Raw genomic sequence first — 55,561 nt, forward strand, 5'->3', positions numbered from 1 at the left:
GGGACGATCGTGACGCCCGCGCCGAGCCAGACCTTGCGTCCGATGACGACGGGTGCGGGGACCATGTCGGCACGTCGGGCAGGGTCGACCGCGTGGTTGAGGGTGACGACGGTGCTGCCGTGGCCGATGAGGGTGCCGTCACCGATGGTGATGCCTCCGGCGTCCTGGAAGGTGCAGCCCATGTTGATGAAGACGTCGTCGCCGAGCGTCAGGTTCTTGCCGAACTCGCAGTGGAACGGGGGGAAGACCGTCACCGACTCGGGCACCGGGCGGCTCGTGAGGCGGCACAGAAGGGCCCGGACTTCTTCCGGCGTGTGGTAGCCGCTGTTGAGCTCCGCGGTGATCCGCAGCGCGTGCTGGGCCGTCTCGTGGAGGTAGGTGTGCTCCGCGGAGCCGCCCTCGATGGTGGCGCCCGTCCGCACGTGGGCGAGGAAGTCGTCGAGGGTCATCTGGTGGTCCTGTCGTCGAGGAGGTGCCGTCACGACGGAGCCTCGGCATGCGCGACGTTCGTGGCCCATGAGGCCAGCAGGCGCAGGCGCTCGGCCGACGGTGAGCCAGGTTCGGCGGTGTAGACCATCAGCACCTGGCCGGGCTCGGCGGTGATGGCGAGCTCCTCGTAGGCCAGGGTGAGCTCGCCGACCACCGGATGATGGAACCGCTTGGTACCCGCTCCGTGGGTGCGCACGTCGTGCGCACCCCAGAGCCGGCGGAAGGTCTCGCTGCGGGTGGAGAGCTCGCCGACGAGGTCCTGCAGCCCCTTGTCGTGCGGGTCTCGGCCGGCGTCGGCGCGCATGATCGCGACGCACATCTGCGCGAACAGGTCCCAGTCGGGGTAGAAGTCGCGGGCCGCAGGGTCGAGGAACTGGAACCGGGCGAGGTTCGGGGTGCGGCCACCGTCACCGATGACCGGGGAGTAGAAGGCGCGACCGAGCGCGTTGGTCGCCAGCAGGTCCTGTCGCTGGTCGCGCACGAACGCGACCCCGTCGGTGATCGCGGACAGTGCCCACTGCAGGCTCGGTCGTGGTGTGGCCGACCGTGTCCCGCGACGGCGCGCTCGTCCCGATGACGGGATGCCATCCGCGGCGCGGGCGAGGTCGAACAGGTGGGCGCGTTCGGTGTCGTCGAGCTGCAGGGCGCGCGCGACGGCGTCCAGGACGGAGGCCGACGCCCCACCGATCGCGCCGCGCTCGAGCTTGGCGTAGTACTCGACGCTGACGCCCGCCAGGGCCGCGACCTCGCTGCGGCGAAGGCCGGGCACGCGCCGGTTGGTCCCGCCGATGACGCCCGCGGAGTCGGGGGTGACCTTCGCGCGCCGCGACATGAGGAACTCGCGCACGTCTGCTCGGTTGTCCATGCCGTCGACGGTAGGCCCGGTGAGGTCGGTGAGGGAGTCCACGGTGAGGGGTGTACCGGCGGTACACCACTCGTCAGGGACTCCCCGGCGCCGCAGGTACGAGGTTGCCTGGTGGGCACACCGACAGAGAGGCACCACCACCATGCGCGCAGTCGTCATGTACGCCCCGGGCGACGTCCGGGTCGACCAGACCGAGCGGCCGACGATCCTCGAGCCGACCGACGCGATCATCAAGCTCGCCGCCACCTGCATCTGCGGGTCCGACCTGTGGCCCTACCGCGGCGCCGACGACGTCGACCACCAGCCGATGGGCCACGAGTACGTCGGCGTCGTCGACGAGGTCGGCCCGGACGTCGTGAACGTGAAGGTCGGTGACTTCGTCGTCGGCTCGTTCTTCTCCTCCGACAACACCTGCGAGATCTGCCAGGCCGGCTACCAGACCCACTGCGTGCACCGCGGACCCGGTGCGGTTCCCGGCGCGCAGGCCGAGTACGCGCGGATCCCGCAGGCTGACGGCACCCTCGTCGCCACCCCCGGCCAGCCGGACGCCGACCTGATCCCGTCGCTGCTGGCCGCTTCCGACGTGCTCGGTACCGGCTGGTTCGCCGCCGTCGCGGCCGAGGTCGGCCCGGGCAAGACCGTGGCCGTGGTGGGGGACGGCGCGGTCGGCCTGCTCGGCGTGCTTGCGGCCAAGCAGCTCGGCGCGGACCGCATCATCGCGATGTCCCGCCACGCCGACCGGCAGGCACTAGCCCGTGACTTCGGCGCCACCGACATCGTCGAGGAGCGCGGAGACGAGGGTGTGGCCCGCATCAAGGAGCTCACCGACGGGCTCGGGGCGCACTCCACCATCGAGGCCGTCGGCACCCAGGAGTCGATGCTGCAGGCCATCCGCGCGACGCGGGCAGGTGGGCACGTCGGCTACGTCGGTGTATCCCACGACGTCTCGCTGCCCGGCCAGGAGCTGTTCTTCTCCGGCGTCCACCTGCACGGTGGGCCTGCGCCCGTGCGCCGGTTCCTGCCCGAGCTCATCCAGCTCATCTGGGACCGCGAGATCGACCCGGGCAAGGTCTTCGACCTCACCCTGCCCCTCGAGCAGGCTGCCGAGGGATACCGGGCGATGGACGAGCGACGCGCCACCAAGGTTCTGCTCACCCTCTGACGAACCCCAGTCAGGCCGCCCACACGCACCGCGCCTCTGGGCGGCCTTGTTCCGACTCGCAGGAGGTAGCCAGTGCGAGCACCATCGACCCGAGGCGCCATGACTGCGGCCGCCGCCCTGCTCGCGCTGAGCGTGACAGCCTGCACCAGCTCGAACATCCGCGAGTCGGTCCCGACTCTCGAGAGGACATCGACCGTGGGCCCCACACCGAGCACCACACCGAACTCGAGCGCAGCCGTGCCAGGCACAGCCGTCACCGTCACGATCGGCGACACCGCTCTGCAGGGCCTGCTGTGGGACAGCCCGGCCGCGCGCGACCTGGCCTCACGCCTGCCGCTGACTCTCACCTTCGTCGACTACAACGCAGTCGAGAAGACCGCGTCCATCGACCCGGTCCTCACCATGGACGGCATGCCCGCGGGCGACGACCCCAACCCTGGCGAGATCGGCTGGTACGCGCCCACCTCGGACCTGGTCCTGTACTACGGCGACGTCGGCTACTGGAACGGCATCGTCCGCCTCGGCACCTTCGACGACGCCGGAATCGACCTCCTCGCGACGGGCCCGCGGGACGTCACCGTCACCGTCACGGCCGCCGACGGCTGAGCGGGCGTCGTCGCGCGCACGCCACCGAATCGAGTAGCGCACCACCGAGTGGAAAGAAGGAGGACATGATCTTCACGCAGAGCGGCGGGCAGACCGCCCCCGGACCCGACGACTGGTTCACCGGGACCGTGTACATCGACACCATCCGCACCCCCGACGCGAAGACCGCGATCGGCTGCGCCCACGTGCGATTCGCGCCCGGCGCACGGACCGCCTGGCACACCCACCCCAAGGGCCAGACCCTCTACGTGACCGACGGCATCGGCTACGTCGCCCGGCGAGGCGGCGAGATCCACGAGATCCGTCCCGGCGATGTCGTCTACATCGAGCCCGGCGAAGAACACTGGCACGGCGCCACCACGGACCGGTTCATGGCGCACGTCGCGATGCAGGAGGCGGACCATCAGGGCCGCGTCGTCACCTGGCTCGAGCACGTCACCGACGAGGACTACAACCGCAGCTGACCTCCTCTTTGCACTCCCGCACACGAACAGCGGCGAACCCGGACACGGCGAGCTGACGATGTGACTTGGCCTGCCAGAGGCTGAGCCTTCGGTACCGGGAGGCGCTTGCCACTCACGTCGGTTGCCTACCCGCAGCGGCGGGTCTTGCGGCGGAAGCACGCACACCCGCAGGTGTCCCGACGAGGGATGAGTGATGCCCCGCCTGAAGCGCTCCAGCACGCTCATGCGGGTACCGGCCTCGGCGCCACCCGAAGGTCGAGCACTCGAAACAGCCGGGACGCCACCACTCCCCCGTACGAGCTCCTGCAACAGCTGTCCCCCGCGAGCACTCCCCCGCACCTGCACGCACTGGCCGCGGAGGCGGGGATCGCCGAGGTCTTCGTCGCGCCCGACGAGGAGGACACCCACGCCCTGGAGCTCTACGGCTCGCTCGCCGGGCGCGAGTCGCCGGCCACCTTCTTCACGTGGGACGCCGGGATCTGATCGACATCGGCGCCGCCCAGCGGGACGATGGGTGCTGAGACAGGCAGGGGCGGGCCCGTCGACCGACCGGCGCCGTGCTGCATCCGACGAGAGCGCGGTGCCAGATGCGCGATGGCCACGAGCGTCGACGAGCACGGTGGCTCCCATGAGGCCCGCGAGCCACATCTACTACTACGACGTCGGCGACGGCGTCTGGCAGGGCACGTTCGGCCTGCGCGTCACGTCGTGGAGCGGGCTGCTCAGGTCCGGGGCCGGCGCGCTCAACACGCTCCTCGTCGTCGCGATGTGGGTGGTGCAGGCGCTGACCGGGCGGTCGCGGCTCGACTCGACCGTCATCCCCCGACCCGACGTGGGCGAGCTCGGCGTCGCGGAGAACACCGTCCGCCTGTCCAAGCTCGGCCTCACGCTCTACCTGCTGCGCGAGCGGTACGTCCTGCACCCTGACGGTCTCGGCGTCACGGTCCAGGCCTTCGAGCGGTTCGGGCCGGTGCCCGGGCTGTTCGAGCGTCGGTTCGTCTACCCGGCGGAGATCCGGGCCGACGGGCTGGCGTCGACCTATCACATGCCCCTGCTGGGCTGCCCGTGGACCGCGCGCTACCGCGTCGGCGCGGACCGGCTCGGGCTCGCCGGCGAGCTGGTGTGCTCCTGGGCGCGTGCGACGGAGGTCGCCCGGCGCACCGGCGACCGACCGAGATGACGGGTGCCGACGAGGTCGCCCTCGTCGCGGCGGAGCTGGATCGTCGGCGCGTCGAGTTCGAGCTCCACCACGACCCCCGCGCCGCCTTCGCCTACATCTACGTCGCGCTCACGCGCTCGCTCGAGGTGCAGCTCCGCCAGGCGGAGACGGGATTCGACGACCCGGAGTGGGTGGCCGACCTCGCGACCGCGCTCGCGCACGAGTACTTCACGGCGATGGACGCGGTCGACCAAGCGCTCGGCGCCGCGCGCGCCACCCCGCGCGGCCTCCCGTCCGCGCGTGCGTTCCCGGGCGAGGTGCCGCAGCCCTGGCGGGACGTGCAAGCCGCATTCGGCCGGCGGTCGTACGTGCTGGAGGACGTGCTGTTCTCGATGACGGCGCACATCTCGTACGACCTGCCGATCGCCCTGCAGAGGATGGCGCCCGTCGCGACGCACATCGCCGACTTCCACCGCATGAACGACGTGCTCGGCACGGCTGTCGAGGGTGTCCAGGACGGGCTCGCCGAGCGCTACAGCCGCGCGCTCGCCGTCCTCGACAAGGTGTTCGCGCGGCAGGACGAGCTCTTCTCGAACTACGGGATCCGGGTGGCCCGCGGGCTGGCGTGGTTCAACGCCGACCGGCTCCTCGACGCGTCCGGGTCCGCCGACGCGTTGGACTCCATCCGTCGCAGCGCCGGGGCGTTCATCCGTGAGGTGCGCTCGCCCGACGACTGGCGCCTGCGCCTCGTCCTGCGGATCGCGCGCTTCCTCGTCCCCGAGCGCCGGCGCTGGCCCGACGAGCCCGGTTTCGGTCCTCCAGCCGAGCAGACGCGGGTCGCGCGTGCGGGCTGACACTCGAGGGGCTCACCGCTCTGACCCGTGACCGAGGCTCGCGCTGTCGTCGCCCGCAGTCAGGGACCAACGAGGAGCCGAGCGGCGACGTCCACGGCCAAGGCGATCTGGTGGTCCAGTGCGGGCGCGCTCCCCCACCAGGACACCGACGTGACGACGAGCCCCTCGCGGGTCATCTGGATCGACCACAGCTCGGCGGGACGCACGACTCCGTCGCCGTGTGCGGCATCCGGCCAGTGCTCGATCCGATGCCGGAGCTGGGCGTCCACGATCCCGTGCGGATCCGTGTACGCGTACAGCCCCTCGGCGGCGGGTGGCGAGGAGCGTCCTGCGAGGCGGCCGAACCACGCCGCGATCCTGCCCAGGTCGGAGTGCGGGCCGGACCGGTGCACGTCGAGGATCGGCGGCCCGGCGGAGTGCACCGTCCGCAGAGCCGGGGACACCCAGACGACGTGCGAGGCGGGGTCGTTCTCGCCGTCCGGGACGCCCTCGCGGAGATCGCAGTACCAGTCCGGAGGCTCCCCCGCGGGCTGGAGGCGAGCCGAGTGCGCGCCCCTTCGGGTCACGAGGAGGCCGCGGGCGCGCGCCACGTCATCGATGAAGCCGTTCGTGGAGGCTCTCACCACCGCACCGTAGGCCTTCCCGCAACCGCCGACCACGTGCGCCCCAGAACCCGGCGGCGATGCAGCGGCGGGCGTCGGGACCTTCGGCTCTGCCCCGGACGATCCCGGCCGTCCAGACTGCCGCTGTGGTCGATCGGCTGACGGTCTTCGACCGGGCGGAGCTCGCGACGGACGTCGGGCCCAACCCGCGGCACATCACTGTGCTGCTGGTGCTCGGCGGACCGGCGCCGGACGTCGCCGAGGTGCGTCGTCGCCTGGAGCGCGCTGTCGAGAGCCACCCTCGCCTCACAGCCAGGGTGCACCGGCCAGAAGGACCATTCCGGGCGCCGACGTGGGAGGTCGGGGCGGTCGACCTCACCCGGCACGTCGTCCACCGCACGCTGCCGGGCGCCGACCCGGTCACGGTCGCCGTCGAGGACCTCGCGCGACCGCTTCCCGCGGACCGCCCGGCGTGGCGGCTCACCGTCCTCGACGTCGGCGACGACGCGCGGTCGGCGCTCGTGTGGACCAGCCACCACGTGCTGGGCAACGGCCCGAGCCTGCTCGGCCTGCTTCTTGATGCTCTCTCCGACTCTCCCATCGACACCGCGCGGCCGTCCCTCCCGCGTCGCCCCGGCCCGGCACGGGCCGGCGACGCGCATGCGTTCACGGGCCGCGCAGGCCGCAGCCCGCTGCTGCGGCCGGTCACGGCTGGCGTCACCGCCGTCTCCGTCACGGTGGATCGAGCTGCCGTGCGTGCGGGGGCGCGAACCTGCGGGGCGACCGTCAACGACGCGCTGCTGTGGGCATGGGCTCGGGCGTTCGGGAGGGCCGACCTCGCCCGCGAAGGACCCGGGGAGCGGGTCGTCGTGTCCGTCCCGGTGACCGTGCCGGGGTCGCGGTTCGGCAACCACGTCGGTGCGCTGCGGATCGCCGTCCCGGGCGGGGAGAGCATTGCCGCAGAGACGCTGGCGGTGCTCGCCGCCCGGACACACCACGCCAAGAGCCGCATCCGTCCGTGGACGTGGCCGCTCGCGCCCTTCGGTGCCTGCGTCGCGGCACGGCTCGGCCTGATGCCGGTTCTCCTGCGTCGCCAGCGGCTCCTCAGCACGGTGGTGACCCACGCGACCGGACCGCCGGCGCCCGTGCGGCTCGTCGGGGCGCCGCTCTTGTGGACCGTCCCGTTGGTGCCGCCCGTCGGCAACGTGACGACCTGCGCCGTGGCGGTGTCGCTCGGCGGTCGGCTCGACGTCGCTGTCGTGTGCTCGCCCGAGTCGGCCGACCTCGCCGACACGCTGGCTCGGGACCTGCACGCAGGGCTCGACGAGATCGCGGCCTTGGCCGCCGGTACGCGGATGCAGCTGCCGGGTGGCGCGCCCGAACCTCGCGGCCGGCCGGTCGGCGACCGCACGGGCGGAGGCTGACCACCTGCGCACGCCGCGGCACGTCAGGGTGCGTCCTCCTGGGATCGACGTTCCTCGGCCCGCTCGGGCCGGACGCAACCTACCCAGTCCCGCTGCGTGATCCGCCCATCCAGCGCGCGTCACGTCGGCATCCGTCGAGCATCGCTGCTGCTCCTGACCAGGGGCGACGACGTCGCGCTGACATCTGCCCCTGCACTGTCACGAAGCCGTCAGGACCCCTCCGAACCGCTTCGCTCGGCCCGGTAGGCCCGCACCGCACTGTGCACCGTGGGGTAGAAGTGGTCGGGCCCGAACCGGCTGCCGACACCGAAGCGCACGAGGCGGTCCTTGACCGGGCCCTTCATCTCCGCGAACACGAGGTCGACCCCGAGTGCGGCGAGGTGGTCGTCCAGCTTGACGAGCTCATCGAGTGCGGTCGTGTCGAGGCCCGTGATCGGTTCTGACGCGATGATCACGCGGTGCACCGGTGCGGGAGCGTCCGCGACGAGGCCCCGTACCCAGGTGTCGAACACATCGCCGTTGGCGAAGAAGAGGGGTGCGTCGAACCGCGCGATCACCAGGCCCGGGACCCGCTCTCCCTCGGGGTGCCGGCTGAGGTCGTGGAACCCGGGAATGCCGTCCACGCTGACCAGCTCGGCACGGTACGGCTCCCACGCCCGGCGGACGAACACAGCGAGCGACAACGCGACGGCGACGGCGATGCCTTGCAGCACGCCGACGAACGCCACACCGAGGAACGCCGCGACCAGCAGCGCCGCGTCGCTCCGGCTCATCCGCACGAGGCGGACGAGCGTGTGCACGTCGACGAACGAGGACGCGGCCGCGATGACGACCGCGGCCAGGGTCGCCGACGGCAGGTATGCGGACAGGCCGGGCGCGACCAGCATGAAGACGACGAGCAGCACCGCGGCCACGACACCGGCCAGCTGCGTACGCGCGCCCGCCTGGACCGCGACCGGCGTGCGCGACGCACTTCCCGAGACGGGAAAGCCACCGAGCAGCCCGGTCGCGAGGTTCGAGGCGCCCAGCGCCCCCATCTCCTGGCTGCCGTCGACGGCCTTCTCGCGGCTGCCGCTGAGCGCGCGCGAGAGCACCGTCGTGTCGGCGAACGTGATGAGCGCGATGCCGGCAGCCGGACCCACGAGCGCGAGCACGTCTCCGGGTTCGAGGCCCGCGAGGGCCGGTGCGGGCAGGCCGGACGGCAGAGCGCCGACGACGGGGATCTCGTCGGCGAGCCCGAGCACCGCGGTCAGGACGCTCGCCCCGACGACCGCCAGCACGATGCCCTTCGCGGTGCCGCCCAGCGCGCGCGCCGCGACGATGACCGCGAGGGAGCCGACGCCGATCGCGGCCGCCGCGCCGTTGACCTGACCGTCGGCGACCCCGGTGACCGTCCGACCGAGGTGCTCCCAGACCGAGCCGGGAGGAACCGCGATGCCGAGGAGCTTGGGCAGCTGACCGGCGATGACGACCAGTGCGATCCCGTTCATGTACCCGACGCGGATCGGCATCGACAGCAGTCCGGTCAGGAACCCCAGCCGCAGCACGCGTCCGCCGACCAGCATGAGCCCCATCAGCACCGCCAGCATGCCGGCCAGCGCGACGGCACGGTCGGGGTCGCCCAGCGCGAGCGGCAGCACCGCGGCGCCGATCATCGGCGCGAGCGACGAGTCCGGCCCGAGCACGAGCACCCGCGACGGACCGACGAGCGCGTAGACGAGAAGGGGGACGATCGTCGCGTACAGGCCCGTGACCGGCGGCAGCCCTGCGGCGGAGGCGTACGCCATCCCGGCGGGTATCGCGACCGCGACGAGCGTTGCTCCGGCGACCAGGTCCCGCCGCAGCCACGCGCGCTCGTAGCTCCGGGCGACACTGACGCCGGGAAGCAGCCCAACGACCCGCCCGCGGTCCATCTCTCGAGCCTAGGACCGAGCTGTGATGGACGACTCGGGCCGGACGTCCCCTTGAGTCTTGCACCGTGCTGTTGATGACCCGCGCTTCGCGCCATCCGCCAGCCAGGAGACGTCATCACCCGGCGACTCGCGAGTGCCACAGTCCACGCCAGGACAGCCATACCTTCGTGGCGCTGCTGACGCGACAGTTCTAGCGTCGGAGGCATGGCCGACGGCGGAGCACCGCGGGCGCGGCTGGTCGACAACTCCGGTCAGGGGCGGGAGGCCTCCCGTCTGAACTGGCTGCGCGCAGGCGTGCTCGGCGCCAATGACGGGATCGTCTCGACGGCAGCGTTGGTCGTCGGCGTCGCCGGAGCCACGGCGGCGATCGGTCCGATCCTCATTGCCGGCATCGCCGGGCTCGTCGCCGGGGCCGTCTCGATGGCACTCGGGGAGTACGTGTCCGTGAGCAGCCAGCGCGACGCCGAGCGAGCGCTGATCGAGCACGAGCGCCGCGAGGTGGAGGGCGACCCCGAGGGTGAGCTCGAGGAACTGATCGGCATCCTCGAGTCGAAGGGCCTGTCCTCCGCGACTGCGCGAGCCGTGGCCCTGGAGCTCAGCGCTCACGACCCCGTGGCGGCGCACCTGGATGTCGAGCTCGGGCTGGATCCGAACGCTCTGACCAACCCCGTGCACGCCGCCACCTCGTCCGGCCTGTCCTTCACGGCCGGAGCCGTCCTGCCTCTCCTCGCCATCAGCGTCGCCCCCGCCGACGTGCGTGTCGCCGTGACCTTCGTCGCGGTCCTGCTGGCGCTCGCGATCACCGGTGCGATCAGTGCTCGTCTCGGGCACGCGCGTCGCGGGCGGGCGATGGTGCGCGTCGTGGTCGGCGGCGCGCTGGCGATGGTCGTCACCTATGCCATCGGTCGGCTTCTGGGCGTGTCCGCCCTCTAGCGCACCCGAGCGTCCGGTCCGGACTGGCTACGGGTTGGCGCACTCCCGGCGGGCGGACGGCTGCGGGACCTTCTGCCCTGGTTGGCACGTCGGAGCCCGGGACAGGCTCGTGCCATGACCGAGCGTTCGGCGCTCCCCCAGTCCTCCAGACCCGCGGCCCGGCGGTGGGCCATAGCACTCGAAGGTCTGACGACCGTGGGCGCCCTCGCGGGCGTGCAGGGTTTCCTTGCCGGGCAGTTCGATCCGCTGGTCGACCAGCTCACCTTCATCGAAGGCCCTGCCGTGCCAGCCCTGGCCCTCGGGGTGTGCATCGCGATACCGCAGGGTGTCGCGCTGGTGCTCGGGCTGCGGCGGCATCCCCTGGCGCCCCACGCTGCACTCGGTGCCGGCATCGTCCTGACCGGCTGGGTGCTTGCCCAGCTGCCGCTGATCGGCTGGGGATCGCCGGTGCAGTGGACGTTCTTCGCGGTAGGGCTGGCTGAGACCGCTGCGGCTGCCCGTTGGATGGGTGGCCGAACTGACCGGCCGTCGACGGCATCGACACGGCGGGATGCCGCCGCGGCGTAGCTCGCCGACGCCCGTCACGTTCGGCAGAGCAGGGGACGTGGTCGCTTCGGGACCAACGGCCCTGGAGACATGCCGAGGTCCGGGCAAGCCTGAGAAGAGCAGAAGACTGCCCACGCCCGAAGGCGCGCTGGAGGTGCAGCATGAGCGGGCACATCGTGATGGGGTACGACGGTTCGGCTGAGGCGCAGGAGGCGTTGGGGTGGGCCGCGGAGGAGGCACGGCGCGAGCGTCGTCCGCTGCGCATCGTCCATGTCGGACTCGGACAGGGCGGCTCCCGTGCACTGACCGAAGGCGTCGAACGCGCACGAGCTGAGGCCCCAGACGTCGAGATCACGTCCTCGCTCGAGCTGCGCGACAGCGTCCCCGGCACTCTCGTCGCGGTGAGTACCGACGCGCGCATGCTCGTGGTCGGAGCCCGCGGCTTGGGGGGATTCTCCGGACTGTTGCTCGGCTCGGTCAGCACGGCAGTCGCCGCGCACGCCCGCTGCCCGGTGGTGGTGGTCCGGCGCCGTCCGGGCCGATCCGCGGTTCCGCTCGCACGGCCCGTCGTGGTCGGGGTAGACGGCTCGCGCACGAGTATCCGCGCCGTCGACCTCGCGTTCGACCAGGCGTCACGTCTGGAGGCTCCGTTGACGGCTGTGCACGCGTGGGAGATGCCCGCGTTGTTGGGTCCGACCCCGGCGTGGACGCCGGAGGAGATCGCGGATCAGCTCGTCTCCGAGAAGGCCCTGCTGGCCGAGAGCCTGGCCGGTCACTGCGATCGGTACCCCGACGTCGAGGTGCGGTCGACGGTGCGGCTGGGCGGAGCAGCCGAGGTGGTGCTGGCCGCCGCGGGCGACGCCCAGCTGGTGGTGCTCGGGTCCAGGGGGCGCGGCGGCTTTGCGGGGCTCCTGCTCGGGTCGGTGAGTCATGCGGTCGTGCACCACGCCACCTGCCCGGTTGCCATCGTGCATCCGCCGCACGAGCTCGACGACTGACGAGCCGTGTCCCGCGCTGGTCCGCAATTCGGTGACAAGCGACGACGTACGAGCTCCGTCCGGAGCACGCCTGGCCAGGCGACTCGTCGCCGACCGGCTTGACGAGCGAGCAGGGAACCCGCTGCCGCTCGGGGCCGTCGGCACGGGAATGGTCCTTCCCGCCGTCCGCGCGTCGACATCGCCGACCAGGCGATTCGAGGCCGGCGAGCCGCGCCCGGGCCGCTCGGGTTCGGTCCATCGAGGCCTTCCGAGGAACGGCTCGGCGGCTAGGTGCTCTGCGTCGACGCGGGTCGGAGCTCACCGTCGACGCGCGCTGCTCGCCGGACGTCGTGTGGTCCCAGCGGTGGCCGAAGGCCTCGCGTCAGGTGCGGGACGACCGCGACCGGGCACGCTGCGTGGTGCAGCGTCGCGTGGCTCACAGACCCGAGGACGAGTCCTTCGAAGCCGCCCCGTCCTCGGGAACCCACGACGACGAGACTCGCGTCCTTGCTCTCGCGGATGAGCACTCGGCGAGCATCCCCACGACGCACCTCGCGCTCGACAGCGACCATCGGATACCTGCGCCGCCGGTCCTCGACCAGCGAGAACGCTGCGGAGACCGCGGCGGCGTCGGCGGACCACCAGCGCTCCCGCCGACCGGCGAGGGCGGCAGGACGCGAAGGATCGTCCGGCACAGCGTGGACGGCCCGGAGCGTCAGTCGGCTCGCCGCCGCCCACGAGAGGGCAAGGTCCGCGACCGCGTCCCCGAACGCGCTGCCGTCCACGCCCACGACGACCGGACCGGAGGGGCCGGATCGACCACGGACGACGACCACCGGGCACTGCGCATAGGAGGCCAGCTCGACCGCCACCGAGCCGAGCAAGAGCCCCGCAAAGCCACCGAGACCACGATCGCCCACCACGACGAGCGCTGCGGCAACGCTCGCGCGCAGGAGGACCGGCTCGGGCGCGCCACTGATCACTGCTCCGCTGACGGCGATGCCAGGGGCCGCTTCCTGAGCCCGCCGGACCGCCTCGTCCACGATGCGTTCGGCCGACGTCCTCAAGCCCGCTCGAGGGAATCCCGCGGGTGTCGGGATCACGGGCCCACGAAGCTCGGGCCACATGAACGCGTGAACCACCTCGAGCGGGCACCCGAGCAGATGCGCCTGGACGGCCGCTGTGTCGACAGCTCGGAGCGCCGGCTCCGAACCATCGACACCGACGACGACCGTGCCCGGTTCGACAGCGCCAGACGTGCTCATGGCGATCCTCCTCGCCTTGAACCTTCCCGTCTCCAGCGAACCGCACGCGGAACGGGACGACCACGGCCGTTGGTCCCGACATCGAGGGAACGACGCTCCACACGGGACCTTCGCCTCTCCTCGCTGCGCACCGCGCTCGCAAGAGTGGTGAAGGTCAGCAGGTCCGTCGGAGGGATGAGCCGGGCTCATCGCGATGGGTTGGGTACCCGGGACGCAGGGAGGCACGCGATGACCAGCGCACTGCACACCCCGTCGGAGCTGCACGCCGGTGATGCCACGGTGAAGGTGCGGTGCGACGACGGTCTTGTCTGCCGCCTCGAGGTACACACCGATGACGGGACAGCCGCCGCCCACGTGGCCGCACTCCTGGTCCGTCAGGCGGTCCTCGACAGTCTGCGCACGGGCGTGCGCACCGTCGCGCTGACGCTTGACCCGTCGTCACCGGCAAGCGGTGCAGTCCTCTCCCAGCTGCACGACCTCGCCAGCACAGGGGCAGGCACGCTCCGGTTGCGAAGGGCGGGAGAGACGGTGCTGGTGGACCTGGACCTGAGGTCGACGCCGCCCGAGAGCAGCGAGCTCTCGACCGCCGGCGCCCCGCAGCCGAAGACCGCTCGCCCGCTCGAGGGACAACGGGTTGTGGGCACGCTGATCCCGCGCCGCGACCTTCACGAACCACGGTCGACGCTGGGCACCGCTCGCAGGGCACAGCGGCGACTCCGCGCCGAGCTCGCGGGGCGATCCGGGGTCTGCGGTGTGGGTCTCGCCCGACGGGGGGATGGTTACGCGCTGCGGGTCAACATCGTCGATCCGGGCGTCGAGGTCCCTGCCGAGGCGGACGGGCTACCCGTCGACGTCTGCGTGACCGGCCCCCTGACCGCGCTGCCTGGCGGATCCTGACGTCAGGCAGCGGCAGGCGGGGCGGTGGTCGCGCACCAGCTGGGTCCGGCCGTGCGCAGTCGCGGGGTCGACGACGACGTCAGCGTCGTGGCGGTCCATCTGCGATCACGGCGTCTGGCCCTGGATAGACGAGACCGATGTGACCTGTGTCCGACCAGCGAACGAGGAACGGGGGTTCGCCGTCTGCTCCGCGGACCTCCAAGACCTCCGCGTCGCGTGCCGTGTCGCCGAGGTGTGCCCCCGCGACGACGAGCCGGTCGCCCGCCGCGGCCTTCATCGTGCCCTCCGCGACGACGAGCGCACCGCAGGCGAGGCGCTGCCGGTCGGGACGTCCGTGTCGTCGACGAGCACCTTCTCGCCGCGTTCCGGGACGCTGACGGCACAGCCCACGCGGTCGCGAATGCGATCCGCCAAGGCGATCGACGCTCGCTGCTCTCCGTGCACCACGTAGACGGCCGCAGGTGACTGATGCATCTGACCGAGCCACTCGACGAGCTCGTCGGCATCAGCGTGCACGGAGAACTCCTCGTCGTGGACGACCTCCGCACGGACGGGCACGTACCGTCCCAGCAGCTTGACGTCCCGGGCACCGTCGACGAGCTCTCGACCTCGCGTGCCGGGCGCCTGGAAGCCGGTGAGGATGACGCTGTTGTCGCGATCGGGCAGCCAGGAGCGCAGGTGATGGACGATGCGCCCTCCGGACGCCATGCCAGACGCTGAGAGGACGATGCTCGGCGAGCCGGGCCGGTTCAGCGCCATCGACTCGTCGGGTGTCGGGGCGAGACGCAGGGTCGGCAGGTCGACGAGGTCGGCGCCGATCCCGGTCTGGAGCTGACCGTGCTCGGCGGCGTCGCGGTAGACGTCCAGCGCGGCGAGCGCCATGGGGCTGTCGACGATGACCGGAACCTCGGGGATGTCGCCTGCCCGCACCAGTGCGGAGAGCGCCTCGAGCACCAGGACGGTGCGGTCGATGGCGAACGCTGCGATGAGGACCGAGCCTCCGCGCCTGACCGTCCGGCTGATCGCAGCTGCCATGGCGTGGTGCGCAGGGCCGGCGACGTGGTGGCTGCGGTCTCCGTAGGTGGACTCGATGACGACCGTCTTCGCGTCGGGGGGACTCGCCCGCGGCGGCAGGATCGGGTGCCAGGGTCGGCCCAGGTCTCCCGAGAACTGCACTCGAGACCCGCCGGCACGCACGAGGACGCTCGCCGAGCCGAGCACGTGGCCCGCCGGCGAGAGCGTGAAGTCGATCGCGTCGCCGATCGGCACGAGCTCCCCGTAGGAGGCAGCGCGGAAGTGGGCGATGGCCTGCTCGGCCTGCTCGGCGGTATAGAGCGGCAGGGGAGGGTCGTGACGCGAGTACCCGCTCGCTCGGGCGTCCCGCGCGTCGCGCTCATGAAGACGTCCGCTGTCCCGCAGGACGATCGCCGCCAGCGCGTTCGACCATCGCGTTCCCCAGATCGGCCCGGTGAGACCGTCACGAACGAGGTCGGGCAGGTAACCGCAGTGATCCAGATGGGCGTGCGTGACGACGACGGCATCGATGCTTGCAGGCGGCACCGCGAACGGCTCCCAGTTCAGACGCCGCCACCGTCGTTCACCCTGGTACAGACCGCAGTCGACGAGCAATCGACGACCGTCGTGCTCCATGAGGAACGCGCTGCCGGTGACCGTGCCGGCTCCGCCCAGGAACGTCAGGGCTGTTCGTGCGCCGTCCATCTCCGACCTCCCGGTAGCGAGAGCTCCCGTCGTCGTCCTTCTCTCGCCAGACTGCGGCCGGCCACCGGCACGAACCAGGGCCGGAGGTCCCGAAGCCCGGTGATGCACGAGCTGGGGGACGGGACCAGTGCCCTACTCCCCCGCCGAGCCGGCAAGCCGGTGGTGCTCAGGACGTGATCACGAGAGGTCCCGGTCAGGCACGCAGCCTCGTCTGGGCATGGTGCATCCACTGCCTGTCCGACGTCGCCATCCGCGCGTTCCTGGCGGCGACCCTGGTCCGACACGCCGGACTCGCTGGTCACAGGACCTTCTGCCCTATGTCCAGCACCTCACCCGACGAAGGCTGGGTGGTGAGGACGCATCGCCACACGGCGCGGCGGCCCCGTCGGGCGGAAGGAGCAGTGCGATGACGCACACCTGGAAAGTCGTGATCCATCTCTTCGAGGCGGACGACCTTCGGGCCGACGGCGACGTGACGAAGGCACACGCGGTGCTCACCACGTCGGCCGGCACCCGACTCGACGGCTACGGCCGAGCCCGACGTGCACCACAGGACGTCGACGTGCCCGAGATCGGCGACGAGCTGGCGGCTGCCCGCGCGCTGCGCGACCTGGCGGACCGCCTGCTGCGAGCAACCTCCGACGACATCTCCGCGATCGAGCACGGCGACGTGCAGATCGGGCACTGACTGCCATGACACCTCGAGCTGAAGAGGGCCATCGTCGACCTCGACGTCCCTGACGTCCCGAGTTCCTCGAGCCGATCGCCGGCGCGCAGCTGCTGTCCATCCAGCCCCCGACGTTGCCGGCCGTCCTCGAGAGCCGCGGTCGCGCGTAGACCGTGCCTGCGTCCAGCCGGGGCTGCTTCCACAGCCGAGCGATCACCGTGACGACGCGGGGTGCGGCCCGGGCTCGTGCCGGTGCCCACCCAGCAGGAGACTCGTCAGGCCCACGCCCCACGAGTACGCGCGCTCCAGCTCTCCGTCGCGCAGCGGACCCTTCGTGCCGAGGACCCAGAAGCTCTCGGCCTCCGCGGCGACGTCGAAGCCGGCGCGCCGCAGGGCCCGCCATGCACCGACCGCGGCGGAACCGGGCACGTGGGGGCTGTGGATGCGCGTGTCGAACGTCGCGGCACGCACGGGCCTCTCCGGCGCCTCGAGTGCGGCGAGCCACTCCCGCACGCCCGTCGTGGGTCCAAGAGTCGTCGTCCCGCCCTGCGCCTGTGCGTCCGCCCGCGTCACGGGCCGGCTCATGCCGAACACCTGGGTGGGGCCCCCGACGACCAACAGCTCGAGATCGAGCGGGAGCCGGGCCGGAGCCGCGCCGACCTCCAGCAGGGCGACGTCCGGCAGGCGACTGAACATGCCGTTCCAGATCGCGCGGGCGATCTGACCGGTGTTCCCGAACGACGACTCGTAGACGACCAGCGCCCTCATCGAGCTCACCTCCGTTGCGCCTGCCGAGACCGGGCCGCATCCGTCGCGAGGGTGCGCGGCGGACGGCCGGTCGCCGTCAGCTCTGACGAACCCACGTTTCTCCGCGTCGACGTGACGTCACAGGGTCGAAGGTCCCCACTGCTGACATCAGGGACTCACCTCCCGTGACGCGTCGCCGCCGGTGCGACAGCAGACGCACGAGGGCCCGGCCCTGCACGGGACCGGGCCGTCGTCAGCCGCGTCTCACCGGGACAGGAGCACCTTGAGCGCCTGGGTCTGCGCGGCCCGTCCGAAGGTGTCGTACGCCGAGACGATGTCCGCCAGGGCGAACCGGTGGGTGACGAACGCCTCCACCGGCAGCTTCCCGGCCGCGACGAGGCGCAGGAGCATCGGCAGCGTGGTCGTGTTGACCAGGCCGGTGGTGATCGTGATGTTCTGGATCCACAGGTCCTGCAGTGCCAGCTCGGCCGGCGTGCCGTGCACCCCGACGTTCGCGACGTGCCCACCGGGCCGGACCAGCTCGGTGCACATGGTGAAGGTCCGCGGGGTGCCGACGCACTCGATGGCGACGTCGACCCCGGCGCCCTCCGTGACCGCCAGCACCTGCGCCTTCCAGTCGGGTGCCGACGGGTCGACCGTCACCGTCGCGCCCAGCTGCTTCGCGAACTCGAGGCGGTGGCCGTCCGTGTCGATGGCGATGATCTGCGCGGCGCCGTAGAGCCCCGCGGTAGCGACGGCGGCGAGGCCGACCGGTCCGGCTCCCACGACCGCGACGGTGTCACCGGGCTGGACGTGCCCGTACCGCACACCGATCTCGAACCCCGTCGGCAGGATGTCGGAGAGCAGCACAGCCAGGTCGTCAGGCACGCCCGGCGGGAGGCGGTGCAGAGAGCTGTCCGCGAACGGCACGCGCACCAGCTCGGCCTGGGTCCCGTCGATGAGGTGGCCGAGCACCCACCCGATGCCCGACATCCCTTCGGGCGCAAGACAGTGGGAGGGATTCTGGCTCCGGCAGTACGTGCAGACGCCGCACCCGCTGATGCACGAGATGATCACGCGCTCGCCGACAGCGTGGCTGGTCACGCCGTCGCCGACCGCGACGATCGTCCCGACTCCTTCGTGCCCGAGCACCCGTCCGTCGGTGACTGCCGGGACGTCGCCGTGCAGGATGTGCAGGTCGGTGCCGCAGATCGTGGTGGTGTCGATCCGGACCACGGCGTCGGTCGGTTCGAGCAGACGCGCGTCCGGGACCTCCTCCCACGCGATGGTGTTCGGACCGTGGAACACGAGCGCCTTCATGGTGACTCCTCACCTCGACCGCGTCGGGCACCGTTGCCCGCGCATCTCCAGCGATACGCCCGAGCCCGGAAGTCGGGCAGGGCCGATGGTCCTGTCAGGACGTCAGGACGTCAGGACGTCAGGACGTCAGGACGTCAGGACGTCAGGACGTCAGGACGTCAGGACGTCAGGACGTCAGGACGTCAGGACGTCAGACGTCAGAGCCGCGTCTTCGATGTGCCATGTCTGAGAGGGGACGTTCTGCTCTGTCCATTCCTCCGGGCCACGCGAACGCTGAGGGGTAGGGAGCCGCTCGTCACCGCGGCGAGTGACCCCGCCGGACGGACGGGAGACAGTGCCATGGCAAGCACCTGGAAGGTCACGATCTACCTGTTCGACGTGGACGACGCGAGGCACGACGCCGGTGTGACGAAGGCGCACGCGGTGCTGTGCACCTCGAGCGGCACCACGCTCGACGGCTACGGGCGGGCACGCCGTGCACCCCGGGACGACGATGTCCCCGAGATCGGCGAGGAGCTCGCTGCGGCGCGGGCACTGCGCAACCTGGCAGACCGCCTGATGTCGGCAACCTCCGACGACATCGAGGCGATCGAGCACGACGACGTGCAGCTCGTCCACCTCCGTTCTTGACCCGTTGAGCAGACGGCGGCTCATGAGTGCCGTCGTCGGGTCGGCCGTGCTGCGCCGGCCCCAGAACCGCCTCCGGGCAGGGCCGCCTACCGGCCCTGCCCGGAGGCTGACGGCCGGGCCGTACCGAGCACCTTGTCGATCTCTGCCACGGACCTCCCGCATCGCGCGACGGCATGCCTGGCCGGTCCTCGCATGCGTGCGGCAACCTCCGCGACCCGTCGTCGGTCCGTGACGGCAGGGCCGGAAGGCCCTGGTGGTGCAGGTCAGCGACCCGCGAGCCTTCGGATGGAGAACGACGCCAACAGAATCGGGGAACTCGTGCTGACCGCCGCGACCGCCTGGACCGCCCTCTCGTCGGCGACGTCGCCGCCAGGGACCGGCTCCGGGGGCGAGGCGAACCTCGTGCTCCCTGACCTCGGCACGGTGAGCGTCATGGGCGGCGTCTCCGGACGGCTGCTGCTCGGGCTCGGGCTCGTCGTGTGCGTGCTCGGTCTCGGCTTCGGGATGCTCGCGTTCGTCCAGCTGCGCCGGCTGCCCGTGCACGCGTCGATGCTCGAGGTCTCCGAGCTGATCTACTCGACGTGCAAGGCGTACCTGGCCCAGCAGGGAAAGTTCCTGATGATGCTGTGGGCGTTCATCGCCGCGGTGATCGTCGTGTACTACCGGTTCCTCATCGACTTCCCCTGGGGCCGCGTCGCCATCGTGATCGCGTTCAGCCTGCTCGGCATGGCCGGCTCGTACGCCGTGGCCTGGTTCGGCATCCGCGTCAACACGTTCGCCAACTCACGCACCGCGTTCGCCGCGCTGCGGGGCGGTCCGCTGCCCGTGCACCGGATCCCGCTGAAGTCCGGCATGTCGATCGGCATGGTGCTGATCAGCCTCGAGCTGCTGATGATGCTGGTCATCCTGCTGTTCCTCCCGCGCGAGATCGCCGGCGCGTGCTTCATCGGCTTCGCGATCGGTGAGTCGCTGGGCGCGGCAGCGTTGCGCATCGCGGGCGGCATCTTCACCAAGATCGCGGACATCGGCTCCGACCTGATGAAGATCGCGTTCAAGATCAAGGAGGACGACGCCCGCAACCCCGGCGTCATCGCGGACTGCACAGGGGACAACGCGGGTGACTCGGTGGGCCCGAGCGCCGACGGCTTCGAGACCTACGGCGTGACCGGGGTCGCACTCATCACGTTCGTGCTGCTGGGGGTGCACGACCCGATCGTCCAGGCCACCCTCCTGGTCTGGATGTTCGCCCTGCGCGCGGTCATGATCGTCGCGTCGGCCGTCGCCTACCTGGTCAACGACGCGTGGGTCCGGCGGCAGTACCGGACCGCGACGCGGATGAACTTCGAGACCCCGCTGAGCTCGCTCGTGTGGATCACCTCGGGCATCTGCATCGCAGCGACCTATGCGACGACGTACCTGGTCCTCGGCACCGGTCCGACCGCGAGCCACTGGTGGGTCTTCGCGACGATCGTCGCGTGCGGCACGCTCGCGGGTGCCGTGATCCCCGAGCTGGTCAAGGCGTTCACGTCCACCGGCAGCCGGCACGTGCGCGAGGTCGTGATGAGCTCGCGGGAGGGCGGACCGTCGCTCAACATCCTCTCGGGCCTCGTCGCGGGCAACTTCTCCGCCTACTGGCTCGGGGTCACCATCGTCGGCCTCATGGGTGGCGCGTACCTGCTCTCGGGAGTCGGGCTGTCCGCGCTCATGCTCGCGCCCGCGGTCTTCGCGTTCGGCCTGCTCGCGTTCGGCTTCCTGGGCATGGGTCCGGTGACGATCGCGGTGGACTCGTACGGTCCCGTGACCGACAACGCGCAGAGCGTCTACGAGCTCTCGATGATCGAGGAGATCGACGGCATCGAGACCGAGCTGGCGCAGGACGACGGGTTCACGCCCCAGTGGGACCGCGCCAAGACGATGCTCGAGGAGAACGACGGCGCGGGCAACACGTTCAAGGCGACCGCCAAGCCCGTGCTCATCGGCACCGCCGTCGTGGGCGCGACGACGATGATCTTCTCGATCATCATGGGCCTGACCGACGGCCTGACCACGGGCCTGCAGAACCTGTCGCTGCTGCACCCGCCGTTCCTGCTCGGCCTCGTGATGGGCGGCGCGGTGATCTTCTGGTTCACCGGCGCCTCGATCCAGGCCGTGACCACGGGCGCCTACCGCGCGGTCGAGTTCATCCGCACCTCCATCCGGCTCGACGGCGTCACCAGGGCGAGCGAGGCCGACTCCCGGCGGGTCGTGGAGATCTGCACCCAGTACGCGCAGCAGGGCATGCTCACGATGTTCCTCGGCGTGTTCTTCGCGACGCTCGCCTTCGCGTTCGTCGAGCCGTACTTCTTCATCGGCTACCTGATCTCCATCGCCATCTTCGGCCTCTACCAGGCGTTCTTCATGGCGAACGCCGGCGGGGCCTGGGACAACGCGAAGAAGATCGTCGAGATCGACCTGCACGCCAAGGGCACGGCACTGCACGAGGCGACGATCATCGGCGACACGGTCGGCGACCCGTACAAGGACACGTCCTCGGTCGCGCTCAACCCCGTGATCAAGTTCACGACCCTGTTCGGCCTGCTCGCTGTGCAGCTCTCCGTCCAGCTCGTCGACGACGGGAAGCACACGCTCGTCGCCTGGCTGGCCGCGATCTTCTTCCTCGCGTCGCTCGTCTTCGTCTACCGCTCCTTCTACAGCATGCGGATCCAGTCGACCCTCTCCGACGGCGATGCGCCGGCAGAGCCGAGGGACGACGGCGACGGCACGCCCGACGTCGTCAGCGTTCCCCACGCGACGACCATGGACGACCACCGCCTCGTCGAGACGATAGCGGGTGACCGGTGAAGATCGCGATCAACTACCCGGACGCCCGCGTCGGTCCCGACGGGCACGTCGCGGACCACGACGCCGGCTCGACCTTGGTGCGGCGCCTGCTCCGGATCTTCCCCGGTTCGACGTTGATCGGCGACGACCCCCGCAGCTGCGTGGGCTTCGCCGTCCGCCCGCTCGAGCTCGTCGACCCGTCCGAGACCGTCGTGATCAACATGGCGGCCCTCGAGTCCACGGGCATCTGGCGGACCCTGGCTCGCTCCGGACGTGAGCCGAAGATCATGAACTTCGTCTGGAAGAACACCTCCAGCCTCAACCACCCCGTCGAGCGGGCCGGCATCGCGCTGTCCTGCGCACTGTTCCCCACCTTCGCCAACTCCGAGCGGACCGCGGGCGAGGTCCAGGAGATGATCGACCGCTGGACCATCCCGACGATCGCGGAGAAGGCCGAGGTGTCGTGGGTGAACCTCGGCATCAGGCTCGACCACGTGCTCCCGCGGCGTGACCCCGACGTCCCCGTCGTGCTCTACCCGGCGATCTACCTGTCGGAGCGCAAGCAGCCGCAGGTGTTCCTCGACGTGGTCGAGCGACTGGCGCGGCGCACCCCCCTGCGCGCCGAGGCCCGGCTGCACGAGTCGCACCTGGCGTCGGAGGCGGCGATGCGCCTGTCGCTGCGTGACTGGGCCTGGGTGGGCCCGCTCACCGCGACGCGTGAGGACTACTGGGCGGCACTCGCCCGCACGACCGCGTTCCTGGCGACCGCGACCGACGAGTCCTACGGCCTGGAGTACATCGAGGCCCTCGTCGCAGGCGCCGTCGGCGTCCTGCCCGACCGGCCGTGGGCTCGCGCGATCCTGCCGGCCGGCTACCCGTTCCTGTACGGCACGACCGCCGAGGCCGAGGCGATGCTCCTGCGTGCCGTCACCGAGCCGGACGCATGCCGTCGGGAGGCCGATGCGGCCGCGGGCGGGAGCTTCGCGCAGTGGCTGCGTGCGCGGCACAGCGACGACCGGTTCGACGCGGCCATCGTCGAGCAGGTCGAGCGGTGGTTCGGCGCATAGAGCCGGCCGCGGACGCTCGACCGAGGTCTCGGCGCCTGCTGTCTGGGCGGCGGAACGCCTGGGCCGCTGGCAGGACTCTTGGCCCTGTCGGGCGCCTCGGCGCAGGGCGACGCTGACATCATCCGCATCGTCGCGGAGAGCCCTGACGGGTCAGTTCGAGGAGGGTCACATGGACACGATGAGGGCCGGCGTCGTCCGGTCGTTCACCACGGATCTCGACGTCGCGGAGGTGCCGATCCCCGCGGTCGGGCCGCACGAGGCGCTCGTCCGGGTCGACTGGTCGGGGGTGTGCCACACGGACCTGCACGCCGCCCACGGGGACTGGCCCGTCAAGCCGACGCCGCCGTTCATCCCCGGTCACGAGGGCGTCGGGCACGTCGTCAGCCTGGGCGCCGACGTCACCCGCGTCGCGGTCGGTGACCTTGTCGGCAACGCCTGGCTCTGGTCGGCCTGCGGCGAGTGCGAGTACTGCCAGACGGGGTGGGAGACCCTCTGCCCGAACCAGCGCAACGGCGGGTACGCGGTCGACGGGTCGTTCGGGCAGTACATGGTCGTGGACTCGCGCTACTGCCCCATCATCCCGGCAGGCGTCGACCCAGCGGGAGCCGCTCCGGTGCTCTGCGCCGGTGTGACGGTCTACAAGGGCCTCAAGATGACCGACACGCAGCCCGGCGAGTGGGTCCTGATCTCGGGCATCGGCGGCCTCGGCCACATGGCCGTGCAGTACGCCGTGGCCATGGGCCGCCGCGTCGCTGCCATCGACGTCGACGAGACCAAGCTCGCGCTCGCCCGGAAGCACGGCGCTGAGATCACGGTCAACGCCGCACACGAGGACGACCCTGCTGCACGGCTCAAGGACCTCACCGGCGGAGTGCACGGGGCGCTGGTGACCGCGGTCAATGCGCACGCGTTCCCGCAGGCGGTCGGTGCGCTGCGCCGCGGCGGCACGGTGTCGCTGGTCGGTCTGCCGCCCGAGCAGTTCCCGCTCGACATCTTCACCACGGTGCTGTTCGGGCTGACCGTGCGCGGCTCGATCGTGGGCACGCGCAAGGACATGTCCGAGGCCCTCGACTTCTACGCCCGCGGCCTCGTCAACCCGACCTACACCGTCCGTCCGCTCGACGACATCAACGCGATCTTCGCCGAGATGGGCCGCGGTGAGATCGACGGTCGCGTCGTCATGGACATGCGTCGCTGAGAAGTCCCTACCGGACCGGTGTCGACCGCTTCGCGCGCCGCGACATCTGGCCCGGGTAGCCCCAGAACCGCCTCCGGGCGGGGCCGCCTACCGGCCCCGCCCGGAGGCCGAGAGCCCGATCCTCGAGGGCCGGTGCGACGATCGGACGATGACGCAGCGGGTCCGCGGTCATCGGGTTCTGACGTACGTCGCGGTCGGCGTCACGGTCGCGCTCGCGGTCGTCGTCGGCCTGGTCGTCGCGTTCCAGCGCTCGCTGGTGTTCGTGCCCGACCGCAGCGCCCCGCCGGCGGTGTCCGACGTGCTGCCGGGGGCGCGGGACGTCTCGCTGCGGACGTCCGACGGTCTGACCCTCGCGGCCTGGTACCTGCCTGCACCGGAAGGGTGCACCTCGACCGTCCTGGTGATGCCGGGCAACGGTGGCCACCGCGGCTCTCGCGTCCCGCTGGCCGCCGCGTTGGGCGACGCGGGCTTCGGGGTCCTGCTGCTGGAGTACCGCGGGTACGGCGGCAACCCGGGATCGCCGTCGGAGGCCGGCCTCCTGCGCGACGCCCGCGCTGCCCGGGAGTTCCTGCTCGACGCCCGGGTACCTCCGACCTCGGTGGTCTATCTCGGGGAGAGCCTCGGCGCGGCGGTCGCGGCTGCCCTGGCTGTCGAGCACCCTCCGGCCGCGCTCGTCCTGCGTTCTCCGTTCACGACTCTCGCCGACGCCGCACGCGCCGCCACCCACGTCCCGGTGGGCCTGCTGCTTCGCGACCGGTTCGACGTGCTCGCGGCGGTGAGCCGAACGACCGTGCCGGTCGCTGTCGTCCTCGGCGACGCGGACACCACCGTGCCACCACGGCTGAGCCGGGCGGTCGCGGAGGCGGCGCAGGTAGCGCCACGGTCCGTCGCCGAGGTCGTCGTGCCCCGAGCGAACCACAACGACGCGTCGCTCGCGTCCGGCCCGGCCCTCGTGGACGCCGTGATCGATGCCGCGAGCGCCGGAGCAGCCCCGCCGTGCAGCTCGGGGTGAGGAGGCCTCCTACTGCCGCGACCCACCCGAGCGCTGGCGGCTCTCCTCGACAGCGCTGACGAACACCCGGATGCCGAGGCCGAGCAGGATCAGGTCGAGCACCATCTGCGTGGTGACCACGGCGCGCGCGACCTGGCTGACGGGCGAGAGGTCGCCGAAGCCGACCGTCGCGAACACGGTGACGGTGAAGTAGAGGCCGTCGAGGCGTGTCATCGGCGGCACGTCGAAGCTCCCCGGCTCGACCCGGGTCATCACGGCGTACGACGTGGCGAACAGCAACAGGAAGAGCGTGAGCGTCACGATGATCGCCTCGACCGCTCGCAGGCCGGGGGTCGACGACCGCAGCACCGAGCGCACCTGGACCGCTGACACTGCCACCAGCATCAGGAGGCCCAGGGTGAGCGTCAGCCACAGCGGAACGTCGGCGATGCGGTCCAGCGGCAGGAGGGCGTATCCCACCAGGAGCACCGCGGTCAGACCGGCCGACCGGAGCGCCATCCTGGCCAGGATGCGCCTCCACTGCTGCGCCGACCTGCTCGGTGGGGGCGACGAGGTCATCGCGGTCGGCCGGCGCGGCTACTCGTCGGCCTCGTCGTCCTGCTCGAGCTCCGCGATCTCGATCGCGACCGCGAGCGCCGCTGCGATCGAGGTCGTGGCGGACACGACCCGGGCGGTGCCGACGATCGGGGCGACAGCGGCGAGCACGCCGCGGACCTGGTCGGCCTCCAGGCCGAGGTCGCCCGCCACGGACAGGTTCGCTGCGTAGGAGAACGGGGGTGCGTCGACGGCGACCAGTGCGGCCAGGCGCACCAGCAGGAGGGTGGCGGGGTCGAGGTCGGCCGCGGCGGCTTCGAGCGAGTCGGCGGTCATGGCCGCGAGCAGGTCGAGGACGGGGGTGTCGGTTGCTGCGTCGGACATGGTGTTCTCCCTTGACTCGATGCGCGGGCCGCGGGGTGCCGCGGGGTCCCGCGGTCCCGGTGGCGTGGGTGGGGTCACTGCCGGGCCATGGCGATCCGCAGGCGTTCCTCGGGGTCGATGAAGTGGTCGTGGTCGTCCGTGCCGACGTCGAGCTGGACCCAGTGGATCTTGCCGGTGAAGCGGCTGGTCCTGGCCTCGTAGGCGGAGCTCACCGTGGTGCCGGACTCGTAGCCGATGTCGGTGGTCTCGTCGGCGGAGAAGATCATGGGCTGCGTCGCTCCGACCCGTCCCGACCCCACCGAGGTGCCGTCGTAGAACAACGTGACGTCGCCACCCTTGGCCAGTCCCCCGCCGTCGTAGGCGAACTCCATGCGCGCCTGGTGCTTGCCGGCCGGCAGGGGCTCGTCGGCGGTGATCGTGAACTCCTGGATGCCGAGGACGTTGTACGTGTACGTCAGCCGGCCCTCCCGGACCCACACGCTCCATCCGCCGAAGCGGCCGCCCTGCGCGATGAGTACTCCGTGCGCCCCGGCGGCGGGGACGTCGATCTCGGCGGTGACGGAGTACGACCGGTTCTTCATGCTGATGACGCTGTTCTCCGACAGCCGACCCATGCCGGCGAAGAACAGCTGGGATGTCCCGCGGAGCAAGGTCGGGCGGCCGGCCATCGACGGTTCGAGGCGTTCGGAGGTGCGGTCGTCGATGGGCAGGACGTTGTACTTCGTGGCCTCGATCAGCCAGAGGCGCTGGAGCTTGGCGAGGAGGTCGGGGTGCTCGGCGGCGAGGTCGTGCGCCTGGCTGAAGTCGACGGAGCCGTCGTAGAGCTCCCAGACGTCGTCGTCGAACGCGGGCACCACACCGCCGACCAGGATCCAGGGGGTGCGGTGCTTGGTGACCGCGGACCAGCCCTTGTGATAGATCCCGCGGTTGCCGAACATCTCGAAGTACTGCAGGTCGTGACGTTCCGGGGTGTCCGGTTCCGCGAAGGTGTAGAGCATGCTCGTGCCCTCCATGGGCGACTGCTGCACGCCGTTGACCATGGCGGGCTCGGGCAGCCCGGCGGCTTCGAGCACCGTCGGTGCGACGTCGATGACGTGCGTGAACTGCGAGCGCAGCCCACCACCGTCGGGGATGCCGTGCGGCCAGTGCAGGATCGTCCCGTTGCGGGTGCCGCCCCAGTGGGAGGCGATCTGCTTGGTCCACTGCAGCGGGGAGTTCATCGCCCACGCCCAGCCGACGGCGTAGTGGTTGTAGGAGCTGGGTGAGCCGAGCTCGTCGATCTTGCTGACCAGGAACTCGGGTGTCTCCAGGGCGGCCATGCCGTTGAAGTTCGCCATCTCGTTGAACGCCCCGTTGAGGGTGCCCTCGGCCGACGCGCCGTTGTCGCCGATGATGTAGTAGACGAGCGTGTCGTCGAGGATGCCGAGGTCGTCGAGGGTGTCGACGAGCCGGCCCACGTGGTGGTCGACATGCTCGAGGAAGCCTGCGTAGACCTCCATCTGGCGGGCCAGCACGGGCTTGAGCTCGTCGGGCATGTCCTCCCACGCGGGGATCTCGTCGTGCCGGGCGGTCAGCTCGGCGTCCGCGGGGATCACCCCGAGCTCCTTCTGCCGGGCGAAGGTCCGTTCGCGCTGCACGTCCCAGCCGTCGTCGAAGGCGCCCGCGTACTTGTCGGCCCACTCCTTGGGGACGTGGTGCGGGGCGTGCGTCGCGCCGGGCGCGAAGTAGACGAAGAACGGCTTGTCCGGCATCAGTGCCTTCTGCTGCCGGATCCAGCTCACCGCGTGGTCCGCGAGGTCCTCGGTGAGGTGGTACCCCTCCTCCGGGGTCGCGGGTGGCTCGACGGGGGTCGTCCCCTCGTACAGGGCGGGGTCCCACTGGTTGTTCTCCCCGCCGATGAACCCGTAGAACGTCTCGAACCCGCCGCCGCCCGAGGGCCACGCGTCGAACGGTCCCATCGGGGAGGACTGCCAGACGGGAACCTCGTGGCACTTGCCGAACTGGGCGGTCGAGTACCCGTTGAGCTTGAGGGTCATCGCCAGCGGAGCCTTGGTGTTGGGCCGCACCGAGCTGTTCCCGGGCGCGGAGGTCGCCGTCTCGGTGATGCTGCCCATGCCGACCGAGTGGTGGTTGCGCCCGGTGAGCAGGGCCTGCCGCGTCGGGGCGCACAGCGCGGTGGTGTGGAACCGGTTGTAGCGCAGGCCGCCCGCCGCGAGCCGTTCCCCGGTCGGGGTGCTGCACGGGCCGCCGAACGCGCTCGACGCGCCGAAACCCACGTCGTCGAGCAGGATCACCAGGACGTTCGGGGCGCCCGCGGGCGGGAGGAGCGGCTCGATGGGCGGGAACGCCGTGTCCGGGTCCTTCGCGTCGTACGTCGTCAGCGTCGGCGCTGGGCGGTCCGGGATCGGCAGCATCGTGCGGGCGTGGCTGTCGGGGCGCATCGGGTCCTCCGTCCGGAACCGGGCGATTCGCCCGTTTCCCTAGACACTAGGGGCGACGTCGTCGGCAGCACAGGAGACCGCATCGGTGACGCAGCGGAACCCGACGTTGCCGGCCGAGGAGTCCGGAGAGCTGGAGCTGCGCGAGTCGACCCGGTAGCGGAAGCAGTACGACTCGTGGCAGAGGTACGAGCCGCCCCGCATCACTCGAGCCGAACCCTGCGCCGGCCCCGTCGGGTCGTAGCCGGCCGACGAGCGGTACGCGTCCGTCGCGAACCAGTCCTGGCACCACTCCCAGACGTTGCCGGTGGTGTTGTGCAGCCCGAGGTCGTTGGGCGCGAACGCGGCCGCCGGCGCTGTGCCCAGATACCCGTCAGCGAGGGTGTTCCGGGTGGGGAACTCCCCCTGCCACACGTTCATCCGGTGCTCGCCGCCGGGTTCCCGCTCGTGACCCCACGGGTAGTGCGCACCGTCGCGGCCACCGCGGGCCGCGCGCTCCCACTCGGCCTCGGTGGGCAGTCGCACGCCTGCCCAGGCGGCGAACGCCGAGGCGTCCGACCAGCTGACGTGGACGACGGGGTGGTCCGCCCGGTCGCCGACGTCTGAGTGCGACCCCTCGGGGTGACGCCAGTCCGCACCCTCGACCTGGCGCCACCAGGGCGTCGCAGCGACTGCGCGGGTGGGCGGGAAGTCGTCGGGCAGCAACCCGGCGAAGACGAAGGACCAGCCGTACGCCTCCGCCTCGGTGCGGTAGCCCGTCGCGTCGACGAAGCCCGCGAACTGCGCGTTCGTCACGGTCGTGCGCATGATCCGGAACGGACGGAGCCGGACGACGTGGGCCGGCCCCTCGCCGTCGGACGCGTAGCCGTCCGGCCCGTCGTGCCCCATGACGAACTCGCCGCCGGGGACGTCGACCATGGCCCCGGTGAGGGCGGCGCGCAGCGTCGCCACGTCGTCGCGCGCGAGCCTGGGGGCGCCCAGGACGATGGCGGCCGGACCGTGGTCGTGCCCGGCTCCGGGCGCGCAGCACGCGTGGGCGGTGGTCACGACGCCATCTTCCTCATAGATGCGCACGCCGCACGACCTTCCGAGCGACCTGCGCGGATCGACGCCGTGCTGCTCGAGTCCACGCTCTCGATCCCCGACGTGCGACCGGGAACGGTGAACCGCGCGGGTCTCGTCGTGGCCGCGCGGTCGAAGGCTCGACGCTTCGTCGGTATCACCGCGCCGGCCGGGTACGGGTCGACGCTGCTCGCGTAGTGGGCCGCGTCGGAGAGCCGTCCGGTGGCGTGGGTCTCGCTGGACCGCTTCGACAACGACCCGGTCACCGTCGACGTCGCTCGAGTTCCGCCGGGCGTCGAGCCACTGGGGTAGGAGCTCAAACCGGGGTCCGTCACGGCCGACGTGCCCGATGTCGAGATCGAGCCGGCGGCTCCGAGGTATCAGCGACCGACCGATCCGCTGACCGAAGGAACCGCCATGTCCATCACCACGCTCGACCGCTCGCCCCAGCACCAGACCCGCACGGACGACCGGCGCCTCGTCGTCGCCGGGATCGTCGCCGGCCCGCTCTTCGTCGCGTCCGGCATCGCGCAGGCCCTCACCCGCGACGGCTTCGACCTGCGCATCCACGCCCTCAGCCAGCTCTCGACCGGCGATCTCGGGTGGGTGCAGATGCTCACCTTCATCGCCACCGGGGTGGGTCTGGTGGCCCTCGGCGTCGCCGTTCTGCGATCCCGCGACCTCGTCACGGGTCGCCGGACGGTCGCCGTCGGCGTGATGATCCTCGGCGTGGGGCTGACCGTCGCGGGCCTCTTCCCCACAGATCCCGCCCACGGCTTCCCGGACGGCACGTCCGGCGACGCCGGAGCCATGTCCTGGCACGGCGTGGTGCACAGCACGGCCGCCGTCGTCGCGTTCCTCGGTCTTGCCGTCGCGACCGGCGCCGCCACCGTCCACGCCGTCCGCGGCCGAGCGGTCGTGCCTGCGATCCTGAGCGGCCTGACGACGATCGTCCTCCTGCTGCCCAGCCCGCCGCAGTACGTGAGCATCCAGCTCGCACTCACCGGACTTGTCGCACTGACCTGGACGACCGCGCTGGCCGTCCGGCTCTACCGTGGGTCCACGGTCCACGGAGGAGGCGCCCGATGAAGTACCTGCTGCTCGCGTACACGCCCGCCGACACGTGGGATGCCGCGACCGCCGACACCCCGACTCCCGAGGCGCTGGCCGCGTTCGCGGTCTACCAGACCTTCCAGGACGAGCTGATCGCCTCCGGGGAGTTCGTCTCCACGGAAGGCCTCGGCCATCCCGCCGTGAGCGTCACGGTGACCAGGACGGCAACCGGCGTCGTCGCCACCGACGGACCGTTCGCCGAGCTGAAGGAGGTCCTCGCCAGCTACGCCGTCATCGACGTCGCCTCACAGGAACGCGCCGTCGACATCGTCTCCCGCATCGTCGACCTGCTCGGCGAGCCGATCGAGATCCGGCCGATCATGGGTGCCGACTTCGCCGCATGACCCTGGACCCCGCCACCGAGAGCCTGCTGCGCCGCGAGGCACCGCAGGTCCTCGGGGCGCTCGTACGCCGGTTCGGCAGGTTCGACGTGGCGGAGGATGCCGTCCAGGAGGCGCTGCTCGCGGCCAGCACGCAGTGGGTCGCCGACGGGGTGCCCGAGAACCCACGATCCTGGCTCGTCCGCGTGGGCTACCGACGCATGGTCGACCTGCTGCGGTCCGAGCAGGCTCGGCGCCGACGTGAGCTGGAGCTGGGAGTGGCCGACGTCGCCGTTCCTCCTGGCCGCTCGGATGACGACAGCCTCACCCTGCTGCTGCTCTGCTGCCACCCGACGCTCAGCCCGGTGTCCCAGGTCGCTCTGACGCTGCGAGCCGTGGGTGGGCTCAGCACCCGCGAGATCGCGCACGCCTACGGCGTCAGCGAGGCGACGATGGGCACGCGGATCAGCCGCGCCAAGCAGCAGCTGGCCGCGGCGGGGGCGAGGTTCACGCCGCCGGCCGCGTCCGACCGCGCCGACCGGGTCGCCGCGGTCCGCCACGTGCTGTACCTCGTGTTCAACGAGGGCTACACCGCGACCGCGGGGGACGAGCTCGGCCGCGTGGACCTTGCGCACGAGGCCATCCGGCTCACCCGGCTGCTCGTCGACGCTGAGCCGACCGACCCCGAGGCCGCCGGCCTGCTCGCCCTCATGCTCCTGACCGAGTCACGACGTGCTGCGCGCACCGACCCCGACGGCCGGCTCGTCCCTCTCGACCTGCAGGACCGCAGCCGGTGGGACGCGGCACTCGTCGCCGAAGGCGTCGCACTGCTCGACAGCGCCTGGGCGCGGCCGAGTCCCGGCCCGTTCCGCGTCCAGGCCGCGATCGCCGCCTTGCACGCCACACCCGGCGACACCGACTGGGTCGAGGTCGCCGGCCTCTACGCCGTCCTCGAACAGCTCAGCCCGACCGGACCGGTCCGGCTCGGTCGGGTCGTCGCCGTGGCCCATGCCCTCGGACCGCAGCGCGGGCTCCAGCTGCTCGACGAGCAGGCCCGGCTGGGTTCCGACGACCTCACCGCCCAGCGGTTCCACGCTGTCCGTGCCCATCTGCTCGACCAGCTCGGCGATCCTCACGGGGCGGCCGAGCACTTTCGGACGGCGGCATCGCTGACGTCGAACGCCGTGGAGCGCACCTACCTGCTCGAGCAGGCCGCGTCGGCCGATGCCGAGCGGCAGTGAGCTCGCCGAGGTTCCCCTGGCCCCCTGCTGCCGACAGCGCACGAGCGGGTCAGGCGACTGCGGGACGCGCACCGAGCGTGTAGCGGATCTCGCCGCCCAGGGCGAGCCGTCCGGAGGCGTCGGTGATCGAGCCTGCCAGGGCCACGAGCTGGGCGTGGATCTCGTCGTGCGCCTCGGGTGGGACGACCTCCCACATGGCCCGCTGCCCGTGCGACCACGAGAACTCGACGAGGTGATCAGCGTCGCGCAGGACGGCCTCGACCGTCCGGCTGACCGTCCTGACGTCGGCAAGGCCGGCACCGGCCAGCAGCTCCTCCATCCCACGGTCGGACCCGAACGGTCCGCCCAGGCCACTGGCCCGGCCGTGGAGCATGGCCGGGGGCAGGTACGGGAGGAACAGCTCGTCGACCCGGCGCCATCGTTCGTCCTGCGAGCCGATCGTCGTGACCCCCAGGCGGCCTCCGGGAACGAGCAGCGCGGACCATGCGTCGAGCGCGGCCACAGGGTCCGGCAGGAAGAACAGGACCAGCGAGGCGGCGACGACGTCGAAGGACGCAGCGGCGAAGCCGGGAGCGCGGGCGTCGCCCACGACGACCTCGACGTGTGAGAAGGCGGCCAGGTCGCGTGCCGTCAGCTCCACCATCCGCGGCGCCAGGTCGATGCCGACGGCACGGCCGCCGGGGCCGGTGGCGAGCGCCAGCGGTCGCAGTGCCGCTCCCCGGCCGCAGCCGATGTCGAGCACGCGCTCGCCCGGCCGGACGTCGAGCTCGGCGACCAGACCTGCGGCGATGGGGCCGAACCACGGCACGCCCACGGCGTCGTAGACGTCGGCCGCTCGGTCGAACACGCCGACGATGCCCTGCGGCTGCGCCATCCGGTCACCATCGCATCGCGCGGCAGGGGCGGACAAGGGAGGCGCCGCGCTGCCGGTGACGGCTCGCCAGGACGTCGCTGGACATGTGGGTGCCTCGACCTACCGTGTCGCGATGGCATCGACGCGTCCACGGGTAGTGCTGTCCGTCACGGCGACGGTCGACGGCCGGGTGAGCCTCGGTCGCGAGGAACGGCTGCTCGACGACGACGTCGACCGCCGATGGAGGTCGATCTGGCCGCCGGACGTGGAGGAGCTGCTGGCCCGACGCGCGACCGCGATCGAACGGCTCCAGCCGACCGCCGTCCTCGAAGGCAGCGGCACGTTCGTCGCCGGCACCGCCGGTCCGGTCGAGCTGCCGGACACCGACGGCCAGGCGTGGACGGACTTCGTGCCTCACCGGACACCGAAGTGGTTCGTGGTGGTCGACGGGCGGGGCCGCGTGCCGTGGAGCCACAAGGGCGACGCGATCACCAGCCTGCTGGTGCTGGTGTCGAGGAGCACCCCCTCGACCTACCTCGCCCACCTCCGACGCGAGGAGATCCCGTACCTGGTCGTGGGGACGGCCCGGGTCGACCTCGAGCTGGCGCTGATCAGGCTCCGTGAGGTGCTCGGTGTCGAGTGCGTCGTCGCCGAGTCCGGAGGAGGGCTCAACGGTGCGCTCCTCGACGCCGGGCTCGTCGACGAGCTGCACGTCCTCACTGTTCCCGGCCTGGTCGGCGGGCTGAGCACCCCGTCGATCATGGACGGGCCGGAGCGCCGGCCGGGAACCAGCCCGATCGCACTGCGCGCGACGCACGTCGAGGTCGGGTCGCACGGGTCGGTCCTGGCGAGCTATGCGGTCGTGCGCTGACCGAGGATGCGAGCGGCTCTCGTGGTGGTGACCGAGCTCGGCGTGCGCAGCGGTCAGATCATCCACGGGGCACCCGCGGCGTCGTCGCGCACCTCAGGACAGAGCGGTCGTTCACGCGGTGTGCATGATGCGAGCCACCTCGACGGTGCGGTGCACTCGACCATCGGCTGAGGCGTACCGCGCTGGCAGCCTTCAGTGGGAAGGCGCAGCACATCCGCCGCAGCGCCGAGGTCGCCGGTGCGCTGCCCACCGTGCACGTCCACGGCTTCGCGATCTCGGGAACCTGTCTCATGCCGACCGCGCGCCTGCTGGCCCGCCGGGCCCTCAACGTCGTCCCGGACCTGCCCGGCTACGGCAAGAGCGAGAACTGGACCTACACGCTCCGGATCCCCGCCCTGGCGAACGCGCTGCCCGAGATCCTCGACGAGCTCGAGCTGGAGAAGGTCGTGCTCGTCGGCAACTCGATGGGCTGCCCGGTGATCCTCGACGTCGCGCACACGGCGCCCGACCGCGTCGACCGGATGGTCCCGATCTCCCCCGCCGGTCGCGCCCAGAACCAGCCGCTCTACCGGGCCGCCGGCCAGCTCGCCGTGGACGCGGTCCGGGAGAACCACGGCATGGCGCGCGTCGCCGTGCCCGGCTACCTCCGGTTCGGCGTCGTCAACGCCGTCACGCTCTTCGGCGAGATGACGCGCCGTCCCGACACGACCGTCGCACTCATCGAAGGCGCCGCGCACTCGGTGAACTTCAGCCACCCCGGAGAGCTCGCGCACGTCATCTCGTCCTGGCTCGACGGCGTCGACGACGACCCCGACCAGCCCGGCCTGAGCCGGGTCCTGCTGGTTCCGCGTCGTTCCTGACGTGTGGCGACCGGTCAGCCGGTGGGCCACCCCCGAAACCGCTGGCGCAGCCGGCCGTGCGGAGTGAGCATGGGTCGCATGTCTGCTCCGGCCGCTGCCGATCACTGATCGCGGATCTGCTCACCTGATCGCGCCCGTCACCACGACGGGTGCATGTGCGCGCCCCGACGGCCGGAAGCAGCTACCCCATGACCTCTCCTTCGTCGTGGGTCGAGATCGCGTGTGACGAGTCCGGGTTCTCCGGCAGCAACCTCCTCGACCCCCTCTCGCCCGTGCTCGTCCACGCGAGCACCGACCTGTCGGTGCCCGAGGCCACCGACGTGGTCGCCGCACTGCGGTCCCCACCAGGCGGTCGGTCCGAGTACAAGTCCGGCCGGCTGCTGCGGACGGACCAGCGTCCGGCGCTGGAGTGGTTCCTCGCGACGCTCCGCGGTCGTTCGCACGTCCACGTGACCGACAAGACCGCGTTCGTGGCGGCCCGGGTGCTCGAGCTGTTCACGGAGGAGCCGTCGTACGGGGCGGGCACGAGCCTGGGCCGAGACCACTCCGCTGCCGTGCGCGCGCTCCGGGGCCACCGGGGGTTCCTCGCGGCGTTCGTCGACCTCGCCCGGACGAAGCGGCTCCGGATGGTCGACCGCGACGCGATCGATCGGTTCGTCGCGGCGATACCCGCCGATGTGCCGGTGCTGCACGACCTGACGACCGGGCTGGTCGAGGGGGTGATGGTCCGGCTGGTCGACGGTGATCCTGCATACCCGCCACCGCTGGAGCCGCTGGTGCCGGCCCTCGCCGAGACGTTGCTGTTCTGGAGCGCCCGAGCAGGATCGATCGCGGTGGTGCATGACGAGCAGAGCGCGCTGACCCGGGGCCGGGTGGCCCGGCTGGGGACGTTCCTCGCCGAGGCCGTGTCCCCGTCGCCGGCACCGATGCGCTCGTTCCGGCAGGTCGACTCGCGGGACGACCCGCGCGTCCAGGTCGCCGACCTGCTGGCCGGGATCGCCCACCGCTGCTTCAGCGACCGCCACGAGCCGGAGAACGTTCTCCAGTAACAGTTACTTGCCAGTCAGTAACACTCACCGTTACTGTCTCGCAAAACGGACAGGTCGCCCCCACGCGTGCGCAGCGTCGTGACACGTGTCAACGGGCAGCAGCTCCCCTCCCTGTCCGATCGCCGAACGGTTCCAGGAGGCAACGATGCATCCCGTACGCCCACGCACCGCCACCCACCGAGCACACGCCCTCGCCGCGGCACTCGGAGCCGCCGCCCTGGTCGCCGCCGGGCTCGTGGCCACGACCTCGACCCCCGCCGAGGCCGCCATCGGTGACGTCATCTGGTCGCAGGAGTTCAACGGCTCCGCCGGCAGCGCCCCCGACTCCGCCGTCTGGAGCTACGACACCGGGGCCGGCGGCTGGGGCAACGCCGAGCTGCAGAACTACACGACGTCCCGCAACAACTCCGCGCTCGACGGGCAGGGCAACCTCGTCATCACCGCCCGGCGGGAGGGTGACGGGTCGTACACGTCCGCACGGCTGCAGAGCAACAACAAGTTCGAGGTGAAGTACGGCCGCGTCGAGGCCCGCATCCAGATCCCGCGCGGCCAGGGCATCTGGCCGGCGTTCTGGATGCTCGGCGGCGACTTCCCGCAGAACGCGTGGCCGTCCTCCGGCGAGATCGACATCATGGAGAACGTCGGCAAGGAGCCGCACCGCGTCTACGGCACGGTGCACGGCCCCGGCTACTCCGGCGGCAGCGGCATCACGGGCGCGTACCAGCACCCGCAGAACTGGTCGTTCGCGGACACCTTCCACACGTTCGCCGTGGACTGGAAGCCCGGCTCGATCACGTGGTCGGTCGACGGCAACGTCTTCCACCAGGTCACCACCGCCAGCGTCGGCGGCAACCCGTGGGTGTTCGACAAGGCCTACTTCCTCATCCTCAACGTCGCCGTCGGCGGCCAGTGGCCGGGCTACCCGGACGGCACGACCCAGTTCCCGCAGCAGATGAAGGTCGACTACGTCCGGGTCTACGACAACGGCTCCGGCTCGGGAGGCGGCGGCGGGGGCGGCGGCTCGCTCCCCACCGGCACGGGCACGATCCGCGTCGCGAACTCGCTGTGCCTCGACGTGCCCTGGGCGCAGACGAACGACGGCAACCCGATCCAGGTCGTCGGCTGCAACGGCAACGCCGCCCAGCAGTGGACCCGCGGTTCCGACGGCACCGTCCGCGCGCTGGGCAAGTGCCTCGACGTCAGCGGCGGCGGGACCGCCAACGGGACCGTCGTGCAGCTGTGGACGTGCAACGGGACCGGCGCCCAGAAGTGGACGTACGACTCCGGGACCCGTGCGCTGAAGAACCCGCAGTCGGGCCGCTGCCTCGATGCCGTCGGCGGCACGCCGGTGCACGACGGGCAGCGCGTGAACCTGTGGGACTGCCACGGAGGTGCGAACCAGCAGTGGTACCTGTGACGCGCTGAGCCGTCCGGCAGCCCGGTCGCTCCGGGCTGTCGGACGTGCGCGTCTGGACGGGCACCCCGGCCAGCGGGAACATCACGAGCATGGCGAACGAACAGCTCAAGGCCTCGGACGACCCGTACTTCGCCCACGAGACGTACCGCCACCTGCGCACGATGCTCGTCGCGCTTCCCGCGCTCCTGCTGACCGGCCTGGTCGGCGCAGCGTTCGCCTTCGGTCTCGACTCGATCCAGGGCTCCATCAGCGCCTACTACCTGGGCCCGATGCGGGACGTGTTCGTCGGCTGCATGGTCGGGATCGCCGTGTGCCTGGTCGCCTACCGCGGCGAAGCCCTCGAGGACTACGCCCTCAACCTCGCCGGCTTCTACGCGCTGTTCGTCGCGTTCGTCCCGACCCAGCTGGCGCACTCCCTGGCGAAGCTCGGGACGGAGCAGGAGCGGGCCGACGTCATCGCATCACTGCGCGTCACGATCGCCGCCGTCCTGCTCGTCAGCGCCGCGTTCCTCACCGTCGAGGTGCGGACGGGTCACTGGGCATACCGGGAGCTGCGCAAGAACACCGTGACCAGATGGTTCTTCCGGATCTCCACCGTGCTCGCGGTCGCGTTCATCGTCCTGCTCGTGTGGCGCACGCTCGAAGGAGAGACCTTCGACAACGTCCACGTCGCTGCGGCCGTGCTGCTCATCGCGAGCATGGCGACCGCGGTCGCGAGCTACGCCTGGCCCGCACGGACCGGCTCCATGCGCCCGCCCACGGAGAGGTCGAAGAAGCGCAGGGACTCCGGCAGGACGGGCGACGGCACGGGCACGTACCAGTGGATCTTCTGGCTCATGGTCGCCGGCGGGATCGTCATCGCCGTCGTCGCGGAGCTGGTGTTCGCGTCGGAGTACGCCGTCATCATCGCGGAGCTGTGGGAGCTGGGGCTGTTCGTCGCGTTCTGGCTCATCCAGACCCTCCAGAAGTGGGAACCGCCGACGGCCGAGGAGCAGCAGCAGGCGACGGACGGCGCGGCTGCCGGCGCCTGACACCGGACCGGGGGCGACGGCATGCACCGTCGCCCCCGAGCGCCCAGTCAGCGGGGCCGGCTCACGAGCGGGACCACTTCATGCTCGTCGCCGTGGTGCACGTCCGCTGCTCCAGCGCGGCTCCCGCTGCGGTGGAGCCGTTGACCACGGTGAGGCACTTGGTGCTGTTGAGGTTGACCAGGTTGGCGTAGCCGTCCCCGGTCGATCGCCAGGTGAAGACCTGGTTGAGGTTGTTGTGGCAGGTGTACTGGATGATGGCTGCGCCGTCGGCGACGGACGCACCGGAGACGTCGATGCACTTGCCGCTGTGCACGCTCTGCAGCCGGACGTTGCCGTTGCCGGCGTCGAGGAAGCGCCACTGCTGCCACGCCGTGCCGGTGCCCGTCCACTGCCCGATCACCGCGAGGTCCGCGGTGCTGGCCTGCTGGACGTCCATGACCTGCCCGCTGTTGCGGTTGGTCACGCGGTACGCCGTGGGAGTGGTGCTGCCGCCCCCGCCGAACTGCCACCAGTTCACGTTGAACAGGGTGCCGCTGCCACCGGTGAACCGCAGGAACAGGTCGTGCGTCCCGGTGGCCCCGGTGACCGGGCAGGTGGTCGTCGTCCAGGCCTGCCACCCCCCGGTGCCGCCGACGGTGCAGGTGCCGACGACAGGACCGCTCGCGCTGTCCAGCCGCACCTCGATCCGCCCGCCCGTGGTGGCGGAGGCCACCCGTGCCGAGAACGAGGAGGCGCCGGTGCCGAACGCGACGCCCTTGACCTTGACGTAGTCCCCGTTCTCGAGCCAGCCGATGTTCATCCCGCCCTCCGTGGACGGCTCCGTCTCGATCCCGGAGCCCCACGCGATCGTCTCGGCCTCCTGCCGGACGAAGGGGTCGAGTGTGCCCACTTGCGGCGCGCCCGTCGCCGTCATGGAGAGCGTCGGGATGGAGCCGTCGGCGTTGTAGCTGAACTTCTCGACGGCCACGGACCGCGTGTACCCGCCACCTCCCGGCAGCGCACCGTTGTGGTAGAAGAAGTACGACCCTCCCCGGAAGTCGACGATGCCGGCGTGGTTGGTGAAGCTGCTGCCCTGCGTGGGCATGACCGTGCCCCGGTAGGTCCACGGCCCGGTCGGCCCGGGTGATGTGGAGTAGCCGAGGAACTCGGAGCAGCACTTGGCCGCGAACACGTTGTAGTACTGCCCGCCGCGCTTGTAGACCCACGGACCTTCCTCGTAGAGGGTCGGGCGGCTGGCATTGCCGGTGCGCGTCCCGAACCCCGCGGTGGTGAGCGGGATCTTCGTCGGGCTGCCGGAGTACGAGATCATGTCGGCGTTCAGCCGGACGTACCAGAGGTTGGGGTTGCCCCAGTACAGGTAGGCCTGCCCGTCGTCGTCGATCATGACGGACGGGTCGATCTCGTTGGTGCCGACGAGCGGACGGCCGAGCGCGTCGCGGAACGGACCGGTCGGGCTGTCGCTCACCCCGACACCGATGACCATCTGGCCGTTCGACCGCTGCCGCACCGGGACGTACCAGTAGAACTTCCCGTTGCGCTCGACGGTCTGCCCCGCCCAGGCGTTCGCGTCCGCCCAGGAGAAGGTCGCCAGCGACATCGGGGAGCCGTGGTCCGTCCAGTTGACCATGTCCGCCGACGAGAAGACCCTCCAGTCCTTCATCGTGAAGTACGTCGAGGCGTCCTCGTCGTGCCCGGTGTAGAGGTACACCCGGCCGTTGTGGACCAGCGGTGCCGGGTCGGCCGTGTAGAGGTGCTGGACGATCGGGTTGTCCGCCTGCGCGGGCGCCGGCAGCAGGGTGATGCCGCAGACGAAGGCGACGACCAGCGCGACGAGCGAGCGACGACGGCGCGTCATGCCCGGGTCCAGCGCTGGTTGGTGCCGCCGTGGCACGACCACACGATGACGGGCGTGCCGTTCACGGTCGCCCCCGCGTTGACGTCGAGGCACAGCCCCGGGAAGCGCCCGTTGCTGACCGTGCCGTTGCTGTTGAGCGTCCACTGCTGGTTGGTGCCGCCGTTGCACTCCCACACCTGCACGCGCGTGCCGTTGACCGCGGTCAGCGGGATGTCGAGGCATTTGCCGAGGATCCGCAGGGTCGACCCGGTCTGGGTGATCTGCTGGTTCGCGTTGCCGTGGCAGTCCCAGATCAACGCCGCCGTGCCGTTGGCGGAGTTGGCCCGGTCGAGGTCGAGGCACCGCGCGGAGGCCTGGCTGCGCAGCCGGAACGTGGTCGGGGTGGTCGGGTCGGTGATGCCGCCGCCGCTGACCCGGAAGACCGCTGTGCCGTGCGCCGGGACGCTCGCGGAGATGGTGCCGGTGGTGGTGGAGGTGGCGTTGGTCCAGGCGTCGCGCAGCGTGAAGGAGCTGCCGCTCTTGCCGACCGCCGCGGCCGTGGTGGAGATCGTCGTCGTGGAGCTGCCCTGGTTGAACAGGGCGACGGCGACGTCACCGTTGGCCAGCCGCTTGGACAGGACACGGCGGGTGCCGTCGTCGGACACCTGGACCGCCTGCCTGCCGAGGGTGTCCTGGTTGATCGCGACCAGGTTGGCGTTGCGCAGGATGTCGAGGGTCGCCGTGCTGGCCGACCGCACGTCGTTGCCCATCATGAGCGGCGCGGCGAGCATGGCCCAGAGGGCGAAGTGGCTGCGCATCTCCGTGTCGTTCATGCCGCCGTTGCCGACCTCGAGCATGTCGGGGTCGTTGAACCCACCCGGTGCGGCGTAGCCCGCCAGCGGCACGGTGATGTTGACGATGTTCTGGATGCCCATCGGGTAGCCGTTGGTCTGGCCGGAGTTCCAGGTGTTGGTGATGTCCTCGGTGGTCCGCCAGAGGTTGGCGACGTCGCTCCAGTTCCGTTGCGGGCCGGTCTTGGAGTGGATGCTGTTCGAGTTGATGCTGTAGACGATCGGCCGGCCCGTGGACGCGAGGGCGTCACGCATGATGTTGAACCGGGAGACCTGCTCGGCGATGGTGCCCGTCGGCGAGCACCAGTCGTACTTGAGGTAGTCGACACCCCAGGCGGCGAACTGCCGGGCGTCCTGGTACTCGTGGTTGAGGCTGCCGGTGGAGCCGGGGTAGGCGTCGAAGTACTGGGCGCAGGTCTGGTCGAGCGGGCCCTGGTAGATGCCGAACAGCAGACCACGGGCGTGCAGGTAGTCGCCGAGGGCCTTCATGCCGCTCGGGAACCGCTGCGGGTCCCCCTGCAGGTTCCCCTGCGCGTCCCGGTTGGGGTTGAACCAGCAGTCGTCGACGACGACGTACTTGTACCCCAGGTCGCGCAACCCTGTGTTCACGATCGCGTCGGCCATCTGGCGGATGAGCGTCTCGTTGATGTTGCAGCCGAAGGTGTTCCAGGTGTTCCAGCCCATCGGCGGCGTTCGGGCGACGCCGTTGTCGAGCGCCTGGGCCTGTCGTGGAGCGACGACCGCGTCGGTCGTCACCGTGGCGAGCGTGAGCGCCAGGACGCCGACGACGGTCGCTAACCATCTCGTGGGTGTACGCACGTGCATCTCCTTGCTCCGGGGACGTGAGCGGAGCCGGCGCTCGCCGGCGCGGCGCGTCCTGCACGGGCCGGGGCCCGTCGTGGCCGGGGGGTCCGACCACGTCTGGCGTGCGGGTGCCCTCCTCGGGCGAGGCATGGCCCTCCCTGGCGGCGGGGGGCCGGGTCGCGGTCGTCGCCGTCGTCGCACTCCGTCGTTCCGGTGATGGCGTCGTTGCCATCGCGACGCGGCGATGTTATCGCTCACATGTACCGATAAAACGTTTCGTGTGCCGATCCGGACCTCCACCGGCTCCACGTCGCCATCGGTGACCAACGGCCTGTGCGCTGGCTCATCCTGGCCCTCCAGACGGTGGGAACCGTCGACGGCCGAGGAGCAGCGGAGGGCGACGGACGCCGCGGGGCCGGCGGAGGACACCGGCACCGGCCCCGCGGCGCGGCCGCGTCGTCAGCGGTGAGCGAGCCGCTTCCGAGCGCCGACCAGGGCGGCGCCCACGCCGACCAGCGCGGCCGCGGCGATCCCGTAGACCCGTCCGTCGCTGCCGGTCTGCGCGAGCCGCTCCACGCGGACGCTGGTCGTCACCGCCTCCTGGGGCTGAGGCGACGACGGTGCGTCGGCGGTCTCGGTCGTGACGGTCGACTGCGACACCGCGACAGGCTGCGGCTCGGGGTCGGCCGCCACCCAGGCCCGCGGTTCCACGGGCGGCGTCACCGCGTCGACCTCGATGGCGGTCCACGGGACCATCGTCTCCGGGGGGACGGTCTCCGCCGGGGCCACCGTCTCCGGCGGGACGACGGACTCGGGGGTCACGGTCACGGGCGGAGTCACCGTCTCCGGCGGGCCGACAGTCCTCGTGCTCGCGTCGATACCGCAGACCGGGGCTCTCCCGACGTAGCTGTCCCGCTCGGCGTCCCCGCTGAGGACGACCGAGGTGACGCACGAGTCCGTCGGCAGCCCCGCGACGGCGGACCAGGGCAGGTACGACCCGTGGCCCAGGTCGTCGCCGACGAGCAGCCGGACCGAGTCGCTGACTCCGCGGAACGTGTAGGTCACGACGACCTCCGTGGCCGCGCCGAGCTCGTGGCCGTCAGGAAGCTGCAGACCCTGGAACGTGGCGACCGGCTGGTCGGACGCTGCGAAGGCGGTGGCCGCTCCCCCGCCCACGAGGGCGGCGGCGAGCAGGACGACGGCGGCGGCAGTACGGGCGGTGTGCATGGGAAGGGACCTCGTTCGGGTGGTGGACGACGCGCTCAGGCGTCGCGACGGGTGAGGACGAGAGCGGCGGCCGCGAGCGCGGCCACCACCCACGCCAGGAAGGTGGCCAGCCCTGCGCCGGGCGTCAGGGTGGAACCGGTGCCGGCGGTGAGCGAGGTGATCGCCTGGCCTGCCGAGGACGGGAGGAGCTCGAGGAGGTGCGCCCAGGACTCGGGCAGGAGCGCGGTGAGGATCTGCGGGAGGAGCAGGACGACTCCCACGACCGTGGCGACAGCGCCGGCGACGGTGCGCAGCAGCACCCCGACGGCCATCCCGATGAGGCCCACGCCGACCAGGTAGACGACCGACCCGGCGAGGGCACGCAGGGCGAGGGGGTCGGTCAGCGCGAGCGTCGGGATGCCCGTCGACCGCAGGTACGCCGAGCCGACGACCGCGGCGATGGCGTAGCCGAGTGCGGTCGCCGGCGCGAGCAGCGTGACGAGCGCGGTGGCCTTGGCGAGCAGGACGCGGGGTCGGTCCGGGACGGCGGCGAGGGTGGTGCGGATCATGCCCGAGGCGTGCTCGCGTGCGCCGACGAGCGCGCCGAGGCCGCCGACGACGAGGACGGCGAGCCCGGTACCGCCCAGCAGGGCGGGGAAGGTGTCCGCGGGACCGGTGACGGCTGCCGCCGGGACGCTGGCGGCGCCGAGGATGCCGAGCACGGCCAGGACGAGGACGAGGGCGCCGGTGGTGAACCAGGTGGACCGCAGGGTCGTGAGCTTGAGCCACTCGGAGCGGACGGCGCGGCTGGTGGTCAGGCGCAGGTCGCGGGCGTCGAGGAACGGCAGGGTCGTGGTCATCGGACGGCACTTCCTGTGAGGACGGGCGTGCCGCGGTGGGTGACCGAGGCGTGGGTGAGGTTCATGTAGGCCTCCTCGAGCGAGGCGGTGGCCGGGTGCAGGTCGTGCAGGGCGATCCCGTGCAGGGCGGCGACCTCGCCGATGGTCGCGGCGGGGACGCCGGTGACCTCGAGGACGTGCGGCGCCTTCTGGAGGACGCTGACGTCCGGGCTGGTCAGGAGACCGATGAGCCGGTCGGCCTGAGGCGCGGTCACGCACACCCGGTTCTCCCCCACCCCCGCGAGGAGCTCCGTCATCGGCACGTCCGCGATGATGCGGCCCTTGCCGATCACGACGAGGTGGTCGGCGGTGAGCTCCATCTCGCTCATCAGGTGCGACGAGAGGAAGACGGTCCGGCCCTCGGCGGCGAGGTCGCGCAGGAGCGTGCGGATCCACAGGATGCCGTCGGGGTCGAGGCCGTTGACGGGCTCGTCGAGCATGACGATGTCCGGGTCGGCCAGCAGCGCGGCCGCGATCCCGAGCCGCTGACCCATGCCGAGCGAGTAGCCGCCCGCGGCGCGGTCGGCGACGTCGGTCAGCCCGACGAGCTCGAGCACCTGCTCGACCCGGCGGCGGCCGATGCCGACGGTGGAGCCGAGGACGCGCAGGTGGTTGCGCGCGCTGCGTCGCTTGTCCAGGGCCCGCGCGTCGAGCAGGGCGCCGATCGTGGACAGGGGTGCGACGAGGTCGCGGTAGGCGCGTCCGTCGACGAGCACCCGGCCGGACGAGGGCCGGTCCAGGCCGAGGATCGCCCGCATGGTGGTGGACTTGCCGGCGCCGTTCGGGCCGAGGAAGCCGGTGACGAGCCCGGGCCGGACGGTGAAGCTCACGTCGTCGACGGCGGCGGTGTGCCCGTACGTCTTGGTGAGGTGCTGGACCTCGATCATGTCTCTCTCCTGGTCTGTGGTGACAGATCCAGGCTCGTCCGGGCAAGGGGTGCTCCGCGTCGTCCCAGCGCAGACACTTGCGCGTACTGCGATCGCAGTACGGCGTCAGCGGGCGGCGAGACCCGCCTGGTAGGCGAGCACGACGAGCTGCGCGCGGTCGCGCGCACCGACCTTCACCATCGAGCGGTTCACGTGCGTCTTGGCCGTGAGCGGCGACAGGTAGAGGCGCGCCGCGATCTCCTCGTTGCTCAGGCCGTGCGCGACGAGCTCGACCACCTCGCGCTCGCGCGGGGTGAGCGCGGCGAACGCCTGCGCGTCGACCACCGGGCCGACCTGGGCGTCGAGCAGCTGCGTGATGAGGGCACGGGTCGCCTTCGGCGAGAGCAACGACTCCCCCGCGGCGACCGTCCGGATGCCGTCGAGCAGGGCCGCGGGCCGGACCCCCTTGCCCAGGAAGCCGCTGGCGCCCGCGCGCAGGGCGGCGAGGACGTACTCGTCCATCTCGAAGGTCGTCAGGACGATGACCTTGACGTCGGCGAGCTCCGGGTCGGCGGCGATCTGCTCGGTCGCGGCGATCCCGTCCACGCCGGGCATCCGGATGTCCATCAGCACCACGTCAGGCAGGGTTCGGCGAGCCGCGTCGACCGCGTCGGCCCCGTCGCCGACCTCGCCGACGACCTCCATGTCGTCCGCCGCGCCCACGAGGGCGGCGAACCCCGCCCGGATGAGCTCCTGGTCGTCGACGACGAGCACGCGGATCGTCATCGTCGCGACCCCACGTCCTCGCGCGGTGCGGCACCGACCGCCAGCACCGGCAGGACGGCACGCACCCGGTACCGGTGCCCGTCCGCGCCGACGTCGAGCGCTCCCCCGACGGCCAGGACGCGCTCGCGCATGCCGACCAGACCATGGCCCCCCGTGCTTGCGACGGCGGCAGGTCCCACGGCGTTCGACACCTCGATCGTCACGGCGTCCGGCGTGTGGGCGAGGGTCAGCTCCGCGCGGCCGTCACCGTGCTTGTGGGCGTTGGTGAGCGCCTCCTGGATCACCCGGTACGCGGTCAGGTCCACGACCGGCGCGAGCGGGCGGGGCGCGCCGTGGGTCGTGAGGTCGACGACGAGCCCGGTGGACTGCACGTCCTCGAGCAGCTGGTCGAGCGCGGCCAGCCCGGGGCTCGGAGACGTCGCCGGGTCGTCGCCCGGCTCGCGGAGCACCTCCACGAGCGTCGCGAGCTCGGTCAGCACGCTCGCGCTCGCGTCCTGCACGTGCTCGAGCGCAGCGCGCGCTGCCTCCGGACGCGTCACCAGCAGCGTCTCGGCGACCCCGGCCTGCACCCCGATCACGGCGACATGGTGCCCGAGCACGTCGTGCAGCTCGCGCGCGATGCGCAGGCGCTCCTCGGCGACCTGGCGTGCGGCCTCCGCCTCGCGTGTGCGTTCGGCCCGCTCGACGCGGTCCCGCGCGTCCTCGAGCGTGGTCCGTCGCGAGCCGACGGCGAACCCGGCAGCGAGCACGACCGCCAGGAGCGCCGAGGAGAGCGTGACGTCGTCCGCCCACCAGTCCCCCGTGCGCAACCGGTCGAGGACGGCGACGGCAGCGATGTCGACCGCGGCCGCGACCGTCCCGGCGAGCCGGCGGTCCCACGCCACCGCGCTGTACACCGCGACGAGGGCCGGGCCGAGCGCACCCGACCCGGGTCCGCTCAGGGCGGTCGTCGCGCACAGAGCGATGCCGCTGACCGTCAGCGCGACGAGCGGCGCGGTCCGCCGCCACGCCAGGGACGCCGTGCCGAGCAGGACGAACGTCGCCACCACGGGGTCGAGGTCCGCGGCTCGGCGCGAGAGCAGACCGGCCGCGACGAGCATGAGCAACCCGGCGCCCCACGCGTCACGCCGGCCGACGGGACGGGCCCGCCATGCCGTCCACGCGCGTCGACCCATGCTCGGCACGATACCCAGGCCAGCCGCACCGCCGCGGCGTCGCAGGACCCCGTCCGGGGGATGCGTCGCCAGGTTTTCTGGCGTAGAACGGATCGCATGTTCGAAGAAGGACAGCTCTACGCCCCCGTCACCGCCGACGAGGACGGCAAGGCGACCGTGCACCTCGCGGACGACCACCCCGGCGCGAACGACGACGCCTACCGCCGTCGCCGGAACGAGATCGCCGCGCCGGCCCTCGCGTGGGAGCCCGGCGACCCCGTGCCGCAGGTGGACTACACCGACTCCGAGAACGCGATCTGGGAGACGGTGTGCCGCGAGCTCGCGCCGAAGCACGAGCGCCTCGCGATCCGCGGCTACCTGGAGGGCAAGGAAGCCCTCGCGCTGCCGACGGACCGCGTCCCGCAGCTCGACGAGGTCAGCGCGGGTCTCGGCCCGATCAGCGGCTTCCGACTCCACCCGGCCGCGGGGCTCGTCCCCCTCGACGTCTTCTACGGCTCGCTCGCGGACGGGGTCTTCCACTCGACCCAGTACCTGCGCCACCCGTCGCAACCGCTCTACACGCCGGAGCCGGACATCCTCCATGAGGTCGTCGGGCACTGCAACCTGCTCGCGAACCCCGCGATCGCCGAGGTCAAGCGTCGCGCCGGCGAGGCCGCGCGCCGGTGCGAGACGGCCGCGGGCCTCCAGTACGTGGCCGACGTCTTCTGGTTCACCATCGAGTTCGGGGTCATGTACGAGGACGGCGAGCTGCGCGCCTACGGTGCCGGGCTGCTCTCCTCGTACGGCGAGATCGAGGAGTTCCGTGGGGCGGACATCCGTCCTGTGGACTTCGACCAGATGGCCACGCTGGCGTACGACATCAGCCACTACCAGCCGATCCTGTTCGCGTGCGACGGCATGAGCGAGCTCACCGACCGGGTGGCCGGGTTCTTCGCGGAGTTCGACGACGAGGTGGCCGCCCGGCTCGCCGCCCGGAACTCCGCCTAGACGAGAAGGTGCTGCCGGAAGAACGCGGCGAGCTCGTCCGTCGCGTCGAACGGCAGGACGGCCGCGACGTACTGGTCGGGCCGGACGACGACGACGCACCCGGCACGGTCGACGCCGCGCAGCTCGAAGATGTCGTCGACCGGGTCCGTGGCGAAGACGTTCTCGTAGTCGACGAGCTCGAACGGTCCCGTGCGGGGCAGGAACAGCGTCGGAACGGTCGAGATGTCGACGTCGACGTGGCGCTGCTGGTAGACGACCTTGATGTCGAACACGCCCTCGCGCACCGGTGAGTCCGGCGAGCCGGCCATCCAGTCGGCCCACGTCGCGAGCGCGGAGCCGTCGTCGTCCGCGAACGCGTACACACGCCAGCGGCCGTCGGCGCGGTGCTGGTGCCCGAGGTGCAAGGGGTTCGCGTCGGCCACCCGCACGACGGGAGCCGACTTGAACCGCTTCCCGACCGGGAAGCCCGTGGCGAGCGCCTGGTGCGTCGGCTCGGCGACGACCATCGACGGCGGGTACTGCGTCATGAACCCGAACAGGAACTCGGTGGTCCGGACGTAGAACTCGGCGAGCTTGCCGGGGTCCCCCAGCTCCTCCGGGGTCTTCGCCATGAGCGAGGACCACTCCTTGTCGAAGTCGATGAGGTTCTGCGCGACCACCTGGCGCTCCGCGGAGTACGTGGCGAGCAGGCTCTCAGGGCTGCGGCCGGACAGCACGTACCCGAGCTTCCACGCCAGGTTGAAGCCGTCCTGCATGGAGACGTTCATGCCCTGGCCGGCCTTGGCGCTGTGGGTGTGGCAGGCGTCGCCGGCGATGAAGACGCGGGGCGTCCGCGTGCCCGACTCCCCGACGGGGACGTCGTCGAACCGGTCGGTGAGCCGGTGCCCCACCTCGTACACGCTGTGCCAGGCGACGTCGCGCACGTCGAGCGTGTACGGGTGCAGGATCGCGTTCGCCTTGGCGATGATCTGCTCGATCGTCGTGCTGCGCACCTCGTGGTGGGCTTCGGGGTCGATCTCCCCGAGGTCGACGTACATGCGGAACAGGTGGCCACCCTCGCGCGGGATGAGCAGGATGCTGCCGCCCGCACCGGACTGGATCGCGCACTTGAGACGGATGTCGGGGAAGTCGGTGACCGCGAGGACGTCCATGACGCCCCAGGCGTGGAACGCCGAGTTGCCCTCCATGGTGCAGCCGATCGCGGTGCGCACCTTGCTTCGAGCACCGTCCGCCCCCAGCACGTACTTGGCTCGCACCACCTTCTCGTGCCCATCCCGCACCAGGGTGACGTCGACGTGGTCGTCGGCCCGCACCAGGCCCTCGAACTCGTAGCCGTAGTCCGGCGTCATCCGGCTCGGGGAGTTCGCCATGTACTCGGCGAAGTAGTCCAGCACGCGGGCCTGGTTGACGATGAGGTGCGGGAACTCGCTGATGCCGCCGGGGTCGTCGGCCGGCCGTTCGCCCCGGACGATGCGCGACGGGTCGGCGGGGTCCGGGTGCCAGAAGCACATCTCGGTGATCCGGTAGGCCTCCTCGGCGATCCGCCCGGCGAACCCGAACGCCTGGAACGTCTCGACGCTGCGCGCCTGGATGCCGTCCGCCTGCCCGATCGGGAGCCGCCCCGCCCGCCGCTCGACGATCCGGGTGGTGACCTCGGGGAACTGGGAGAGCTGCGCGGCCGCGATCATCCCCGCCGGCCCGGTGCCGACGATGAGGACGTCCACCTCGTCGGGGAGCTCGTCGGGCCGGTCGAGGCCGACGCCGGTTGCGGGCTGGACGCGCGGGTCCCCGGAGACGTACCCGTGGTGGTGGAACTGCATGGGACCGACTCCCTGACGACGATGTCGAGGTTACGCGTTCTGCCGGATCGTATATTATCCCTACCGAGCCGCAACGACGCGGTCGACCCGGTCCGAGAGGCTCCTCCATGCCGACGGTTTCCGCGCACGTCGCGGTCACGCTCGCCGCTCACGTCGAGCACGTCTTCGGCGTCATGGGCAATGGCAACGCGTACTTCCTCGACGCCCTGACGCGTCAGACCGACGCCCGCTTCACCCCCGTGCGGCACGAGGCCGGTGCCGTGGTCGCCGCCGACGCGTTCCACCGCGCCTCCGGCCGGCTCGCCGCCGCGACGACGACGTACGGGGCAGGGTTCACCAACACACTCACCGCCCTCGCCGAGGCCGTGCAGGCACACGTGCCGCTCGTCCTCGTCGTCGGCGACGAGCCGACGTCGGGGCCGCGACCCTGGGACGTCGACCAGATCGCGATGGCCTCGGCCGTCGGTGCGCGCACCTACACCGTCGGCCGCGCGGACGCCGCGGCCACGACCGTCATCGCCGTCGAGCACGCGCTGACCTATCGCGTGCCCACCGTCCTCGCGATCCCCTACGACGTCGCGACCCTGGACACCGGCCCGGTGCCCGAGACGCCGGCACCCCGCCTGCCCGCGCCGCTCGCCGTGCGCGGGGCGTTCGCCGACGGCGTCGTGCGCGAGATCGCCGCCGCCCTCTCCACCGCGCGCCGGCCGCTGCTCCTGGCAGGTCGCGGCGCCTGGGTGGCCGACGCGGGCGCGGCGCTCGGAACCGTCGCCGACGTCACGGGCGCCCTGACCGTGACGACGGCCCTCGGACGCGGGATCTTCCCCCGGTCCGAGTTCGACCTGGGCGTCGCGGGCGGGTTCGGGACCGAGGGCGCGATGGAGCTCGTCCGTCAGGCGGACGTCGCCGTCGTCGTCGGCGCCTCGCTCAACCAGTTCACGATGCGGTTCGGCGACCTCTTCGCACCCGGGTGCCGGGTGTTCCAGGTGGACGTCGCGCCCGCGGCGACCCACCCGCACGTCGGCGGGTACGTCCGCGGGGACGCCGCCGTCGTCGCCGAGGCGATCCTCAAGGAGCTCGACGGAGGCGCGTCCAGCGGGTGGCGGGAGTCCGTCGACCTCACGGCGGCGCGACGGCACGAGCCCGGGGACGGGATCGCCGCGGACGGGCGGCTCGACCCGCGCTCGGCAGCCGCCCGCCTCGGGGAGCTGCTGCCCGAGGACCGCGTGGTCGTCTCGGACGGTGGGCACTTCCTCGGCTGGTCGAACATGTACTGGCCGGTGTCGTCGCCGGACCGGATGGTGATGGTCGGCACCGCGTTCCAGGCGATCGGGCTCGGCTTCCCCAGCGTGATGGGGGCGGCGCTCGCCCGGCCCGAGGCCACGGTGGTCCTGACGACCGGCGACGGCGGTGGGCTCATGGCCCTGTCCGACCTCGAGTCGGCGGTGCGGGTCGCGGCCGGCCGCGGGATCGCGGTCGTGTGGAACGACGGCGCGTACAGCGCGGAGATGCACCTCTACGGTCGCAAGGGGCTGGCCCACGAGCCGATGCTCATCCCCGACGTCGACTTCGCCGGCGTGGCCACCGCCCTCGGTGCGCAGGGCGTGGCCGTCCGGTCCGTCGAGGACCTCGAGGTGCTCACCGAGTGGCGTGCTCGACCGGAGAGCGAACGCCCGTTCCTGCTGCTCGACCTGCGGGTCTCCGGCACGGTGGTCGCCCCGTTCTGGGAGGAGATCGCCCGCGCGAGCGGCTGAGCACGGACCGACGGACCACTCAGGTGAGGGAGCTCATGACCGACGACAGCACGGACAACCGGTTCGCCGGCCTGCCCGGACGACCCGGGAAGATCGTCGCGATCCACCTCAGCTATGCGTCGCGTGCCGACCAGCGTGGCCGCCGCCCTGCGCACCCGTCGTACTTCCTCAAGCCGTCGAGCTCCGTCGCACCCTCCGGCGGCACGGTCGAACGTCCGGACGGCACCGAGCTCCTCGCGTTCGAGGGCGAGATCGCGCTGGTCATCGGCACCGCCGCCCGGCGCGTGCCGCTGGACCAGGCGTGGGACCACGTCGCGTGGGTCACGGCGGCGAACGACCTCGGGCTCTACGACCTGCGCGCGAACGACAAGGGATCGAACGTCCGGTCCAAGGGCGGGGACGGGTTCACCCCCGTCGGACCCGGCCTTCTCGACGCCCGCGCCGTCGACCCGGACGCACTGCGGCTGCGCGCCTGGGTGAACGGCGAGCTCCGCCAGGACGACACGACCGCCGGCCTCCTGTTCACGCTCCCCCAGCTCGTCGCCGACCTCTCGCAGCACCTCACGCTCGAGCCCGGCGACGTCATCCTCACCGGCACCCCCGCCGGCTCCTCCGTCGTCGTCCCCGGGGACGTCGTCGAGGTCGAGGTCGACGCGCTGGACGCGCCCGGTGCCCCGTCGTCGGGGCGGCTCGTCACGACCGTCACCCAGGGCGAGCACCGGTTCGACCACGCGCTCGGGTCGCTTCCCGCCGTCGACGACGTCCAGCGCGCCGAGGCGTGGGGGCACGAACCGGCACCCGCGCGGTTCCAGCTGACCCCGGAGCTGCGCGAGAAGCTCCTGCAGGCCCCGGTCGCCGGGCTCAGTGCGCAGCTGCGCAAGCGCGGCCTCGACGCGGTGACGATCGACGGCGTCCGTCCCACGCACCCGGACGCCAAGCTGGTCGGCACCGCGCGCACCCTGCGGTTTGTGCCGGGCCGCGAGGACCTGTTCGCGCGCCACGGCGGCGGCTACAACGCCCAGAAGCGCGCGTTCGACACCGTCGGCGAGGGCGAGGTCATCGTCATCGAGGCGCGCGGCCAGGCCGGGTCCGGCACGTTCGGCGACATCCTCGCCCTGCGCGCCCACGCGCGCGGCGCCGCCGGCATCGTCACCGACGGGGGTGTCCGCGACCACGCCGCCGTGGCCGCGGTCGGCATCCCGGTCTACTCGGCGGGGGCCCACCCCGCGGTCCTCGGCCGGCTGCACGTGCCGTGGGACGTCGACGTCGCCGTCGCGTGCGGCGGGACGACCGTCGAGCCCGGCGACGTCGTCGTCGGCGACGGGGACGGCGTCGTCGTGATCCCGCCCGCGCTCGTCGAGGAGGTCGTCGACGCCACGCTCGCCCAGGAGGAGGAGGACGGCTGGATCGCGCAGCAGGTCGCTGCCGGCCACCCGATCGACGGCCTGTTCCCGATGGACGCGCAGTGGAGAGCGAGGTTCGACGCATGGCGCAGGACCCGGTGAGCGAGGCGGCGACCCGGAGCAAGTCGCAGCACGCGTACCACTCGCTCAAGGAGCGGATCGCGGCCGAGGAACTCACGCCCGGGCACCGCCTGGTCCTCGCCTCCGTCGCGAACGAGCTCGGGATGAGCGTCGTGCCGGTGCGCGAGGCCATCCGCCGCCTCGAGGCCGAGGGCCTGGTGACGTTCGAGCGGAACGTCGGCGCGCGGGTGTCGATGATCGACGACTCCCAGTACCGGCACAGCATGGAGACGCTGGCCCTCCTCGAAGGAGCGGCCACCGCGCTCGCGGCCCGGCACCTGACCGCCGACGACGTCCGGCAGGCGCGCGAGCTCAACGTCCGCCTCGTCGAGTCGCTCGACGACTTCGACCCGCGCCTCTTCACCTCCCTGAACCACGAGTTCCACTCGGTGCTCTTCGCCGCCTGCCCGAACCCGCGCCTGCTCGCGCTCGTCGAGTCGGAGTGGGTCCGGCTGGGCCACCTGCGCGACTCGACGTTCAGCTTCGTGCCCGGTCGTGCACAGGAGTCGGTGCGCGAGCACGAGACTCTCCTCGGCCTGATCGAGACCGACGCCCCACCAGCGGACATCGAGCGGGCCGCCCGCGGGCACCGCTCGGCCACCCTTGCCGCATACCTGAGCCACGAGCACCCCGACGAGGCGACCCATGCCCAGTGACCTCCCCGACCACCTCCAGCACTACATCGGCGGCGAGCACGTCGACTCCGCGGACGGTGCGACGTTCGCGGTCCTCGACCCGGTGTCGAACGAGACGTACCTGCAGGCGGCGGCCGGCAAGGCGGCCGACGTCGACCGAGCCGTCGCCGCCGCGCGGCACGCGTTCGAGGAGGGCCCCTGGCCGCGGATGCTGCCGCGCGAGCGCTCGCGGGTCCTGCACCGCGTCGCCGACATCGTCGAGTCGCGCGACGCCCGGCTCGCCGAGCTCGAGAGCTTCGACTCCGGGCTGCCGATCACCCAGGCGCTCGGCCAGGCCCGTCGTGCCGCCGAGAACTTCCGCTTCTTCGCCGACCTGGTGGTCGCCCAGACCGACGACGCCTTCAAGGTGCCCGGCCGCCAGCTCAACTACGTCAACCGCAAGCCGATCGGAGTCGCCGGGCTGATCACGCCGTGGAACACGCCGTTCATGCTCGAGTCGTGGAAGCTCGGACCCGCCCTGGCCACCGGCAACACCGTCGTGCTCAAGCCGGCGGAGTTCACCCCGCTCTCGGCGTCCCTGTGGGCCGGGATCTTCGAAGAGGCCGGCGTGCCCGCGGGCGTGTTCAACCTCGTGCACGGGCTCGGCGAGGAGGCGGGCGACGCGCTGGTCAAGCACCCCGACGTCCCACTCATCTCGTTCACCGGTGAGAGCCGGACCGGGCAGCTCATCTTCGCCAACGCCGCGCCGCACCTGAAGGGCCTGTCGATGGAGCTCGGGGGGAAGTCCCCCGCCGTGGTCTTCGCCGACGCCGACCTCGACGCGGCCATCGACGCGACGATCTTCGGGGTCTTCTCCCTCAACGGCGAACGGTGCACGGCGGGCAGCCGGATCCTGGTCCAGCGCGAGATCTACGACGAGTTCGTCGAGCGTTACGCCGCGCAGGCGACACGCGTCGTCGTCGGCCCCCCGCACGAGGCGACCACCGAGGTCGGCGCGCTCGTGCACCCGGAGCACTACGACAAGGTCATGCGCTACATCGAGCTCGGGAAGACCGAGGGTCGGCTCGTCGCCGGCGGAGGGCGGCCCGACGGCTTCCCGACCGGCAACTACGTGGCACCCACCGTGTTCGCGGACGTCCCGCCGGACGCCCGGATCTTCCAGGAGGAGATCTTCGGCCCGGTCGTCGCCATCACACCGTTCGACACCGACGAGGAGGCGCTCGCCCTCGCCAACGGCGTGCAGTACGGGCTCGCGGCCTACGTGTGGACCAACGACCTGCGACGGGCGCACACCTTCGCCCAGGCGGTCGACGCCGGCATGGTCTGGCTCAACAGCAACAACGTCCGCGACCTGCGCACCCCGTTCGGCGGCGTGAAGGCCTCCGGCCTCGGCCACGAGGGCGGGTACCGCTCGATCGACTTCTACACGCACCAGCAGGCCGTGCACGTCACGCTCGGCGACGCGCACCACCCGACGTTCGGCAAAGGACACTGACGTGAGCACCCCCCTCTCCCCCGGCGGGCCCGAGCCTGCCGTGACCGCCGAGGACCCCATCCGGGCGGCCGACCCCATCCCGACGCCAACCTCCCCGCCACCGGACATCCTGCGCGCCGCCTCGATGGAGCTCGTCGTCACGGACCTCGCGGCGTCGCGGAACTTCTACGTCGACGTCCTGGGCCTCGTCGTGACCGAGGAGGACTCCGAGACGGTGTACCTGCGCAGCTTCGAGGAGTTCATCCACCACAACCTCGTCCTGCGCACAGGTCCGGTCGCGGCAGTCGCCGCGCTCTCCTACCGCGTCCGTTCCCCCGAGGACCTCGACAAGGCGGTGGCGTTCTACCGCGAGCTCGGGTGCCGGGTCGAGCGGCGGGCGGACGGCTTCGTGACGGGCATCGGGGACGCGGTGCGCGT

54 protein-coding genes (2 of these 54 only partly in view) are annotated in these 55,561 nt (G+C 71.6%); 32 read left to right on the top strand and 22 right to left on the bottom strand.

Annotated features, from left to right (window positions below):
• Both J2X26_RS15090 and J2X26_RS15095 read right to left on the bottom strand, forming a co-directional pair.
• Window positions 1-449 carry the 5' portion of a sugar O-acetyltransferase gene (locus J2X26_RS15090; protein WP_307493524.1) on the bottom strand. Its footprint begins 136 nt before the window's first position, so 449 of the gene's 585 nt are visible here — the first part of the coding sequence; it begins with the start codon at window positions 447-449; the stop codon falls past the left edge of the window.
• 29 nt (window positions 450-478) lie between these two features.
• On the bottom strand, window positions 479-1,354 hold the full coding sequence (locus J2X26_RS15095; protein WP_307493525.1) for a helix-turn-helix transcriptional regulator: 876 nt from the start codon (window positions 1,352-1,354) through the stop codon (window positions 479-481).
• A 142-nt stretch (window positions 1,355-1,496) separates the two neighbouring features.
• Here J2X26_RS15095 and J2X26_RS15100 point away from each other — a divergent pair, with 142 nt between their 5' ends.
• The 6 genes from J2X26_RS15100 to J2X26_RS15125 all read left to right on the top strand — a co-directional run bounded on the left by J2X26_RS15100 (window position 1,497) and on the right by J2X26_RS15125 (window position 5,599).
• On the top strand, window positions 1,497-2,516 hold the full coding sequence (locus J2X26_RS15100) for a zinc-dependent alcohol dehydrogenase family protein (protein WP_307493526.1): 1,020 nt from the start codon (window positions 1,497-1,499) through the stop codon (window positions 2,514-2,516).
• A gap of 99 nt (window positions 2,517-2,615) precedes the next feature.
• A complete protein-coding gene (locus tag J2X26_RS15105) occupies window positions 2,616-3,122 on the top strand; it encodes a cyclophilin-like fold protein (protein ID WP_307493527.1) in 507 nt (168 codons plus the stop codon).
• A 65-nt stretch (window positions 3,123-3,187) separates the two neighbouring features.
• Window positions 3,188-3,586, top strand: a complete 399-nt coding sequence (locus tag J2X26_RS15110) for a (R)-mandelonitrile lyase (RefSeq protein ID WP_307493528.1) — start codon at window positions 3,188-3,190, stop codon at window positions 3,584-3,586.
• A 186-nt stretch (window positions 3,587-3,772) separates the two neighbouring features.
• Window positions 3,773-4,069, top strand: coding sequence for a hypothetical protein (locus tag J2X26_RS15115; protein WP_307493529.1), 297 nt, complete (start codon window positions 3,773-3,775; stop codon window positions 4,067-4,069).
• A 145-nt stretch (window positions 4,070-4,214) separates the two neighbouring features.
• Window positions 4,215-4,766 (top strand): hypothetical protein, encoded by a 552-nt coding sequence (locus J2X26_RS15120; RefSeq protein ID WP_307493530.1) that lies wholly within the window; start codon window positions 4,215-4,217, stop codon window positions 4,764-4,766.
• Window positions 4,763-5,599, top strand: coding sequence for a DUF5995 family protein (locus J2X26_RS15125; protein ID WP_307493531.1), 837 nt, complete (start codon window positions 4,763-4,765; stop codon window positions 5,597-5,599). Before J2X26_RS15120 ends, J2X26_RS15125 begins: the two co-directional genes overlap by 4 nt.
• 59 nt (window positions 5,600-5,658) lie before the next feature.
• Here the strand turns inward: J2X26_RS15125 and J2X26_RS15130 are convergent, their stop codons facing one another.
• Complete coding sequence (locus J2X26_RS15130; protein ID WP_307493532.1) at window positions 5,659-6,222, bottom strand: hypothetical protein; 564 nt, start codon at window positions 6,220-6,222, stop codon at window positions 5,659-5,661.
• Between the two features lie 125 nt (window positions 6,223-6,347).
• Here J2X26_RS15130 and J2X26_RS15135 point away from each other — a divergent pair, with 125 nt between their 5' ends.
• A complete protein-coding gene (locus tag J2X26_RS15135; RefSeq protein WP_307493533.1) occupies window positions 6,348-7,625 on the top strand; it encodes a wax ester/triacylglycerol synthase domain-containing protein in 1,278 nt (425 codons plus the stop codon).
• Window positions 7,626-7,834: 209 nt separating this feature from the next.
• On the opposite strand, the gene J2X26_RS15140 is transcribed toward J2X26_RS15135, so the two are convergent.
• Window positions 7,835-9,538, bottom strand: coding sequence for a SulP family inorganic anion transporter (locus tag J2X26_RS15140; RefSeq protein ID WP_307493534.1), 1,704 nt, complete (start codon window positions 9,536-9,538; stop codon window positions 7,835-7,837).
• Window positions 9,539-9,742: 204 nt separating this feature from the next.
• On the opposite strand from J2X26_RS15140, the gene J2X26_RS15145 reads away from it, so the two are divergent.
• The 3 genes from J2X26_RS15145 to J2X26_RS15155 all read left to right on the top strand — a co-directional run bounded on the left by J2X26_RS15145 (window position 9,743) and on the right by J2X26_RS15155 (window position 12,015).
• The gene (locus tag J2X26_RS15145; protein WP_307493535.1) at window positions 9,743-10,471 is read left to right on the top strand and encodes a VIT1/CCC1 transporter family protein; all 729 of its coding nucleotides are present in this window, start codon (window positions 9,743-9,745) and stop codon (window positions 10,469-10,471) included.
• Between the two features lie 195 nt (window positions 10,472-10,666).
• On the top strand, window positions 10,667-11,038 hold the full coding sequence (locus J2X26_RS15150) for a hypothetical protein (RefSeq protein ID WP_307493536.1): 372 nt from the start codon (window positions 10,667-10,669) through the stop codon (window positions 11,036-11,038).
• Window positions 11,039-11,178: 140 nt separating this feature from the next.
• Window positions 11,179-12,015, top strand: coding sequence for a universal stress protein (locus J2X26_RS15155; RefSeq protein WP_307493537.1), 837 nt, complete (start codon window positions 11,179-11,181; stop codon window positions 12,013-12,015).
• A gap of 266 nt (window positions 12,016-12,281) precedes the next feature.
• On the opposite strand, the gene J2X26_RS15160 is transcribed toward J2X26_RS15155, so the two are convergent.
• On the bottom strand, window positions 12,282-13,448 hold the full coding sequence (locus tag J2X26_RS15160; protein ID WP_307493538.1) for a universal stress protein: 1,167 nt from the start codon (window positions 13,446-13,448) through the stop codon (window positions 12,282-12,284).
• A 39-nt stretch (window positions 13,449-13,487) separates the two neighbouring features.
• Between J2X26_RS15160 and J2X26_RS15165 the strand changes: the two genes are divergently transcribed.
• Entirely contained in the window at window positions 13,488-14,156 is a 669-nt protein-coding gene (locus J2X26_RS15165) for a hypothetical protein (RefSeq protein WP_307493539.1), read from the top strand.
• A gap of 79 nt (window positions 14,157-14,235) precedes the next feature.
• Here J2X26_RS15165 and J2X26_RS15170 read toward each other — a convergent pair whose 3' ends face one another.
• Window positions 14,236-14,433, bottom strand: coding sequence for a DUF1918 domain-containing protein (locus tag J2X26_RS15170; RefSeq protein WP_307493540.1), 198 nt, complete (start codon window positions 14,431-14,433; stop codon window positions 14,236-14,238).
• The gene (locus tag J2X26_RS15175; protein ID WP_307493541.1) at window positions 14,430-15,875 is read right to left on the bottom strand and encodes an MBL fold metallo-hydrolase RNA specificity domain-containing protein; all 1,446 of its coding nucleotides are present in this window, start codon (window positions 15,873-15,875) and stop codon (window positions 14,430-14,432) included. Before J2X26_RS15175 ends, J2X26_RS15170 begins: the two co-directional genes overlap by 4 nt.
• A gap of 406 nt (window positions 15,876-16,281) precedes the next feature.
• Here J2X26_RS15175 and J2X26_RS15180 point away from each other — a divergent pair, with 406 nt between their 5' ends.
• Window positions 16,282-16,563: a dsRBD fold-containing protein gene (locus J2X26_RS15180; RefSeq protein ID WP_307493542.1), complete on the top strand. Its 282-nt coding sequence runs from the start codon at window positions 16,282-16,284 to the stop codon at window positions 16,561-16,563.
• A gap of 192 nt (window positions 16,564-16,755) precedes the next feature.
• Here the strand turns inward: J2X26_RS15180 and J2X26_RS15185 are convergent, their stop codons facing one another.
• Both J2X26_RS15185 and J2X26_RS15190 read right to left on the bottom strand, forming a co-directional pair.
• The gene (locus J2X26_RS15185) at window positions 16,756-17,310 is read right to left on the bottom strand and encodes a flavodoxin/nitric oxide synthase (protein WP_307493543.1); all 555 of its coding nucleotides are present in this window, start codon (window positions 17,308-17,310) and stop codon (window positions 16,756-16,758) included.
• Between the two features lie 243 nt (window positions 17,311-17,553).
• On the bottom strand, window positions 17,554-18,609 hold the full coding sequence (locus tag J2X26_RS15190) for a zinc-dependent alcohol dehydrogenase family protein (protein ID WP_307493544.1): 1,056 nt from the start codon (window positions 18,607-18,609) through the stop codon (window positions 17,554-17,556).
• A 339-nt stretch (window positions 18,610-18,948) separates the two neighbouring features.
• On the opposite strand from J2X26_RS15190, the gene J2X26_RS15195 reads away from it, so the two are divergent.
• The 5 genes from J2X26_RS15195 (at window position 18,949) to J2X26_RS15215 (ending at window position 25,336) form a co-directional block, all read left to right on the top strand.
• Complete coding sequence (locus tag J2X26_RS15195; RefSeq protein WP_307493545.1) at window positions 18,949-19,239, top strand: dsRBD fold-containing protein; 291 nt, start codon at window positions 18,949-18,951, stop codon at window positions 19,237-19,239.
• Between the two features lie 318 nt (window positions 19,240-19,557).
• Window positions 19,558-22,080, top strand: a complete 2,523-nt coding sequence (locus J2X26_RS15200) for a sodium-translocating pyrophosphatase (protein ID WP_439897862.1) — start codon at window positions 19,558-19,560, stop codon at window positions 22,078-22,080.
• The gene (locus J2X26_RS15205) at window positions 22,077-23,126 is read left to right on the top strand and encodes a glycosyltransferase family 1 protein (RefSeq protein ID WP_307493547.1); all 1,050 of its coding nucleotides are present in this window, start codon (window positions 22,077-22,079) and stop codon (window positions 23,124-23,126) included. Before J2X26_RS15200 ends, J2X26_RS15205 begins: the two co-directional genes overlap by 4 nt.
• A gap of 178 nt (window positions 23,127-23,304) precedes the next feature.
• A complete protein-coding gene (adhP, locus tag J2X26_RS15210) occupies window positions 23,305-24,324 on the top strand; it encodes an alcohol dehydrogenase AdhP (protein ID WP_307493756.1) in 1,020 nt (339 codons plus the stop codon).
• A gap of 148 nt (window positions 24,325-24,472) precedes the next feature.
• Window positions 24,473-25,336, top strand: coding sequence for an alpha/beta hydrolase (locus J2X26_RS15215; protein WP_307493548.1), 864 nt, complete (start codon window positions 24,473-24,475; stop codon window positions 25,334-25,336).
• A gap of 9 nt (window positions 25,337-25,345) precedes the next feature.
• On the opposite strand, the gene J2X26_RS15220 is transcribed toward J2X26_RS15215, so the two are convergent.
• From J2X26_RS15220 to J2X26_RS15235, 4 genes are all read right to left on the bottom strand, one after another.
• A complete protein-coding gene (locus J2X26_RS15220) occupies window positions 25,346-25,834 on the bottom strand; it encodes a potassium channel family protein (RefSeq protein ID WP_307493549.1) in 489 nt (162 codons plus the stop codon).
• Window positions 25,835-25,912: 78 nt separating this feature from the next.
• A complete protein-coding gene (locus J2X26_RS15225) occupies window positions 25,913-26,254 on the bottom strand; it encodes a carboxymuconolactone decarboxylase (protein ID WP_307493550.1) in 342 nt (113 codons plus the stop codon).
• A 74-nt stretch (window positions 26,255-26,328) separates the two neighbouring features.
• A complete protein-coding gene (locus J2X26_RS15230) occupies window positions 26,329-28,695 on the bottom strand; it encodes an arylsulfatase (RefSeq protein ID WP_307493551.1) in 2,367 nt (788 codons plus the stop codon).
• A 39-nt stretch (window positions 28,696-28,734) separates the two neighbouring features.
• The gene (locus tag J2X26_RS15235) at window positions 28,735-29,739 is read right to left on the bottom strand and encodes a formylglycine-generating enzyme family protein (RefSeq protein WP_307493552.1); all 1,005 of its coding nucleotides are present in this window, start codon (window positions 29,737-29,739) and stop codon (window positions 28,735-28,737) included.
• Between the two features lie 66 nt (window positions 29,740-29,805).
• Here J2X26_RS15235 and J2X26_RS15240 point away from each other — a divergent pair, with 66 nt between their 5' ends.
• From J2X26_RS15240 to J2X26_RS15255, 4 genes are all read left to right on the top strand, one after another.
• The gene (locus tag J2X26_RS15240) at window positions 29,806-29,952 is read left to right on the top strand and encodes a hypothetical protein (protein WP_307493553.1); all 147 of its coding nucleotides are present in this window, start codon (window positions 29,806-29,808) and stop codon (window positions 29,950-29,952) included.
• 219 nt (window positions 29,953-30,171) lie between these two features.
• The gene (locus J2X26_RS15245) at window positions 30,172-30,843 is read left to right on the top strand and encodes a DUF998 domain-containing protein (RefSeq protein ID WP_307493554.1); all 672 of its coding nucleotides are present in this window, start codon (window positions 30,172-30,174) and stop codon (window positions 30,841-30,843) included.
• Entirely contained in the window at window positions 30,840-31,211 is a 372-nt protein-coding gene (locus tag J2X26_RS15250) for a YciI family protein (RefSeq protein WP_307493555.1), read from the top strand. The genes J2X26_RS15245 and J2X26_RS15250 overlap by 4 nt, the downstream gene beginning before the upstream one ends.
• A complete protein-coding gene (locus J2X26_RS15255; RefSeq protein WP_307493556.1) occupies window positions 31,208-32,428 on the top strand; it encodes an RNA polymerase sigma factor in 1,221 nt (406 codons plus the stop codon). The genes J2X26_RS15250 and J2X26_RS15255 overlap by 4 nt, the downstream gene beginning before the upstream one ends.
• 49 nt (window positions 32,429-32,477) lie before the next feature.
• On the opposite strand, the gene J2X26_RS15260 is transcribed toward J2X26_RS15255, so the two are convergent.
• On the bottom strand, window positions 32,478-33,302 hold the full coding sequence (locus tag J2X26_RS15260; RefSeq protein WP_307493557.1) for a class I SAM-dependent methyltransferase: 825 nt from the start codon (window positions 33,300-33,302) through the stop codon (window positions 32,478-32,480).
• Window positions 33,303-33,414: 112 nt separating this feature from the next.
• Between J2X26_RS15260 and J2X26_RS15265 the strand changes: the two genes are divergently transcribed.
• From J2X26_RS15265 to J2X26_RS15285, 5 genes are all read left to right on the top strand, one after another.
• Complete coding sequence (locus tag J2X26_RS15265; protein WP_307493558.1) at window positions 33,415-34,152, top strand: RibD family protein; 738 nt, start codon at window positions 33,415-33,417, stop codon at window positions 34,150-34,152.
• 212 nt (window positions 34,153-34,364) lie between these two features.
• Window positions 34,365-35,012, top strand: a complete 648-nt coding sequence (locus tag J2X26_RS15270; RefSeq protein WP_439897865.1) for an alpha/beta fold hydrolase — start codon at window positions 34,365-34,367, stop codon at window positions 35,010-35,012.
• Between the two features lie 188 nt (window positions 35,013-35,200).
• Window positions 35,201-36,061, top strand: a complete 861-nt coding sequence (locus J2X26_RS15275) for a DUF3800 domain-containing protein (protein WP_307493560.1) — start codon at window positions 35,201-35,203, stop codon at window positions 36,059-36,061.
• 145 nt (window positions 36,062-36,206) lie between these two features.
• Entirely contained in the window at window positions 36,207-37,478 is a 1,272-nt protein-coding gene (locus tag J2X26_RS15280; RefSeq protein ID WP_307493561.1) for a glycoside hydrolase family 16 protein, read from the top strand.
• An 89-nt stretch (window positions 37,479-37,567) separates the two neighbouring features.
• Window positions 37,568-38,509: a hypothetical protein gene (locus J2X26_RS15285; protein WP_307493562.1), complete on the top strand. Its 942-nt coding sequence runs from the start codon at window positions 37,568-37,570 to the stop codon at window positions 38,507-38,509.
• Window positions 38,510-38,570: 61 nt separating this feature from the next.
• Here J2X26_RS15285 and J2X26_RS15290 read toward each other — a convergent pair whose 3' ends face one another.
• The 7 genes from J2X26_RS15290 to J2X26_RS15320 all read right to left on the bottom strand — a co-directional run bounded on the left by J2X26_RS15290 (window position 38,571) and on the right by J2X26_RS15320 (window position 46,930).
• Complete coding sequence (locus J2X26_RS15290) at window positions 38,571-40,364, bottom strand: family 43 glycosylhydrolase (RefSeq protein ID WP_307493563.1); 1,794 nt, start codon at window positions 40,362-40,364, stop codon at window positions 38,571-38,573.
• Entirely contained in the window at window positions 40,361-42,013 is a 1,653-nt protein-coding gene (locus J2X26_RS15295; protein ID WP_307493564.1) for a glycoside hydrolase family 27 protein, read from the bottom strand. Before J2X26_RS15295 ends, J2X26_RS15290 begins: the two co-directional genes overlap by 4 nt.
• Before the next feature lie 444 nt (window positions 42,014-42,457).
• On the bottom strand, window positions 42,458-43,225 hold the full coding sequence (locus J2X26_RS15300; RefSeq protein WP_307493565.1) for a hypothetical protein: 768 nt from the start codon (window positions 43,223-43,225) through the stop codon (window positions 42,458-42,460).
• Window positions 43,226-43,260: 35 nt separating this feature from the next.
• Entirely contained in the window at window positions 43,261-44,064 is an 804-nt protein-coding gene (locus J2X26_RS15305; RefSeq protein ID WP_307493566.1) for a hypothetical protein, read from the bottom strand.
• The gene (locus J2X26_RS15310) at window positions 44,061-44,990 is read right to left on the bottom strand and encodes an ABC transporter ATP-binding protein (protein WP_307493567.1); all 930 of its coding nucleotides are present in this window, start codon (window positions 44,988-44,990) and stop codon (window positions 44,061-44,063) included. The genes J2X26_RS15305 and J2X26_RS15310 overlap by 4 nt, the downstream gene beginning before the upstream one ends.
• Window positions 44,991-45,095: 105 nt before the next feature.
• The gene (locus J2X26_RS15315; RefSeq protein ID WP_307493568.1) at window positions 45,096-45,755 is read right to left on the bottom strand and encodes a response regulator transcription factor; all 660 of its coding nucleotides are present in this window, start codon (window positions 45,753-45,755) and stop codon (window positions 45,096-45,098) included.
• Window positions 45,752-46,930: a sensor histidine kinase gene (locus tag J2X26_RS15320; RefSeq protein ID WP_307493569.1), complete on the bottom strand. Its 1,179-nt coding sequence runs from the start codon at window positions 46,928-46,930 to the stop codon at window positions 45,752-45,754. Before J2X26_RS15320 ends, J2X26_RS15315 begins: the two co-directional genes overlap by 4 nt.
• Window positions 46,931-47,026: 96 nt before the next feature.
• Between J2X26_RS15320 and J2X26_RS15325 the strand changes: the two genes are divergently transcribed.
• Complete coding sequence (locus J2X26_RS15325; RefSeq protein ID WP_307493570.1) at window positions 47,027-47,917, top strand: phenylalanine 4-monooxygenase; 891 nt, start codon at window positions 47,027-47,029, stop codon at window positions 47,915-47,917.
• On the opposite strand, the gene J2X26_RS15330 is transcribed toward J2X26_RS15325, so the two are convergent.
• A complete protein-coding gene (locus J2X26_RS15330) occupies window positions 47,914-49,737 on the bottom strand; it encodes an FAD-binding monooxygenase (protein ID WP_307493571.1) in 1,824 nt (607 codons plus the stop codon). The genes J2X26_RS15325 and J2X26_RS15330 overlap by 4 nt on opposite strands.
• A 107-nt stretch (window positions 49,738-49,844) precedes the next feature.
• Between J2X26_RS15330 and J2X26_RS15335 the strand changes: the two genes are divergently transcribed.
• The 5 genes in view from J2X26_RS15335 to hpaD are tightly spaced (at most 35 nt apart) and all read left to right on the top strand, a layout consistent with a single transcriptional unit that may run on beyond the window.
• On the top strand, window positions 49,845-51,491 hold the full coding sequence (locus tag J2X26_RS15335; protein WP_307493572.1) for a thiamine pyrophosphate-binding protein: 1,647 nt from the start codon (window positions 49,845-49,847) through the stop codon (window positions 51,489-51,491).
• Between the two features lie 35 nt (window positions 51,492-51,526).
• Window positions 51,527-52,996, top strand: coding sequence for a fumarylacetoacetate hydrolase family protein (locus tag J2X26_RS15340; RefSeq protein ID WP_307493573.1), 1,470 nt, complete (start codon window positions 51,527-51,529; stop codon window positions 52,994-52,996).
• Window positions 52,978-53,670: a GntR family transcriptional regulator gene (locus J2X26_RS15345; RefSeq protein WP_307493574.1), complete on the top strand. Its 693-nt coding sequence runs from the start codon at window positions 52,978-52,980 to the stop codon at window positions 53,668-53,670. The genes J2X26_RS15340 and J2X26_RS15345 overlap by 19 nt, the downstream gene beginning before the upstream one ends.
• Window positions 53,660-55,144: a 5-carboxymethyl-2-hydroxymuconate semialdehyde dehydrogenase gene (gene hpaE / locus J2X26_RS15350; protein WP_307493575.1), complete on the top strand. Its 1,485-nt coding sequence runs from the start codon at window positions 53,660-53,662 to the stop codon at window positions 55,142-55,144. The genes J2X26_RS15345 and hpaE overlap by 11 nt, the downstream gene beginning before the upstream one ends.
• Window position 55,145: 1 nt before the next feature.
• A protein-coding gene (hpaD, locus tag J2X26_RS15355; RefSeq protein WP_439897863.1) for a 3,4-dihydroxyphenylacetate 2,3-dioxygenase crosses the window boundary here: on the top strand, window positions 55,146-55,561 show its 5' end (the start). It continues 745 nt past the right edge of the window; only the first 416 of its 1,161 coding nucleotides appear in the window; its start codon is at window positions 55,146-55,148; its stop codon lies off the right edge, out of view.

Source organism: Cellulomonas humilata, assembly GCF_030814415.1.
Classification (GTDB): Bacteria; Actinomycetota; Actinomycetes; order Actinomycetales; family Cellulomonadaceae; genus Cellulomonas; species Cellulomonas humilata_A.

What these genes read in the sequence shown, in the direction of transcription:
- J2X26_RS15325 (WP_307493570.1), top strand. Translation starts at nt 47,027, where the DNA reads ATGTTCGAAGAAGGACAGCTCTACGCCCCCGTCACCGCCGACGAGGAC.
- J2X26_RS15335 (WP_307493572.1), top strand. Translation starts at nt 49,845, where the DNA reads ATGCCGACGGTTTCCGCGCACGTCGCGGTCACGCTCGCCGCTCACGTC.
- J2X26_RS15185 (WP_307493543.1), bottom strand. Translation starts at nt 17,310, where the DNA reads ATGAGGGCGCTGGTCGTCTACGAGTCGTCGTTCGGGAACACCGGTCAG.
- J2X26_RS15220 (WP_307493549.1), bottom strand. Translation starts at nt 25,834, where the DNA reads ATGGCGCTCCGGTCGGCCGGTCTGACCGCGGTGCTCCTGGTGGGATAC.
- J2X26_RS15125 (WP_307493531.1), top strand. Translation starts at nt 4,763, where the DNA reads ATGACGGGTGCCGACGAGGTCGCCCTCGTCGCGGCGGAGCTGGATCGT.
- J2X26_RS15230 (WP_307493551.1), bottom strand. Translation starts at nt 28,695, where the DNA reads ATGCGCCCCGACAGCCACGCCCGCACGATGCTGCCGATCCCGGACCGC.
- J2X26_RS15155 (WP_307493537.1), top strand. Translation starts at nt 11,179, where the DNA reads ATGAGCGGGCACATCGTGATGGGGTACGACGGTTCGGCTGAGGCGCAG.
- J2X26_RS15115 (WP_307493529.1), top strand. Translation starts at nt 3,773, where the DNA reads ATGAGTGATGCCCCGCCTGAAGCGCTCCAGCACGCTCATGCGGGTACC.
- J2X26_RS15250 (WP_307493555.1), top strand. Translation starts at nt 30,840, where the DNA reads ATGAAGTACCTGCTGCTCGCGTACACGCCCGCCGACACGTGGGATGCC.
- J2X26_RS15310 (WP_307493567.1), bottom strand. Translation starts at nt 44,990, where the DNA reads ATGATCGAGGTCCAGCACCTCACCAAGACGTACGGGCACACCGCCGCC.
- J2X26_RS15180 (WP_307493542.1), top strand. Translation starts at nt 16,282, where the DNA reads ATGACGCACACCTGGAAAGTCGTGATCCATCTCTTCGAGGCGGACGAC.
- J2X26_RS15280 (WP_307493561.1), top strand. Translation starts at nt 36,207, where the DNA reads ATGCATCCCGTACGCCCACGCACCGCCACCCACCGAGCACACGCCCTC.
- J2X26_RS15260 (WP_307493557.1), bottom strand. Translation starts at nt 33,302, where the DNA reads ATGGCGCAGCCGCAGGGCATCGTCGGCGTGTTCGACCGAGCGGCCGAC.
- J2X26_RS15095 (WP_307493525.1), bottom strand. Translation starts at nt 1,354, where the DNA reads ATGGACAACCGAGCAGACGTGCGCGAGTTCCTCATGTCGCGGCGCGCG.
- J2X26_RS15225 (WP_307493550.1), bottom strand. Translation starts at nt 26,254, where the DNA reads ATGTCCGACGCAGCAACCGACACCCCCGTCCTCGACCTGCTCGCGGCC.
- adhP (WP_307493756.1), top strand. Translation starts at nt 23,305, where the DNA reads ATGAGGGCCGGCGTCGTCCGGTCGTTCACCACGGATCTCGACGTCGCG.
- J2X26_RS15190 (WP_307493544.1), bottom strand. Translation starts at nt 18,609, where the DNA reads ATGAAGGCGCTCGTGTTCCACGGTCCGAACACCATCGCGTGGGAGGAG.
- J2X26_RS15320 (WP_307493569.1), bottom strand. Translation starts at nt 46,930, where the DNA reads ATGGGTCGACGCGCGTGGACGGCATGGCGGGCCCGTCCCGTCGGCCGG.
- J2X26_RS15275 (WP_307493560.1), top strand. Translation starts at nt 35,201, where the DNA reads ATGACCTCTCCTTCGTCGTGGGTCGAGATCGCGTGTGACGAGTCCGGG.
- J2X26_RS15170 (WP_307493540.1), bottom strand. Translation starts at nt 14,433, where the DNA reads ATGAAGGCCGCGGCGGGCGACCGGCTCGTCGTCGCGGGGGCACACCTC.
- J2X26_RS15140 (WP_307493534.1), bottom strand. Translation starts at nt 9,538, where the DNA reads ATGGACCGCGGGCGGGTCGTTGGGCTGCTTCCCGGCGTCAGTGTCGCC.
- J2X26_RS15290 (WP_307493563.1), bottom strand. Translation starts at nt 40,364, where the DNA reads ATGACGCGCCGTCGTCGCTCGCTCGTCGCGCTGGTCGTCGCCTTCGTC.
- J2X26_RS15245 (WP_307493554.1), top strand. Translation starts at nt 30,172, where the DNA reads ATGTCCATCACCACGCTCGACCGCTCGCCCCAGCACCAGACCCGCACG.
- J2X26_RS15340 (WP_307493573.1), top strand. Translation starts at nt 51,527, where the DNA reads ATGACCGACGACAGCACGGACAACCGGTTCGCCGGCCTGCCCGGACGA.
- J2X26_RS15175 (WP_307493541.1), bottom strand. Translation starts at nt 15,875, where the DNA reads ATGGACGGCGCACGAACAGCCCTGACGTTCCTGGGCGGAGCCGGCACG.
- J2X26_RS15100 (WP_307493526.1), top strand. Translation starts at nt 1,497, where the DNA reads ATGCGCGCAGTCGTCATGTACGCCCCGGGCGACGTCCGGGTCGACCAG.
- hpaE (WP_307493575.1), top strand. Translation starts at nt 53,660, where the DNA reads ATGCCCAGTGACCTCCCCGACCACCTCCAGCACTACATCGGCGGCGAG.
- J2X26_RS15285 (WP_307493562.1), top strand. Translation starts at nt 37,568, where the DNA reads ATGGCGAACGAACAGCTCAAGGCCTCGGACGACCCGTACTTCGCCCAC.
- J2X26_RS15160 (WP_307493538.1), bottom strand. Translation starts at nt 13,448, where the DNA reads ATGAGCCCGGCTCATCCCTCCGACGGACCTGCTGACCTTCACCACTCT.
- J2X26_RS15165 (WP_307493539.1), top strand. Translation starts at nt 13,488, where the DNA reads ATGACCAGCGCACTGCACACCCCGTCGGAGCTGCACGCCGGTGATGCC.
- J2X26_RS15145 (WP_307493535.1), top strand. Translation starts at nt 9,743, where the DNA reads ATGGCCGACGGCGGAGCACCGCGGGCGCGGCTGGTCGACAACTCCGGT.
- J2X26_RS15265 (WP_307493558.1), top strand. Translation starts at nt 33,415, where the DNA reads ATGGCATCGACGCGTCCACGGGTAGTGCTGTCCGTCACGGCGACGGTC.
- J2X26_RS15305 (WP_307493566.1), bottom strand. Translation starts at nt 44,064, where the DNA reads ATGACCACGACCCTGCCGTTCCTCGACGCCCGCGACCTGCGCCTGACC.
- J2X26_RS15315 (WP_307493568.1), bottom strand. Translation starts at nt 45,755, where the DNA reads ATGACGATCCGCGTGCTCGTCGTCGACGACCAGGAGCTCATCCGGGCG.
- J2X26_RS15345 (WP_307493574.1), top strand. Translation starts at nt 52,978, where the DNA reads ATGGCGCAGGACCCGGTGAGCGAGGCGGCGACCCGGAGCAAGTCGCAG.
- J2X26_RS15255 (WP_307493556.1), top strand. Translation starts at nt 31,208, where the DNA reads ATGACCCTGGACCCCGCCACCGAGAGCCTGCTGCGCCGCGAGGCACCG.
- J2X26_RS15105 (WP_307493527.1), top strand. Translation starts at nt 2,616, where the DNA reads ATGACTGCGGCCGCCGCCCTGCTCGCGCTGAGCGTGACAGCCTGCACC.
- J2X26_RS15195 (WP_307493545.1), top strand. Translation starts at nt 18,949, where the DNA reads ATGGCAAGCACCTGGAAGGTCACGATCTACCTGTTCGACGTGGACGAC.
- J2X26_RS15120 (WP_307493530.1), top strand. Translation starts at nt 4,215, where the DNA reads ATGAGGCCCGCGAGCCACATCTACTACTACGACGTCGGCGACGGCGTC.
- J2X26_RS15330 (WP_307493571.1), bottom strand. Translation starts at nt 49,737, where the DNA reads ATGCAGTTCCACCACCACGGGTACGTCTCCGGGGACCCGCGCGTCCAG.
- J2X26_RS15300 (WP_307493565.1), bottom strand. Translation starts at nt 43,225, where the DNA reads ATGCACACCGCCCGTACTGCCGCCGCCGTCGTCCTGCTCGCCGCCGCC.
- J2X26_RS15110 (WP_307493528.1), top strand. Translation starts at nt 3,188, where the DNA reads ATGATCTTCACGCAGAGCGGCGGGCAGACCGCCCCCGGACCCGACGAC.
- J2X26_RS15215 (WP_307493548.1), top strand. Translation starts at nt 24,473, where the DNA reads ATGACGCAGCGGGTCCGCGGTCATCGGGTTCTGACGTACGTCGCGGTC.